This window comes from Methylovirgula sp. (assembly GCF_037200945.1).
Classification (GTDB): domain Bacteria; phylum Pseudomonadota; class Alphaproteobacteria; order Rhizobiales; family Beijerinckiaceae; genus Methylovirgula.
This window is the reverse complement of the sequence record NZ_JBBCGP010000001.1, coordinates 1,443,032-1,500,702: the sequence shown is the minus strand read 5'-3', so window position 1 is coordinate 1,500,702 and position 57,671 is coordinate 1,443,032. Positions and strand designations below refer to the sequence as shown.

Sequence of the window (57,671 nt, the reverse complement as noted above, 5' to 3'; positions counted from 1 at the left end):
AGACGAGCATGATTTTCATTCTATACAGAATGATTTGAGCTTATGGACGGCCTCTACTTCGGTCAATCGGCTGACCCCACCCAATTTTGAGCACGCGTGCGAAATCGATAATCAATGCGATTAAATACTGATCATAAAGGGGTTTTGTCGATAATGTAATGCCTACCAGAAGACGCCGACGCACGCTCGTCGGTACTTGACAGCCGCCATGAGCAACCCTTACGCCTATTATCATTCGATAGCGAATGAATGACATTGGGAAACTTCCGCCATGGATAAATCGGCGAGAATTGCCGTCGTGGGCGCCGGTCTGGCAGGCCTGACAGTCGCAGGGCTTTTGCAGCGGCGAGGCTACCAGGTCTTAGTCTTCGAACAGGCAGAGAGCTTTTGGCGCATCGGCTCCGGCATCACACTCGGGCCGAACACAGCCAAAGTTATGCGCTGCCTCGGCGCTGAAGAGGCGATGGTGCGCGCCGGCATCAAGCCCGATGCATATGTCAGTCGTGATGCTCAAACCGGCGAGACGCTTAACGAGCTTTTGTTCGACCGGGAAGCCGAAGAGCGTTTCGGCGGCCCCTTCGTGAACATCCATCGCGCCGATCTCCATCAGATCCTCGTGTCGAAACTGAAGCCCGGCACGATCCGCTTCGATCACCAGCTCGCCGACCTCGCCCATTCGCCAAGCGCAGTGACGTTGAAATTCGTGAACGGAAGCCACGCGGAAGCCGACATCGTCATCGGTGCCGATGGCATTCGGTCAATCATCCGCGAGGTGATCCAAGGCAAACAGGCGCCGCGCTATATCGGTAAAGTCGCGGTTCGTGCTGTTTTTCCGGCCGAGAAACTCGCCGGAATGCCGATGCGCGACTGCACCAAATGGTGGGCCGATGATCGGCACCTGATCGCCTATTACATGAGCGATCGCCGCGACGAGTGCTACGTCATGGGCGCTATTCCGAGCAACGAATGGCAGGAAGATACGCCGCCGCGTGAGGGCACCCATAACGACTTTCTGGAGAGCTTTCCGACGGCTCACCCGGATCTGAAAGGACTCATGCTGGCAGCCGAGGCGGTGCAACTGCTTCCCATTTGCGATCGCGCTCGCAATGACACCTGGAGTGATGGACCAATTGTGCTGGCCGGCGACGCCTGCCACGCCGTTCCCCCCTTCATGGCGGCCGGCGGCTCGATGGCGATCGAAGATGCGGCCATTCTCGCCCGCGCGATCGAGACTGGCGCGACACCGCAACAGGCGTTCCAGTTTTATCATGCGCTGCGTATCCCGCGGGTAGCTGAGGTCCAGCGCATCTCTGCCGAGAACTCCTGGTTGAAGCTGCCGGGCGATACGCGATGGTTCTATGGCTATGACCCTTATGGCGACGAACTCAGCAAGGCCGCCTGAAGCGGTACCGAAAGGAGACATGACGTGCCCGCCTACGGCCCCGATGCGATGATTGTCCGTGATCTCATCGGATACGGCGAGCGTCTACCCGATCCGCAATGGCCGGGCCAAGCCGTGATCGCCGTCAACTTCAACCTCAATGTCGAAGGCGGCGGCGAAGCAACTCTTGCGAACGGGGATCTCGTCTCGGAAGGCATGTTGAATGATATCGGATTCGGCGCAAAGACCGGACGCCGAGTGCCGCTGGTGGAATCGGTTTTCGAGTATGGAAGCCGCCGGGGCGCATGGCGCGTCCTCGACGTGTTTGCCAAGTTTGACGTGAAAATCAGTGTTCTGGCGGTCGCCCGCGCGCTTGAGCAGAATCCGGTCCTGGCACGCGCCTTCATCGATCGCGGACACGAAATCGTCAGCCACGGTTATCGATGGATCGATTACGGCGATGTCGAAGAAGCCGTCGAACGCGAACACGTCAAAACTGCCGTACGGCTGCTCCGCGACCTTACGGGTGCGCGTCCACTCGGCTGGATGACAGGTCGCCCGGGTCCGAACACCCGAAAACTCGTCATGGAAGAAGGCGGATTTCATTACGACCGTGATTCGCTTTCGGACGAATTGCCTTATTGGCTCGAGGGCCCGCATGGCCCGTACCTTGTCATTCCTTATTCCTACGAGACGAACGACAATCGCTTCAACGAAAACAGCGGTTTCGCCACGGCCGACGACTTCTTCCACTACATGCGCGATGCCTTCGACACGCTTTATCAAGAAGGCAAGGATGGTTCGCCCAAGCTTTTGTCAATTGGCTTGCATGATCGCTTGATTGGCCGCCCTGGCCGCGTTCAGGGCCTCGTCCGCCTACTTGAGTACATGAAGAAAAACAATCGCGTATGGTTCTGCCGCGGCATCGATATCGCTAATCACTGGCACGAACATTTCAAACCGGCCTGACTTCAGGCCGAACGCGTTACACGGCACAATCGGAGCCCATCATGCTGTTGCTCGACGAAATCGGCCGGGATCACCAATATCTATCCGCCCTGCGGCGCGAATTCCATGCCTATCCCGAACTCGGTTTCGAGGAACGTCGTACATCGGCGCGCTTGACGGAAGAACTTGAGAAAATAGGTATTTCAGTCACGCGTGGCGTTGGTGGTACCGGTGTGGTCGGCATCATCGAGGGACGCAAGGGGCCAGGACGATCGATCGGCCTTCGCGCCGATATGGATGCGTTGCCGATCGAGGAGGAAAGCAATCTGCCGTGGCGCTCGACCATCGACGGCTGCTTCCACGGCTGCGGCCATGATGGGCATATGACAATGCTGCTCGCCGCCGCGCGCTGCCTCCAGGCGCATCGCGATGAATTTGCGGGCCGGGCTGTACTGATCTTCCAGCCCGCTGAAGAGGGACGCGGCGGCGCTCGCGCCATGATCGCCGATGGTCTTTTCGAGAGATTCTTCTGTGACGAGATCTATGCTCTTCACAATGCGCCTGATCGGAAATTCGGAACCATTGCTGTAGGACCGGGACCGGTTTCCGCCAGCGCCGATTTCTTCGATATCGATATTGCGGGCGATGGCGCGCACGCGGCGTTTCCTCATCGCGCGATTGATGCGGGCCTCGCTGCGCTCGCCGTAGCACAGGGGTTGCATACAATCGTAGCCCGCAATGTCGATCCGCTCGAATCCGCGGTGCTTTCCGTCACCGCCTTTTCGGCAGGCTCAACCTATAATGTCATTCCTGACAGAGCACGCCTTTCCGGGACGATCCGCACGTTGAAACCAGACGTCCGCTCGCAGATTGAGCGGCGCGTAAAGGTTCTGGCCGAGAGCATCGCATCCGGATATGGGGCAAAAGCATCCGTTAGTATTCGCGATGTTTTCAGCCCGCTGGTCAATCACGAGGAACCGGCGATGGCTGTTACTCGGGCTGCAGTTTCAATCGTTGGTGACCACAACGTCGAACGTCGTCCGGCGATCGTGATGACAAGTGAGGACTTCGCCGACATGCTCATGCACGTGAGCGGCGCCTACTTTTTCCTGGGCCAAGGTGAGGGACCAGATCTGCACAATCCGCGCTACGCCTTCAACGATGACGTTATACCGCTCGGCGCCGCAATGTTCGTCAGCCTCATCCTCAATCGTACTCGACAAGCGTGAATCGCTTCAGTTGGATATATCAATGGATCGCGTAAAAATCGCCGTGCCTGACCTCGTATCAAATTCATATTTTCCCGCAATCGCGGCAATAGAGCTTGGATTTTTCAAGCAAGAAGGCCTCACAGCGACGCACGAGCTCCTCTTCCCAAATTTTCGGACATATGAAGCCTTGAGAGATGGAATCGTAGATTTCGTTGCTGCCCCTGCACATGTCGCGCTTTCGATCTTTCCTCGCTGGCGAGGTGTCAAACTTCTTTGCGCTCTTTCGCAAGGCTTGTTTTGGGTTCTTGTTATGCGGGCAGATCTTGGCGCGATGCCAGGAGATCTTAACGCCGTAAAAGGCAGGCGGATTGGCGCCGCGCCGATGGTGGACTTGGCACTGAAGCAAATGCTTGCTGAATCCGGCGTCGATCTGGTGCGAGATGGCATCATGATCGATCGCGTGCCTGGAACGATGGAGCCGGGCGTTTCGTTCGGAGTCACCGCGGCAAAGGCTCTTGAAGATGGCAAGATTGATGGCTTTTGGGCAAACGCCATGGGCGCAGAAAACGCCGTGCAATCTGGTGTAGGGAAAATCTTTATAGACGTTCGGCACGGCCTCGGACCAGCTTCCGCTCGGAACTACACGATCTCCGCATTTTCGACGACCGATGAGTTTATCCACTCTCACCCGGATATTACCGCAGCCGCGGTTCGCGCCATCGTTAAAGCGCAACGCGCACTGAAAGAAGATCCCCATCTCGCGGCTGAAGTCGGTAGACGCGTCTTCCCCACAGCCGAAGCCGCACTTATCGAAAATATCGTGACTCGCGACCTGCCATATTATGACGCGGGAATTTCAGCAGACGCCGTGAAGGACATGAACAAGTTCTGCAGCGACGTTGGGCTGCTCGATGGCCCCGTCGATTACGAGAACGTCGTCGCAAAAGACTATGCGCGATTTTGGAAGATGTAGTTCGAAATCCGCTTGAAAGACGATTTCCTCCTTCATGTCAGCGGATTCCGCAGCCATGCGCTATCCAACGGTTACAGATCCTCCGTCGTCTACCCGCGCTGCGCCGTCGAGCCTCTCGCGCTCAAGTCTCCAATTGCTGCCCCTTTGTCTCAGGTAACAACAGAAGCACGAGAAAAAGCAAAACGTAGGAGATGGTGGCAAATATACAAATTGCCGTGCCCAGAGGCATTTTCGCGGACGCGTAGCCGATCATCATCGGAAAGACGGAGCCGAGAGCCCGGCCTACATTGAAGGCGAAACCTTGGGCGTTTGCACGGATAGATGTCGGGAATAGCTCGGCCAGAAACGAACCGATGCTCGCGTAAATACCGGAAGTAAAGACACCAAGTGGGAACCCGATCCAAATCAGGATGCCGTGCGCGAAATTCGTCTGTGTATAGACGTAGATCGTCGCCAAAGCGCCGAGCGAAAAAAGCGCTAGTGTTTTTTTTCGGCCGAGGCTGTCAGTCGTGAACGATCCGAAGACATAGCCGGAAAATGAGCCAAGGATCACAAAGGCGAGGTAGGCGCCCGTATTCACCACCGATAGATTTTTGACGAGCTTGAGATAGGTCGGCAGCCAGACCATCACGGCAAAAAAACCTCCCATGATGCCTGCGCACATGAAGGTCGCGAGAATTGTCCGCCAGACGCGCCCGGCGGCAAAGATGCTCAGCGCCATGGTCAACGCGGAGGGGCGTGTTGCACCTTCCTCGCGTATAAACATAGGCGGCTCGGGCACATATCGCCGGAGCACGAAGATCAGCGCGGCCGGCGCGGCACCCACCAGGAACATAACCCGCCATGCCAAATGCGGATCGAGATAGAGTTGGCATAGCGTCGATAATAACGCAGCAATGCCCCATCCAATAGCCCAACCACCTTGGACGAGGCCGACCATGCGCCCGCGCGCGATTGTGGGCATGATCTCCGCAACGAGTACGGCCGAAATCGCCGTCTCACCGCCGAACCCAAGGCCAAGCAAAGCGCGTGCTGTTAGCAATTGGCCGTAATTTTGGGCGAGCCCGCTCGCCACGCTACAAAGCGAAAACAGGACGATCGTCCATTGCAAAATCTTCACGCGCCCGAACCGATCAGCGAGCACGCCGGCTCCCCAGCCGCCCACCGCCGACATAATGAGAGAAATCGAGGCGATTTGCCCGGCCTCTCCCTTCGTCAAACTCCAGAGCGACAACAGAGCCGGAATCGCAAAGCTGAACATTTGCGTGTCCATCGCATCCGCCGCGTGGCCCGCGAAGGACGACCAGAATGCCGCGCGCTGCGCGGCACTCAGTGAGCGATACCAGGACCCGGCTACAGCCTGCCCAGATTCATCGGACGCGGCTTTGATGCTATGGAAAGCCATATTCCCGCTCCTAGCCGCCAAGCCGCGGTAGACCAAAAGTCTCGGGCCAGAAGGCCGAGAGCGCCAGGCCGATAAACATCGCATGATGAAGATTATCGACCGGGTGCGCGACGCCGAGCTGGTCAGGGTTGAAGATGTAATCGAACGAAGGCTTCAGGACGACGCCTGGCGCCAGCGCAACGCCGTAGTTCAGCTCGACATATGCCTCTGAACTATTAAGTGATCCCAGGATTCCATTCTTGCGAAGCGTGGCATCGACGTTGTCGACGAAGGAATCGCTCAGCCCGATATACATGCCCATGAAGTTCAAAGTGTCGTTCGGGCGATTCGGCAGCAAACCTGTGTAGCTCATACCCGCGTAAGCCGTACGCTGAATGGCGGCAACACCGCTGGTCGTGAAGTTAAGACCGCCAAACGCCATCAGATTGCGTTGGCTTTCGCCACCTTCAGGGCGAAATAGCACCTTCTGGCCCTGCAGCCACATGCCACTCTTTCCGTGATCGAGTTGCTGCGCGCCGCCAGACAGCGCATGAATCTGCCCCGCCGAGTTCAAAAGCAGATCGGTATAATCACCTGTGTCATAGAAGCCACCGATATCGACCGCGAAGGGATACATCGTCTGCTTCATACTCTCCCGGTAGCCAATCTGGACAGGAAGTGTGACGCCACGGAATTTGTCGGGAGCCCAATCTTCGCCGGGCATGTTCAGGTGACCCGACAAATTCAACAACGGCTCATCTTCATAAGCGCCGGCATTGACATAGAAATTGCGCGTAAAGCGATATTGCGCAACGGCAGCCCACGATGCAGTCGCATAGGTCGGCGCGCCACGTACGTTGCCGTATCCCACCGGCAGCGCGCACATTGCATAGATGAATTGGCAGTTCGCTTCTGAATAATCAAACTCCGGGCCGATCGGTACACGACCGACGCGGACGTCCAGCTTACCGAAGTTTTGTTCGTAGGAGAATTCGTTAAGCCGAAAGGCCGGTTTCATGCCGAGCACGCGATTGTAGACCAGCGTGCTCCCCGAATAAGTTTGAAACTGCGCGCCGCTCAGATCGTCGAAAAGGATATGGACCGAGCCGCCCTGAATGCCGGCGATCCGGCCCATGTCAAGGTCGGTGCCCAGTGATGTATAACCCTCGTAGAACGTGCCCCGATGGAAACCGCCGGACGCCGCGCCGATTCCTTCCTCCAACGTTCGTCCGGTAATGTAGATTCCCCTATCCGCAAGGTCCTGGCCGATTTGCGCCCCATACGGCGTCAAGTTGAAGAAGTAACCTTGCTCCTGATCAGTTAGTGTCGACGGCGGCGGAGGATGCCCGGGAATTGTGAGCGGGGACGCCGTCGTACCCTGGTCCTGATGCTGCGCCAACGCCCCGAAGGCGGAGAAGCATCCCATTCCGGCCGCCAATGCGACCGTACCCATCTTCCGAATCAACATCCTCGTCCCCCAAAATTCATCGGACTGTGCAGCCCGACCCCATTCCCTCAGCTTCTAAATTTCATTTGTCCAAATAATCGGACAGATCATCAGTATGCTGATTGATTAAAAGCTGCGGTAGCTCTCGCGACGAGTCAATAGGGTTTTTTGTGTAGGGTTTTGCCGTTGATTACCCACGCGGCAATAAACAATACGTCCGCGTATTCGGAAGGCAAAAAACAAATGCGCTGCACAAAATTCCCGCAGCACCATGCATGTAAAAACACGCGCAAAAGCGCCAGCGACTACAACAGCGACGGCTTGTCGGCATCCGATTCGGGTCGAGACAGACTCAGACTCGCGGCGGTCGCGGCATTTCGAATAGCGTGCTTGCCACGACGTAGTCCATGTAACCGCAACGGGCGAGAGGCAGCATCGCCGCGGCGTCAATGCGTCCATCGCGCACGAAAGCGTCGCCAATATAAACGCCAACGACCTGGCCAAAGACGAGGTAATCCTCCGTCGGCGCCCCCTCGATATCCAGAATCTGCTGAATGTCGGTGACTTTGCATTCGAGGGCAGCGGGGCTAGCTGCCACGCGCGGCGGCGCAACGAAGTGCGACTTGGCCATTTCCAATCCGGCACAGGTGAACTCGTTTTCGCCGCGCGGCAGCACCGCCGCCGTCCGGTTCATCGCTTCGCGCAAGTCGTATGTCGCCATGTTCCAGACGAATTCACGTGTCTCTTCAGCAAAGGTCAGTGAATCCTTACGGCCATGCGAGGAAAACATGATCATCGGAGGGCTTTCGCAGATCGCGTTGAAGAATGAATAAGGCGCGAGATTAACCGCGCCGCTACGCCCTTTGGTTGAAACCCAGCCGATCGGCCTCGGGGCTATCAGCGCTTTAAACGGATCATGCGGCAGCAACGTTTTGTCACGGGATTCGGGTGTATAAAACACAGTTGAGACCTCGGTCAGTTATCATACGTTTTGGGTTGTCTGACATGCTCGCCCGGGCGCTTCGAGATAGGAACGACTTCTATGCTCCCTTTAGATGCAGACGAGCTTTGGACTTTTTCTCTACGCTTCTACGGTAACGATGCTGTCTGCGCGTCTTGCCTCGCGTTGCAAGACGATTGCGGTGCCGACGTTAATGTCCTCATGCTTGCTTTCTTTGCGGCGACCCGCGGCGCGCAGTTCGCAAGCCCATTTTCCGCCGATCCGAGCGAACCGTCGAACGCGTGGCGCGAAAGCCTCGTCGTCCCGATACGCCGTGTCAGGCGCAGCCTCAAAAACACATCTTTCACCGCGAACGTCGCCAACGTCGGCCAATTCAAGAAATCGCTGCAGGCCGTCGAATTGGAAGCGGAGCGCATTCAGCAAAGATTGCTCATTGAAACCGGACGTTTCACGGCCGCCGATCTTCCGCCATCCGAGCTCGCGCGGCTGAATATCGAGGTTTACGCGCGCGGGCTAGATCAGGGCCTGGACGAAACACACGTCGCGCGTCTGCATCAGATCTTTACGAACGACTACTCTCATCGCCCTCCGCCAGCGATGGGCGCGCCTGATTAGCCGCGAAGCTCGCGGTCGCGACTACTTGCCCTTGAGATCCTCCGGCAGGTAACTTTTGTCGATGAGCGCATTCCAATCAACATCGCCTTCGACGGCGCCGACAAGCCGCAATCCTTCAAGCGTTCGATCGAGTTCCGCCTGATTAAATGCGCCTTCGCTCAGCGTTCGGCCTGCAATCATATGTTGAAGCGTCTGGGCTGCGATCGCCGGCGGAATTTTATAAGCAGGCGAGCCGGCGAGACTTGCAAGCGCCGCCTTTGGGTCGGCATACACCGCCTTCACCGCGGCCTCGCGCGCCGCGATAATCGCGCGGATGACTTGTGGATTGGCTTTGGCAAAGGAGCGTGTTGTGATTCCGACTGTGATGACCATAGGCGGAAGCGTGTTCATGAGGCTTGTAACCTCCCTATATTTGCCTTGCTGATACAAGGAGAGGGGTTCGATGAGGGACGCGGCGTCCACCGCGCCATGATCCAGCATCGTCAGGCCCTGCGCATAGCCGCCCGCTGAAACCCGCGTCACATCGCCGATCGTCACACCCGCCTGTTTCAATCCGAGGACAAAGGCCATTTCGGACACGGACCTCGGAGTCGTGATTGCGGCCTTCTTGCCGGCCAGATCCTTCAGGCTCCTGATCGCCGGCTCCAAAGTGACAACCGACGAGCCCGGCAGTCGCCGTGTGCCGATATTCACAATGATGATATCGAGACCGTGCTGCTTTGCAGACACCGCCGCGTCGAGCGATACTTCGCCATAAGGAAGTGGACTGGCGAGGATATTCCGCACCGTCGATCCACCGCCCCCTGAGCCTATGACCCCGGTGACGTTCGCGCCGCCTTTCTGGAAAAGCCCCTTTTCCAACGCGACGATATAGGGCAGCCCCGTGAGACTCGCGCCCCATTGCGTCACCGAGATATCGTCGGCCATCACGGCGGTGGAGGCCAAGGTGCAGAGCGCGACGAAGCCTGCCGCAAATCGTGTCATTGAATTCTTGATCATGAATACCCTCTAGATGACGTTTGATTGTTTTTGCGGCGGCGCGACCATCCAGCCGAATCTTTCCTGCGCTTCTTCACGAACGTTTCGGGGCGGAAGATTGACCTTGGGAAATTGATCGCGCCAAGCGTACGGCCGGCAGGCGTCGATAATCGCACGACTGTTGGTGAAATCGCCGCGTGCACGCTGGTCGGGCGGTATGCGCGGATCGAGCGGGGTGGACCAAGCGCCGGTGATAACGTCAATCGAACTTGCGGGATCAGACCGAGTCAGCATCGCCCACAGAAGTTCGTCGAGATTCGACACGTCAATGTCATCGTCAACCACAACGACATATTTGCCGGCATAGGCGCCCGCTTGACATTGCGAGGCGACATGGCCGGCTTGCTTCGAATGACCGCCATAGCGCTGCTTGATCGCCACACCTAGAAGCATGCGGGCGCCCCCGACCTCATGCGCCCAGACCGCCGAAACGTCTGGAATGCCCGCCGCCTTCAGCGCCTCCTTTAGAAGCGCCGATCGGGTGACCGCTCGAAATCGCGAATATTCTGTGGGTCCGACTTCGTGGACACAACCGAGAATGATCGGATCATTGCGATGATAGACAGCCTCAACGCGCATGACGGGTTCTGCACGAGAGCCCGACGCGTAATATCCCGTCCATTCGCCGAGCGGACCCTCTTCCCGTACGTCGCCGGGTTCGATCCAGCCCTCCAGGACAATCTCCGCGCTTTTCGGAAATGGCAGCCCTGTGATCCGGCCTTTCACGCATTCGACGGGACGTCCGTAGAGGCCACCCAAGACGTCGTATTCCGAGACGCCAAATGGAACCTCGTTTCCTGTCAGCAGGAATTGCATGGGGTTGCCGCCAAGCACGACGGCGATCGGCATTTTCTCGCCGCGCTCCATATATTTATCGAGATGCATGCGGCCATGTTTGCCGGGTGATATGTAGATGCCGACACTATTTTTGCCGTGTAGCATCACGCGGTAGGTGCCCTGGTTCAGCCAGCCGCTTTCGGGATCGCGCGTGACGCAATAGCAACCCGTGCCGATGTAGCGGCCGCCATCTTCTTCGTGCCATTGCGGCGCGGGAAAAATGTTCAGATCGACGTCTACGCCGAAATAGGTGTTCTCAAAAATCGGCCCCGACTCGACGATGACATGCGGCACGGGCTTGTTGTTCGGATTCTTGTAGACACTGAGAAACGCATCACTGAGCTGAAAACGGGTCAGCCCAGCGGAAAAGCCGAGAGTCACACTGGCCCGGCGGCCGCCAAAGAGATTCGTCAGGACGCGAAAGCCCTTCTCCACTCCGGGAATGTCGTCGAACAAGCCGCACGGCGCCGCCCCGTCGCGCTGCAGAATCGCGCTCGCCATTCCGATTTCCCGCTCCCACGACAGGCCGGAGATATTACGAACTTCGCCGAGCTCATCCGCCGCAGCGAGCCATCCGCGCAGGTCGTCGTAACAATATGCATGTGTCTTGGTTTTCTCGGCCATCATGCCTTTCCTATCCATTCGCCGCGTCGCCCAGCCGACGGACGATTATGCGGTTGATCATAAATCCCAACGCCCAGTTCACGAAGATCGCGAAGGCAAAGAGCAAAAATGTCAGTGCGAGAAGCGTTGCCATGTCGTTCATGGCAATGGCATTCATGATCAGAAATCCGAGGCCCGCCTTTGCAGCGAACATTTCGCCGATCAGCACCCCAAGCAGGCTCAAGGAAAACCCTAGCCTTACTGACGAGAGGATCGTCGGTAACACGGCGGGCATGACGATATGCAGCGTCGTTTGCATCGGAGTCAGTTGCAGCACACGCGCGCTGCGTAAATAAGCGCGCGGCATCTGGCGCACGCCATTCATCGTCATCAGGCAAACCGGAATCAACCCGTGCAAGACTCCAAACGCGACCTTCGCCGACAGCCCCAATCCGAACGTGAGGAGAATAAGCGGATAGAGCGTCACTTTCGGCAGTGCATAGAAACTCACAAGAATGGGCTCGAACACCGCTCCTGCGGTCAACGCGATCCCCAGCAGGACGCCGAGCAAAATGCCCCCGAGCAGCGACAAAACCGAGGCCGCCGCAAGCGCTCTGAGAGTCGCACTTGCGTGCTCCCAGAATCCGGCGTGCGTGAGCGTCTCAGCCAGAGCGGCGCACACGTTCTTAGGAGATGCGAGGACGCCCGCGCCCAGCGCCCAATGAAGGCCCTGCCAGATGACGAGCCCGACGAGTCCGACAGCGAAGATATCGCCAGCGTAAGTCAAGCGCGAAGTCATCTGGTTCTCCTCGCGTGTAACCGGACGTCAAACCATTGCATCAATCCGTTGACGACACAGACTACAATGATGACCAGCAGCATCAGGCCGTACATCGTTTGATTGTCGAATGTGTTGTAAGCATTGGATATTTCATATCCGATGCCATTGCCTGACATGATGAATTCCGATGCGATGACGCCAATAAACGCATAAGCAATTGTGAGCTTGATGCCGGTGAAGAGGTAGGGCATTGCCGACGGAAGCGTGACGTGGAATGCGGTCTGGACCTCATTGAGCCGCAAAATTCGCGCCGTTCGCTTCTGCACGCGGGGGACGGCGTCCAGACCATTGAGCGTTGCGATAATCATGGATGCAACGGCCATGATGACGGCAATCCCGACGATGGCCGCGCGGCCAACGCCCAGAAACAGAATAAGGATCGGATAGAAGAGAAACGTCGGGACCGCGTAATAGCTGTCGAGGATTGGCGCGACAATTGCGCGCAAACGTTGTTGCCGATGAACCGACACCCCGATTAAGATGCCCGCGGCAATCGAAATGAGCGCCGCAATTGCGACGCTGGCGAATGTCGAAACGATGGCTTGCGTAAACGTTCCTGCCTGAAGCAGCGCATAAAGCGATGCTGCGATTTGCGATGGGGCCGGTAGGACCATCGCCGGGATTATGCCCGACCGACAAAGGCCTTCGACGATTGCGATTCCCAGCACGATAAAAAGCATACGCAGAAAGGCTACTCTCGTCATGCAGCTTAAACCCTATTCTCGCCGATGAGCTTGATCGCCTCTTCGCGTAAGGAGCGCCAGAGCTGCGCATTGATCTTGGCAAAGGTTGGATCGCTTAGGATTTCACTTGTCCGGTCGCGCGGCCAACCTGTCTCGACGCATTCGATGACGCGGCCTGGCCGTGCCGACATGACGCCGACACGGTCCGACAACATGGCAGCTTCGTCGAGCGCATGAGTGATCAGCAGAACCGTGGCGCGTGTTTCGCGCCAAAGCTTCAGCAGTTCATCGCCCATGATGAGGCGCGTCTGCTGATCCAGAGCCCCGAATGGCTCGTCGAGCAAAATGAAACGCGGCTGCATGACAAGCGTTCGCGCGATGCAGACGCGCTGGCGCATCCCGCCAGAGAGATGCGTCGGATAGGCGCGCGCGAATTCACGAAGGCCCATTAAGCCGAGCGCATGATCGACCCGGCGTTTCGTCTCCGCTGGATCCGTTCCGTTGCGGCGCAAACCAAAGGCGACGTTGTCGGCGACGGTCAACCACGGAAATGACGCGTCTTCCTGAAATATAACGCCGATGCCTTCCGGCACCCCTTTGTGCGGCCGCCCCTCGAAAATCACCTCTCCAGATGTCGGCAGCGCAAGTCCGGCGATGATTTCCAGCAAAGAAGACTTGCCGCAGCCAGACGGCCCGACAACGGTGAAGAATTCGCCGCGCACAAAGTCGATCGTCACCGGACCCATGGCATGCAACGGCGCCTGACGAGGCCGCTCGAAGACGCGAGAGACGTCCCTTAACTGGGCATGATAATCCGGTGCCACGGTCGTCGTGCGCCGCTCAGTTAGCTGAAGCACCGCCCCTACCCCATCGCTCTAGTTATGAGTCGACGCGCTTGCCGATGGCGGCATGGTAGCTCGCGTGGCATCCTACCGGCATCGTCAGGCCAATTGCATTTCGTCAGTACACTGACAAACAATGTACATGCGGGCAACGTCATGTCGAGATACCTTTCGAAGGCAGGAAGCCAGAAAATGCAGCAACGCGCGCTTTTGCTTTGGGCAGAGGCCACGAAGTCTCCGCCCACTTCGAAAAGAGGCAAATTGCGTGCCTACCTAACCGAGACGAAGACGCAGGCATTGTCAGCTCGTCTGACAAGCCCATGGCGGTCAGCGTCCAGAGACATCACAGATCGCTAGCTCGCCCGAGTTATGCGCCAATTTCCTTAGTGAGGCGCTGATCACATTGGAAGATGATGTGATATGGCTTGTGTTGTGCCGGATGCCCACATATAGCCGTTGCCTTACTTTCGAAATTCGTTGTAAATACGCAACATTGCCTGGGCAGTTCTCCGTGCCAACCCCCCGCTCCAAAACCCGTCCCCGATCTTCCCATGAGCCTCGCATCAATGCGAAGGATCGTGCCCAAGTCGTGCCCGATATCGGCGAAATTGAACTGCCGACCGGACATTTATGGCAGCGACCCGGTTATCTGATCCGGCGGCTGAACCAGATTCACCACGCCCTATTCTTCGAGTGCTGCCAGGAGTTCATCGTCACGCCCGTTCAATATGGGCTGCTTACCACATTGTCCGAACGTCCGGGCCTCGACCAGACGTCCTTATGTCTGGAGCTCGGCGTCGATCGGACGACGATGGCGGATGTCCTGAGGCGGCTCGAACAGCGTGGGATGGTGAAGCGCGAGGCAAGCGAGGCCGACGGCCGCCATAAGCTGACTTACATCACGCCCAAGGGCAGCCGGCTGATGAAAAAGATGTATGGTAAGATGCGCGAGGCACAGACGAGGCTCCTCGAGCCGTTACCTGTGGCCGCCCGCATCAAGTTCGTCGAGCTAATGACGATACTTGTCGAGGCCAATAATCAATACGGTCGGACGTCCGTCAAAGCCTTCGAGTAGAGGCGGGCGTATATCGGTTTATATCCATGCGCAATGTCTCTGGCATCGCCAGCGCGCCGATAATGAAGGAGACCGCGCTGACGCCGACTGGATACCAAAGGCCGAAATAGATATCGCCGCTCGCGGCGCCGAGAGCTGCAACGACCAAAGGCAGCATGCCGCCGAACCATCCGGCGCCCACATGAAAGGGCAGCGATAGCGACGTGTAGCGAACGTCGGCCGGGAATAGCTCGACCATGAAAGCCGCCGCGGGCCCATAGATCATCGTCAGGAAAAGAACGAGAATCCACATGAGAACGACGACGCCGGCGGCGTTGATCCGCGCGGGATCGGCGTGATTGCTCCACCCCGCTTGCTGCAGCCCTCTCGTAATGGCCGGAATATCGTGCCCCGGAAGGCTAACCGAGCCCACCGTGACCGAGACTACCGCTGAGCTGGGCGGCTCGACGCGATAAACAACCCCGGTCGTGGTGAGAAAAGAGCGGACGCGATCGCATTCGCTCTGCGCCCCCAGATTTATCCAGCCGTGGCACTGACTGGCATGGACGACGACAGGCGTCGTCCGTCGGAAGTGCTCAAGCGCCGGATTACCAAAATGAGTAAGACCGCCAAAAATCGGCAGCACGCTTGCGCTGAATAGCAGACAGCCGATCATCATAATCCACTTCCGGCCGATACGATCCGAGAGGCCACCGAAAATGAAGTAGAATGGGACTGCGCAAACGAGCGCGATCGCAAAATACAGGCTGACGAGATTGGGCGGAAGCTTGAGCGTATATTGTAGGAAGAACATCGAGAAGAAATGCCCCGTTCCGAATATCACGCCGATCCCCGAGGCACTGCTGAAGAGCATGATGAGAATAAGCTTCACGTTTTCCCAGCGTCCCAGGCTGCGGGCGATCGGCGCCGCCGACAGATGGCCCTCGCTTTCAAGCTTCTGGAAAGTTGGCGATTCGGCCAGCTTGAGACGTAATCGCAGAGAAACAATGAGCAAGAAGCCAGAGATTAGGAATGGCACACGCCATCCCCATTGCTGGAATGCCTCTGGGCTGAGCGACATGCGGATCACGGCAACGACAGCAATCGCGAGCAAAAGACCGAGCGTAGCCGTTGTCTGCAGCGAACTCGTATAAAGGCCACGCCGTTTCGGTGGCGCATGCTCGGCGAGATAGGTCGCCGCGCCGCCAACCTCGCCGCCGAGGGCGAAACCCTGCAAAAGCCGCAACAGCACGAGCAATATCGGAGCCGCGACGCCTATCTGAGCGTAGGATGGCAAGACCCCGACGCCGATTGTTGCAGCCCCCATCAGAACGATCGTCATCAGGAAAGTATATTTGCGTCCGATCGTATCGCCCAGTCTGCCGAAAAAGAGCGCACCAATCGGCCTAACTAGAAAGCCCACGCCGAAAGTCGCAAGACTCGAGAGGAACGCGATCGTCGAGTTCCCCTGTGCGAAAAACAGAACGCTCAAATTGCCGGCCAGCGCGGCATAAATATAGAAATCATACCATTCGAGCAGTGCACCGAAGGCTGACGCGAAAACCAACCGCAGCCGAGACGTCAGAACGGTCCCAGCATGATCAATCATCTGATCCGACGAAGCTAATTCCATGACGGCCTCAACGCCTGTTCATCACGTGGAGAAGGGGAAGAAACTCGTCGCGCGGCATGACCAAGGCGTATTTCTGCGCCATATCGAATAAGCTCGACGCGTGCGGGCCCTCCGCTCGGTCTCCGACGCAGTCCGAAATGACCACGGGCCGAAAACCGAACGACATCGCGTCCACCACGCTGGCGCGTACACATCCACTGGTCACGCATCCCGCGACAGCCAGAGTCCGCACGCCGCGCTGCGTGAGCCACGAGGCCAGCGAAGTTCCGAAGAATGCCGACGGCACATTTTTTCGGACAACAAGTTCGCCACGCTGAGGTGCTAGCACCGGCACAATCTGACTGGCGAGTTCATCCTCTTTAAGTGAAAGGAGACCGGGTACTTTTAGCGAAAAAATATTCTCGTCGGCGTCGTCATCAGAAAACACGATGCGCGAGTACGCAATCGCCAGGCCGCACTCGCGCGCGACACTAAGAAGCCTTCCGCTGCGCGCGATGGCCGGCGCGATATTGCCTCCGCCGAAAATGTCTGGGTCGGCGAAGCCGTTGACGAAATCAACGATGAGCAGCCCATAGGGAGGCAAAGACGCAAACGAGGCGCCGAAGCCCTGGCGTGAAAAGATATCAGCCGTGTCACGCATGGGCGACGCGGTCGAGAACCTTGCCGTCGCGGACAACCGCCTCGCCGTCGAGTTCGACCGTACAACCACGCAGGGGAATGTCGATGTGGCAGGTCGTCGACCGGTTTCCCCCGCCCTCGTTGTTTGGCCCAAGCGAAAACAGGAAATTGCCTTCGAAGGCGCGCGCATCCATGCCAATCGTCGCTTCACGGTTGAAAAGGCCGAGCGTCGACCAGCGCGCACGGGGTTGCAGTCCCCAGCCAATGTGGGAGATTGCAAATGCCTCGGGGTCGTTGAACGCCGCCATATAATCGCGCAGAAGCTCGGCATCGACACCGCCCTCGATGCGCCGGGCATACCCGCCCTCGATCGTCATTTCGATCGGTTCGCGAACGTAGTCCTTTTGCGGCAGTAGGATATCGCCGCGATCGAGCACGATGCGCCCATAGGCTTGACCGTCGTTCGGGAATGTCAGCGTGAAGCCGCTTGGCCAGTGATCCCAGCGTCCCGGCTCATCGGCGAATCCGTATTCGCTGATCGGGCCGAATTCGCCCAATGGGCAGTAGAAATCCGTGCCAGCGGCTGAGGTTATATGCATGAGTTTGGCGCGCCCAAGCTTTTCGCTCGCCGCCAGAACGCGCTTGCGATCGTCAGCGGTCGGAACCAGACGCGCCAGAACTTCCGGGGGTTCGACCGCCAGAAGAATCTTTACGCCGGCTTTGAGGATTTCATGCTGCTCGGCGGAGAACAGCAGTGTCATCAGATCGAGAACGAGATCGCTCGCCTTCAACGCCGCGATCGCGGCTCGGTTTCCCGTAAGCGGTGTCGTGCCGAGGTAGGAGAGTGCGTCACGGCTATGCGCCTTTTCGCCGTTGATCGGCTGGAGATCGAGCCGATTAACGATCGCGCCGAAGCTTTGCACGGCGATGAGCGCGGCAGCTAACGTTTGGGGATGTGTGTCCGCGCCCGAAAGAATTGTCACAACCTGTCCCGAACGCAGTTTCGACAAGGTGAGCACCTGCTTCCAGGCTTCGATCATCTGAAAATCGCTTACCGCCACGTCTGCCCCCTACGCTTCTCAAGCCGGATGCGCCGGCCGCGAACGACGATTCCAAAGACGGCGCTCAAGGCCGCGTAAAAAAACCCGAGATGACTTCGTGAAAGCCTGCTTCGTTATCCCAAGGGATCATGTGTCCGGCGCCCGTTATCCGGCACGTTTCGAATTGCGGAATAAGCGCGCCGATCTCAGCGACGTCCTCATCCTTCACGACATCGCCGCGCTCGGCTGTCATGAGCAGAACGGGCGCCTTCAGGAAAGGCATGTCGGCGTGGATGTCGTCGACGTGGAAGCCGTCAAAACTAATATGTACCGCGCGTTCATTACAGGTTGGAAGCCATTCGGCTCTGAGCGCGAGTTCATCGTCGCGCCAACTTGGAAGGAATGGTCGCATCGCATTCGCGTCGGCGCCTGCACACGCCAGCCGTATCGAATCAGCATACCAATCATAAGCGGCTGGATAAGGTCTACGCCCGGGCCCGGACACCGGCGGGTCGACCAATGCGAGGCGCTTCTTGCCTTCCGGTGCCATCCTCGCAGCGCGCACGGCGATGCGCGCTCCCATCGAATGGCCGAGGATATTGTAGGATTTGAAGCCCAATGCCTCGGCGAAGGCATTCAAATCGGCGGCTTGCGCATCAAGGCTGTAATCCAGGTCATCATCGGATTGCGACAGGCCGCGACCCCTTACATCTACGATGTATGTATCGAACGATTGACCAAGCCGTTCGCCGACAAAAGCCCAGGTTATCGCCGGACTCGTAATGCCCGGAATGAGAATGACCGGATCGAACGCGGCTCTCCCAGCGCCGAAGCGCAGATAATGTTGGCGAATGCCGTTGGCATGAATCTGCGCGCCATAATTAAACGTGCTCATTCTCGCCCCCCGATAACCTCCAGCAAACTTGCGTCTATACCGTTGCTGTCGACCGCCTTGAGCCTGTTGCACTCTTGCTGCCTCCTGGGGGCAGCCTGAAGACCCGTTCAGCGTTACCGTGACAAATCGCGGCGCGGGCGGTTTCCGAAATGGGTGCAGCGTCAATCCAATCGGCCGCAACGGGTATCGACTCATACGGATAATCGACGGAGAACATCACGGCATCGATACCGACTTCACCGATCGCGCCCATGAGCGCCGCATCAGAGCAGACACCTGACGTCGTGATGAGGATGTTCGATCCAATGTATTCCGAAGGCTTGCGCGCGAGTTTCACGCCGTGCGTGTAAACTGAAAAGCGGCTGTCGAAACGCCAGCGCAAATACGGCAACGTCTCGCCCATATGCCCGAGAATTACTTTGAGCTTTGGGAAACGGTCAAAGACACCGCCGAAAAGAAGCCGCAGCGCGTGCGTCGCTGTTTCGACGCCCCAGCCCCAAACCGCGCCTTCGATTACTGGATAGTCGCGATACATCGCGGGCACAGAAAACAGATTCGCGGGATGGAGATAAAGCGGGACATCAAGAGATTGCATCGTTTCCCAAAAGACATCGAACGCGGGATCGTCGTAATAGACGCCGCCCGTCTGGCCATTCACCAGCGCGCCGAGAAGGCCGAATTCGCATGCGCACCGCTCCATTTCGCACGCGGCCGCCTTCGGATCCTGCATCGGCAGCGTAGCAAAGCCACCGAAGCGATCCGCTCGTGTTGCGATCTTCTCCGCAAGGAAATCGTTGGCACGCTTAGCTTTGGCGAGCGCTATTGACGCGTCGCTCTCGGCCTGAACGCTCGGCGCGGCTTGTGAAAGGATCGCGAAATCTATCCCCGCTGCATCCATCTCATCGAGACGCACGCCCGCGAAGTCGGATAGCTGGGCAGCGAGATGCGCGGCCGCAGCGGCGTCGATATGCTTGCTGAAGCTTCGTGTATATTCATCGAATCCCGGAGCCATAATATGCTCCTCGATAGCGATTTTCCTGATCCGGCCCATGCAAACCCTCTCAACTTCTAGATCGGATAGACAAGATCGTTGGCAATGATTGCAGTGTCGTAGACGGCTTGCCTTTCTTTGATCAGCAAGCGCCCTTCCGACCGGATGAATTTGTCGTATATGCGCCCCGCCTGATGAATGGTCGTCGGACCTTCGATAAGGGTTTGAAGGAGAAGGTAGTTGGCGACCGACGTTATCGACCCCCCGCCAACGGCGAGAATCCGAATATTGGAGATAAAGTGCAGAAGATTTCGCGGCGCAAACATCTGCGTGCGACCGATTGCGACGGCGCGATCCTGCAGCATCGCGCGGCCTTCCGCATAGACGAGGCCCACCGGCAGATTAAGATCAGCATTCTCGCGCTCGGTGACGCGATAGAAGCAATCTTCGGTGAAGAACTCCGGCCATTGCTCGATATTGTTCTCATCAAGTACGGCGCAATAGTCCGCGTGGAACGCATCGACTTCGTAGCGCGCCTGCAGTCCATCCTCCGCAGAAAAACTTTCCTTCTCGAACCCTTTCAACATCTCACAAACCCATAACTTCACGGTAATGTTTATACATCGAGCGAATTGCCGCCTCGGAAATTAGGCTGTCGGCAGTTCCGAGTTTGTCGCCATCGAGTTTGAGGATGTTGCGTTCGCTGACGGACCGCCGCATCCCCTCCTGCACGAATTTCATCGCTTCATTATCCTCAAGACCGAGGAAACCGGCGGGCCCCATTAGATTTCCCTGGCGAAGGCGATGGCGCACCATCTCGTCGTCGTCACCCTCGTATCCAAACATCGTCCACAGCATGATCATGCTATTAGGACCGTTCGGGACGATGTGGCGCACCCCGAGCGTATTCATCTCGCGCTGGACGATTAGATTAGGCCAGATGGTCTGCATGGTGACGGACCATTCGGACTCGAACTCCTTCACGAAATCGAGGAGTCTCTCGTCGCGAAGCTGCATGCCCTCATGGAATGAGCGCATCTCCTTCTTGTTTTCATCGGTCACCTTTGCATAGAGCGTGTCGCTCTTCGCCGACGCCATGGTGCCGTGCCGTCCAACGCCGCTATCGACAATCATCGCCGATTTATTGCCGGCGACAAGGAGACCAAAAACGACGAGGAATGAATGAAGAAGCGTCGCGTGATAAGGATCCTTGAGATTTTCGTGATACATTTTCCAGTTGCACGGGATCTCATTCTTGTAGAACCCTAGAATGCGTAACTTTTTCCCGCCAAAGACCGCGTCGAAATCCTTGATTATTTCCGGCGTCAGATAGGTTTCGAGATCCTCCGTTTCGGGATCGAACGAAGCGAACACGACCCCGTTCCGGCAGGCGATCGTGAGCTTTAACAGGCCGTGCTGTTTGTTATCGAAATCGCGGGGCATCCCACCTTGCTTATTCACACCCCGCTTGAAGGGAACACCTTGGAGGTTTCCCTTCAGGTCATATGACCATTGATGATACGGGCAGACAAACTCCTTCACCGAGCCGCGGCTCTCGCGGCATAGTTCGGCCCCCCGATGAGCGCAGCGGTTTTCGAAGACACTGACGCTTCCGTCCTCGCCGCGACTGACGATGACTGGAATCGGGCCCACGTAGGAGCGCTTAAAATCGCCCGGCGATGGAATTTCGGCCTCAAGCGCCACGAAATTCCATGTTTTACCCCGAAAGATTCGCTCCACCTCACGCGCGTAGATTTCTTCGCTCGTGTAGATCCAGTCAGGAATTGTCTGAAGCCCTTCCGCAGGCCATTCCAGATCTGCAATCGAGCGGTTTTTTTGCGGCAGCGTTTGGGCGCCAAACAAAACTTCGGAGGAGTACATTTTCGATCTCTCTTGCGACGTTGGAGGCGCGGATTCTGCGGCTAGACGTCGACCAGAATGTCGTCGTCTTCGATTCGCACGGGGTAGATTTTTAGGGATGTTTCGGCCGACCCGGACACGACCGCGCCTGTTCGGACGTCGAAACATGCCTGATGAAGCGGACATTCAATGCAATCGCCATCGAGATATCCTTCCGAAAGGAGCGCATATTGATGCGTGCAGATGTTGTGTGTCGCGAACACCTCGCCACTGATGCGATAAAGGGCGATGGGTTCGCCGTTTATCTCGATGCCGAACGGCTCATCATCTCGCAGATCATCGACATGCGCCGCAAATTTGAACGCCAAGGTCGCCCCTCCCCGTCAACGCGCCGGCTAGATTTTCGACAGATCAAGCGCTGAGGGAGAAAACAGCTCAACGGGATCCACCTTGCGCTTGGAAAGCCCCTGGTCGAAGTGATATCTCGCGAACGTCTCGATGACATGCTTGTTGGCATCAAGCCCGTAAGGCCAATAATCAGCGCCCATGATCGAGCGGGCTTCGTTGAAACTGTGGACCATCCAGGGCAGGGTTACAGCCAGATGACAAATTTCATTGAGCTCTTTCACCGCAATGTCCTTGGCGCAGATGAAGGCTTTCATGACGGAGACCGGAAGCCACGGGTTACGCTCAACGAGGCTTTGTCGAATGCCAACCATGTGCATGATCGGGAAAATGCGCGTACGCTTGAAATATTCTTCCTCGACCATACGGTAATCGCCAAATAGCCGCCCGACATTTGGGGTACCGCGCAGAAAGCAAGACGGCGCGCGTGCTCCGATATAGCCGTCGATCTCGCCCGCTTCGAGCATCTCCGACAACGTTTTGTCATCCGGAATCTGTTGCAGATCTATATCTTCGCCCAGAGCGATTGGCGCTCTTTCACCGCGCCCCGGCTCTTCAACCCCGCCACGCAGCCACGTAATTTCGCTGGGTTTCACCCCATAATCGTCCTGCAGAATACCGCGGATCCAGACATTTGCAGTGATCTGATATTCCGGGACACCAATCCGGCGACCGCGCAGATTCTCCGGTTTGACGATGCCGCGATCAGTCCGGATATAAATTCCAGATTGCCTGAACACGCGTGAGATGAAGGCCGGAATACCGATATAGGCGTTGTCTCCTCGCGCGACAGTCATCATATGACTGCTCATGGAAATTTCGGTGACGTCAAATTCTTCGTACCGGAACGCGCGATGAAATGCTTCTTCCGGCTCCAGCGGCACCAAGGTGACGTCGCAACCCTCGATCGGAACGCGCCCGCTGAGAATGGCTTGGGTTCTATCGTAATTCCCGCAAGCGAGGCTAATTTTCAGCTTACTCATCTATGCCCTTTGAATTTGTCCAACACCGAAACACCGTAAATTGTAACGCCGCCGCTTCGCAGGTTCCATGCCGTTATTCAGGACGCGCATTTTCAAATTGCAATTTCGTCAGTATGCTGATGAATATGTTCGATGAAAAAAAATGCGAAGTCAACAGCGCGGCCCCGGCGGTTCGCGCCCCTACAGATCCAGGTATTCGGCGATCACGGGTTTGCCCGATATTTATTAAGCAAGGCGCTTATCGAATGAGCGAAACGCTTATCATCGCATCACGAAATTCCGGCGCAGCGGGCACGATATGGTTAGGCCAGACGCGGGGCTCTCGGGAACGTGAATAATTTCGCCATCCTGGCCGTGAGCCGGTCGCCGGAGCTCGCGCTTGATCCACTGCGACTCGACTGCTGGTTCGGCATTCCTCAATACAGCGCGTATGCACGCAGGCGCGACGGGCACGGATCGTCAAGGCCCGAAACGACAATCGTATTTCAATATTGCCCGTCGAAGGCGGAATAATGGACCTTAAGGTTTCGACCCAAAGCATTCAGACTCAGACCGTCCGAAACCTCCGTGAGGCGATCATTTCCGGGATGTTTCAGCCAGGTGATCGTCTCGTCGAAGCGGATATGTGCGCGCGTCTCGGCGTAAGCCGCCCATCCCTGCGCGAAGCATTGCGGAGCCTCGAGGCTGAAAGGCTGCTCATCATCGTTCCCAAAAAGGGATCGTATATTCCGAGCCTGACTTTGGAGGAGGCCAGGGAAATCTACGAAACGCGCGCCTTGCTCGAGGGTGAGGCTGTCGCCTTGTTTGTCTCGCGCGCGACGGAGGACGCAATTGCGGCGATGACGCGGGCGTTGGCGGATTTTGATTTGGCGGCCGAACAAGAACTTCTTGGCGAGCAAATTCGCGCGACGCGCGAGTTCTACGAACATATTTTATCCGGTTGCGGGCATCGCACCATTCAGGAAATGCTGAACATGCTGACCGCACGGATTACGTTCCTGAGGTCAAAGTCTATGTCGCAGCCTGGGCGCGCCGAAAATAGCAGTCGGGAAATGAAAGCCATCCTGCAAGCGATCGTTGGGCGTGACCCGGAGTCTGCGCGCGCGGCAGCAATCGAACACGTCAAGCTTGCATGTGAGGCCGTGACAGAGGCCTTGCTTGCCGAAACCGCGCGCCAGAAGGATCGCCGCTCCACCCGCGGATGAATGCATTAGATTGGGCGTAAGGAGTCACGCTGCCGCGATTGCTCCGTCTCCACCGCGTCGGTCAGTGTCCCCTCTCTACCAGGTGCAGATCTGCACGCCCAATCGCGCCTGATAGCGTCTAGGCCGATGGAAAAACGCCCGCCGACTTGTGCATAACCGGAATAAAGCGCGGAACGGCCGCGTCCCGGGTTGCTTTGCCTTAGTTGAAGCGCGAATCGTCAGAGCAGGTCGTCTTTGAACGACGAATCGAACCGATGAGTATTCCGCTATGCATGAGTCACACGCGTCGATCGAATAGGTCCCTGTTCGAGACCTCCGCCCCTATCCGAGAAACGCCCGGCGACTTTCCTGAAAGATAAGCGTTTTCTGCTGGCCTCACCAAATACGTACAACAGCCTCGGCGTGGGGACGACCTAGCTTTATGACAAGACCGTCGTTTATAATCATAAGCGTCACGGTCAATTCTCGCTGGGCGGTCGCAACTTCGATTTTCGTGTCAAGCCGAGCTTTCCGAAAAGCGCGAACAAGGAATTTTTGCTTGTCGATCTTGTCAACAACCTCGACCGGCTGGCTGAGAGCAAAGGCGAAGTGCTTGCTCGCGTTAAGGCGCGTGCGGCGGAATTCGATGCGCCGCGCCTGAAACGCGCCGCGCGCGCGTATGGCAATGTGCAAACCCAGAAGTTTTTTGCCGAAGCCTTGACGGCCGGCATGGCGCCGCATGCCGGCTGATTTTCTTCATAACCATCCGCAATTTGCCGACCTCATCGCGATCGTTGCTGCGGAGCGCGGCATCGATCCCGCGCTGGTAGAAAAAGATTACTGGCTGATGCATTGCCTTTATGGGTTGCAGCAGCTTGGTCTGAAATTCGAATTGAAAGGTGGTACGTCGCTTTCGAAGGGGTTTCAGATCATCGACCGGTTCTCGGAAGATATCGATATTCGCGTCGAGCCACCCCAGGATCAGGATGTCAGAACAGGACGTAATCAGACCAAGACGGCTCACATAGACAGCCGTAGGAAATTCTACGACTGGCTGGCGGAAACGATCCTCATTGACGGCATAGAAAGCGTCCAACGCGACACGGCGTTCGATAACGCCACCCTGACGAGCGGCGGCATACGCCTTTATTACAAAGCGAGCGCCAGATCACTACAAGGTCTCAAACCGGGCATCCTGCTTGAACTCGGCTTCGACGATGTCACGCCGAACAGTAAAAAGGACATCAGTTCCTGGCTGTATGATTATGCCGCTGGCCGGACGCCGATCATCGACAACCGCGCGAAGGGGGTGGATTGCTACGATCCCGGATATACATTTGTCGAGAAATTGCAGACGGTCTCGACAAAATTTCGGCGACAGCAGGAAACCAAAGAGTTTCCTGTCAACTTCATGCGCCATTATTACGACATCTACAGGCTGCTTCAACGCCCGGAAGTACAAGCTTTCATTGGTAGCGATGCTTACAAAGCGCACAAAGAAAGACGTTTCCGCAGTGGCGACAATCCCGTCATCGCCGAAAATCTGGCCTTCAATCTGGCCGATCCTGCGACACGGCGACTTTATAACGAGGCCTACACCGCAAGTACCGTCCGTCGCGCTACATTCCTGAAGTATTGTCGTCGTTGCCAAGAGCGAAACTGGTCAGGCTTTTGAAGACGGCATCCGTCCAAACCATCGAAGACAGAGTCGTCCATATCGCGTGGTGCTCGTCATGACTGATCCACGCGAGCCATAAGCGTCTTTTGGCGCGATACGATTGCAACGTCGCATGTCGCTCCTGGGCACATCGCATTCGGTAATTTTGTAGGCGTAGCCGTCCGACATCCGCCCCCCAAATGCCCGCTGAGAACGGCGACTATTTTGCCTCAAATCGCGCCCAAACGTCGGGCTGTTTGGAGTCGTCCTATGTCGCGTGGAGAAAACCGGGAATTTTGAAAACCGATGGAAGCGATCGACAAAATGCGTTTTATATCAAAGCTTTAAGGTGGCTGGGGCGGGAGGATTCGAACCTCCGGATGGCGGAATCAAAATCCGCTGCCTTACCACTTGGCGACGCCCCAAAACGTGGAGATCGGCCCCTCGAAGTGCCGCGGGGCCAAAGATCGAATAAATGGAGCGAGATTTATGCGAAAAACCGGTACCGGCTTTTTCACATCCCGCTCCGCGGCGGCGCGACCATAGAGGCAGCCAAGCCCCCTCGCAACCTCTTCCTCCAGCCCCGCGAACTGCTAAATAGCGCAGATGTCCCACCCCGCTCTTGCCAAATCACCGACCGACGCTTTCCGCCCTGTCGATCTCGGTCCGCTCGACGTCGCAATCGAGCCCGGACGCAACGGCATTTTTTACGCACGTTCGCCGTTCGGTCTCGAAAATTATGAGGCGAAGGCGACCCTCTGGCTCGATCGCTGGGCAGCGCTGCGGCCGGATCATATTTTCCTCGCCGAACGGCGGCACGGCGCCTGGGAAACGATCACCTATTCCGAAGCGCGCCACAAAGCCCGAGTACTTGCGCAGGCATTGCTGGGACGCGACCTGAGCGCCGAGCGGCCGCTCGTGATCCTCTCCGGCAATAGCATCGCGCATGCACTTCTCGGCCTCGCGGCGCTTTATGCGGGCATTCCCTATGCGCCGCTCTCGCCAGCCTATTCTCTCGCCTCGCGGGATTTTGCGCGGCTGCGCGGCATTATCGATCTGCTCACACCCGGCCTTGTCTTCGTGGACGATGGTGCGCTTTATGCCCGGGCGCTCGCATCGCTGGCGGCGGAGATGCCACGCCTCGTTTGCACATCGCCCGCGCCCGGCGCGAACACTTTCGACGCTCTCCTGACGACTAAAGAAACCTCAGCGCTGGATCGCGCCCATGCGGATATCAGTCCTGAGACGATCGCGAAATTCATGTTCACGTCGGGGTCGACCGCCGCGCCAAAGGCCGTCGTCACGACGCATAAAATGCTTTGCGCCAATCAGGCGATGATCGCGCACGTGCTGCGCTTTCTCGCGAGCGAGCCGCCCGTGCTCGTCGATTGGCTGCCCTGGAGCCATAGTTTCGGCGGCAACCAGAATTTCAATCTCGTGCTCGCGCACGGCGGCACGCTTTATATCGACGGCGGGCGGCCGACGGCGGAAGGCATCGCAACGACGCTCGCCAATCTGCGCGATGTCTCGCCGACATTGCATTTCAACGTTCCCGCCGGTCTTGAAGCGCTTCTGCCGCATCTCGCCCACGACCGAACGCTTGCAGCAAATTTCTTTCGCAATTTGCGGCTGACGTTTTTCGCGGGCGCGCCGCTTGCGCGTGCGACCTATGACGCTTGGAACGACATAGCGCTGGCCGCCTGCGGCGAAAAGATCGTGACGATGAGCGGCTATGGCGCAACCGAGTCGGGCCCAGCGACAACATTCTGGACGCCATTCATTCGTGGGGACGGGGGTGTCGGCCTGCCGCTGCCGGATTGCGACCTAAAGCTGGTACCGCATGGCGAAAAACTGGAAGTCCGGGTCAAGGGCCCGAATGTAACACCCGGATATTGGCGCGACGCGCAAGCCACATCGCAGGCTTTCGACGACCAAGGGTTCTTTCGCCTTGGCGATGCCCTGCGCCTCGCCGAACCACAGAGACCCAAATTGGGCTTTGCTTTCGACGGACGGATCAATGAGGACTTCAAGCTCGCGACAGGCACCTGGGTCAGCGCCGGACCTCTGCGCGAGGCCTTTCTCGCCGCTTTCGCGCCCTATGCCAAAGATGTGGTGATCGCCGGCGAGGGTGCTGCCTTCGCCGGGGCGCTGGTGTTCCCGGATTTCGAAGCATGTAGGCGTCTCAGCCCTGACGCAGGGGCGACACCGGCTGAGATCATCACGCATCCCGCCATTCGGGCCAGATTTCAAGCGCTGCTGGACGATTTCGCTGAGGCCGCTGGCGGCTCGTCTCGACGGGTCGCGCGGCTTCTGCTCCTCGCGACGCCGCCCCTGGCGGAAACCGGAGAATTGACCGAGAAGGGCGGGATCAACCAAAAAGCCGTGCTCGCCAACCGGGCAGCGGCCACGGCCCTCCTCGTCTCCACCGGGTCGCCGGCAGAGGTCATTGCGGCGGCAGGCTCCGGCGTTTTCACAGCAAAGACATGAAATTGCTGAATAAACCGCTGTTTTCTAGCCATTCACCTTGCAGATCGAAAGGCATCGCGCCCGCGGCGCGCACTTGCTAAAGAGAAGCACAAATTCGAGACATGTCCGTGAGCGCCGAACCCACATCAGCCGCCGCCAGCCGTGCCGCTTCCGCGGCGCTTGTCGCGCACCTCGAAGCCTCCGGCTATCCGCCCTACGAGCCGCCCGTGTTGCAGCGAGCGGAACTCTTCTTCAATTCGGGCGAAGAGATCCGCAGCCGGCTCTACCTGACGAATGATCTTTCGGGCGCCGAATATTGCCTGCGGCCCGAATATACGATCCCCGTCTGCGCGCATTATCTCGCCTCCGATGCCGTGGGGCACGCGACAACCTACAGCTATTGTGGCCCCGTATTCCGCTATCGGCCGGATGGCCCGAACGAGTTTTTGCAGGCGGGGCTTGAGAATTTCGGCCACCCCGACCGCGAGGCCGCCGACGCCGAGATTCTGGGCGTGACGCTCGATGCCGTCGCCGCGCTCGGCCAAGGCGATCTCAATGTACGTTTCGGTGACAACGGGCTTGTCCGCGATCTCGTCGCCGCGCTCGACCTCTCGCCGCAATGGCAGCGCCGCATTCTGCGCGGGCACGCGCAGGACAAATCGCTCGAAACGATTCTCGCCCGGCCTGCCAGCGGGAACGGTGCCGACCACACTGGCGTGCTCGCGGCGCTCGAAGGCGTCGACCGGCATGGTGCGCGTGCGCTGGTCGAAGATCTGCTCTCGATCGCCGGCATTTCGAGCGTCGGCGGCCGCAGCGTGACGGAGATCGCCGACCGCTTCCTCGAACAGGCTGCGCTCAAAACCGGCGACGAGTTTCCCGTCGAACGTCGCGCGATCCTGAAAGAATTTCTCGCCATCGAAACCGATCCCGACCAGGCGGCCGCCAGGCTGCGCCAGTTGGCTTCGACGACCGGCCTCAATCTCAACGCGGCGTTGGACCGTTTCGACGCGCGCCTCGGCTTCATGGCCGCGCGTGGGCTCGATGTCGCCGACTTCACCTTCGCGACGCGTTTCGCCCGCGACCTCGAATATTACACCGGCTTCGTCTTCGAGGCCTTCGACCGCAGCCGCCCGCATGAAAAGCCGATCGTCGGCGGCGGGCGCTATGACGGCCTTTTGAAATCGCTTGGCTGTCAGGGTGATGTCGGCGCTGTCGGCGCGGCGATCTGGATCGAACGTTTGCAATTGCCGCAGCGCGGCCAGACGGATTGGTGGCGATGAGCGACGTGACGAAACCTCAGCTCGTTCTCGCCGTCCCCTCCAAGGGCCGCTTGCAGGAGAATGCCGCCGCCTTCTTTGCGCGCGCCGGATTGCAATTCGTGCAAAGCCGCGGCGCCCGCGACTACCGGGCCAAGATCGCCGGTCTCGACAATGTCGAGGTTGCCTTTGTCTCGACGTCCGAAATCGTCACGCATCTTGCTGCTGGCACCGCGCATTTGGGTGTCACGGGCGAAGATCTGGTGCGTGAAAGCATTCCCGACGCCGATTCGAAATGCGAACTTCTCGCGCCGCTCGGCTTCGGCCACGCCAATGTCATCGTCGCCGTGCCGCAAGCGTGGATCGACGTGCGCACGATGGCCGATCTCGAGGACGTTGCGGTGGCCTTTCGCGCCCGGCGCGGCGAGCGGATGCGGGTCGCGACGAAATACGTCAATCTCACCCGGCATTTCTTCGCCGAGCGCCATGTCACGGATTATCGCATCGTCGAAAGCCTTGGCGCGACCGAAGGCGCGCCCGCAGCCGGCACGGCGGAGCTCATCGTCGACATCACCACGACCGGCGGCACGCTTGCGGCGAATGCGCTCAAGATTCTCGACGATGGCGTGATCTTGCGGTCCGAGGCGAATTTCGTCGCGTCGCTGACAGCGCCGTGGACGGACGAGACACGCGAAGCCGCGCGGATCATTCTCTCGCGCATCGCGGCGGAAGAAGTCGCGCGCACGACACGCGAGGTCTCGGCACGGGTCGCGCAGGCCGATGTCGAACTCTTCGCCCACGCCGAGGTGATGTTCGCGGCGCGGCCGCGGCGACACCTTTCCGACGGTTGGCTGACGCTCACCTGCCCGAAAGACAAAGTGGCCGCGCTCGCCGATTGGCTGCTGATGCAAGGCGCGGCCGAAGTCACGGTCGCGCAGCTCGATTACGTCTTCGCCGAAAAGAACAAACTCTACGAGAAGCTCGCGGCGCGGCTGCCTTAAAACCGAAAACCTTTTATTCCGCTGCGGTCTTCACGCCTTCTTTAGGCGTGAACATACCTGCGCCGGCCGGCTGCATTTCGAGCCGGCGCGTATGGTATTTCTCCATCGTAGCGCGATGGCCAATGGAGACGATCGTCGTCTTTGGCAATTTTTCGCGCAGCGTCTGATAGATCGCCGCTTCCATCGGCTCGTCCATCGCCGTCGTCGCCTCGTCCAGGAAGAGCCAATCCGGCTTCTCAAGCAGAGCGCGCGCGATCGACAATCTCTGCTGTTCGCCGCCCGAAAGCTGCTGCTGCCACATGCCCTCGACATCGAGCTTGTTCAACAAATGGCTGAGTTGCGCCGCCTCGACAGCCGCACGCAGCGTGGCGTCGTCATATCGCTCGGGCGCTGCGGGATAGACGAGCGCCTCACGCAATGTGCCGAGCGGCAGATATGGCCGCTGGGGTAAGAGCATCACCTTCGCCGATGGCGGCAGGTCGATCTTGCCCTCACCGTAAGGCCAGATGCCGGCGATGGCGCGGAACAAAGTCGACTTGCCGGAGCCGGACGGCCCCATGAACAGGGCGGGAATTTCCGATACGAGATCGAGATTGGCGGATTCGACGATTGTGCGGCCATCGGGCAAGCGCAACGTCACTTCGGCAAGACTGACATTGCCGGGAGTAGCTGCGCCAACGGTCGGTTGCGCGCGAAACTGATAGTCCGCGGCTTTTTCAATTGAAGCATCGAACGACGTCAGACGATCGAGAACGGATTTGTAATCCGCGAGGTTCACATAATAGCTGACGACGAAGGTCAGCGCACTATTGACGTTGCTGAAGGCATTCGCGGTCTGGGTCATGATACCCAGGGTAATTTTCCCGGCGAAATAGAACGGCGCCGAGACGATGTAAGGAATGAATGGACTGATCTGCGAATAAGACGCCGTGAACGCAGTAAGCCGCTTACGGCAGGCGATGATCTCGAAATAGTTCGACATGATTGACGCAAAACGCGTCTTGAGAGAGCGCTTCTCCGCATCTTCGCCTGAGAGCAAGGCGATCTGCTCCGTATATTCGCGCAGGCGCGCAAGCGAAAAACGGAAATCGGCTTCGTAACGCTGACGCCGGAATGACAAAGGTACGAGCGGATGGCCGATCAAATGCGTCAGCCAGGTGCCAATCGCTGCGTAGATGAGCGCAACCCAGAAGAGGAAGCCCGGCACGGCGATATGCGTTCCCGGCAAGGTGAAATTGGCCGAAAGCACCCAGAGCAGAATGGCGAAAGAAACGAGCGAACTGAGGTTCGAGATCAGCAGGATAGAAAAGGAATAAATCCCATAGCCGACATCGCCGCCGTCGATGAAACGGCTGATGTCTTCCGAAATTCGCTGATCCGGGTTGTCTGCCCCAGACCCCGCGAGCGACATGCGGTAATGGCGATGATTGTCGAGCCAATGGTCGAGATAGAAGCTGGTGAGCCAGCGCCGCCAGCGGATGACCAATGTCGAGGTGACGACATATTCGACAACAGCCGCAAAGATGTAGAGGAAGGCCCAGACCAGAAAGACGGTGAAGAGCTGATACCAGAACGCCTTCGCGTCGCGCGTCTGGATCGCGTTGAACCAATCGCGCGAGAAGAACGAGAGGCGGATGTTGATGCCGACCTCCGCCTGATTGATCAGGACGAGAAAAACCACCATCGCCGCTGCGACCTTGCGCTCCAGACCATGGAAAGCCGGAAACGGCCAGATCCGCGCTGTGGTTGTATCGCGCGAATCAAAATATCGGTCAGCGATCCGCATCATTGCGCGGACAAGCGGGATGAAAGAAATCAGGTAAACCGCGATCGCGAAAAGCGCGACCGTCAGCGGCAGGCTTTCCGGAATTTCGTAATCTGCCCAACTCGCTGGCCAAAGATGCAGGGCTTCGATGAGGCAGAACACGCCGAAGGCAATGACTTCAACCGCGAAAATCGCGACGAAAATTTTCAGATAACTCGAAATATGTTGCGACTTGTACGTCGTATACGCGCAGATCAGTGTCGTGGCGGCGAGGAGAGCCGTCGTCATATCGCCAGTCTTGGCCGCGACCAGAGCAGCGGCCGCACCGAAAATCGCGACAGAAATTGCGAGAATTTTCATATCAGCGTCGATATCCAGGGAATTTAGCGGGATCAAACCACGCTTTTGCGCACAGGCGCAAATCGCTGCCTAGTTACAGGTTTGTAACATTTAAGGCATCTCGCGCCCGCATCTCGGCGGCGAGCCGCTAATCCTGCAATTCTTCGGCAGAATCCGCGCTTTCGCCGTTGATGAGCGCGACCAAAACCGGTGACGGACGAAACGTCAGCACACGTCGCGGCTTAATCGGCACCTCGATCCCGGTGCGGGGATTGCGGCCGATGCGCTCACGCTTGGCACGGACGGAAAAAAGTCCAAACGAACGAAGCTTGACCGTCTCACCACGTACCAGCGCAGTGGAAATTTCCTCAAGCGTCATTTCAAAAATGTCGCGCGCCTGGGCACGAGAGAGGCCTTTGCAGGATTCATACACAGCATTCAAAAGATCAGCCCGCGTGGCTGTTTTTTTTTCGGACTCATTCAGCGGCAACTGACCCACTTTACCCCCTCCTACTCAGGCTAACCGAGCGCAACTCGCGTGTAATGCATACGCTTTGCGAGGCGGTTTTAGCCAGTGATTGCAACGCGAAAAAATATAATTTCTCTCGCCGCGACCCAAAGTGCGTAGGCGCAGTAAACAAAAAGCCCCGGATTACCGGGGCTTTTAAGTGTCGTTTCGCACAAATGCGCGATTTTAGAAGTCCATACCGCCCATGCCACCCATGCCGCCGCCGCCGACAGGAGCCGATTCTTTCTTCGGCTGTTCGGTGATGATCGCTTCGGTGGTAATCAGGAGGCCGGCAACGGACGCCGCATCCTGCAACGCAGTGCGCACGACCTTGGTCGGATCGATGATGCCGAGCTTGACGAGATCGCCATATTCGCCCGTCTGCGCATTATAGCCGTGGCCATAATCGGTGGCTTCGAGCAGCTTGCCGACGATCACGGCGCCGTCAGCGCCGGAATTGTCGACGATCTGGCGAGCCGGAGTCTGGATCGCCTTGCGGACGATATCGACACCGGCCTTCTGATCGGCGTTGACCGTCTTGATGCCGTCGAGCACCTTGATGGCGCGCAGCAGCGGCACGCCACCACCCGGAAGAACGCCTTCTTCGACGGCCGCGCGGGTCGCGTTGAGCGCGTCGTCGACGCGATCCTTCTTCTCCTTCACCTCGACTTCGCTCGAACCGCCAACGCGGATGACCGCGACGCCGCCCGCGAGCTTGGCAAGACGCTCCTGCAGCTTCTCACGATCGTAATCAGACGTCGTGTCGGCAATCTGCGCCTTGATCTGAGCAATGCGCGCTTCGATGTCGGCCTTGGAACCGGCGCCGTCGATGATCGTCGTCGTTTCCTTCTCGATGCGGATGCGCTTGGCACGGCCGAGCATCTGCAGCGTTACGTTTTCGAGCTTGATGCCGAGGTCTTCGGAGATGAGCTGACCGCCGGTAAGGATGGCGATGTCTTCGAGCATCGCCTTGCGGCGATCACCAAAGCCCGGCGCCTTGACGGCCGCGACCTTGAGGCCACCGCGCAGCTTGTTGACGACGAGGGTCGCGAGCGCTTCGCCTTCGACGTCTTCCGCAACGATCAGGAGCGGCTTGCCAGTCTGCACGACCGCTTCGAGAACCGGCAGCATCGCCTGGAGCGACGAAAGCTTCTTCTCGTTGATCAGGATGTAGGGATCTTCGAGTTCGGCGACCATCTTCTCGGCATTGGTGATGAAATAGGGCGAGAGATAACCGCGATCGAACTGCATGCCTTCGACGACATCGAGTTCGGTCTCGAGGCTCTTGGCCTCTTCGACGGTGATGACGCCTTCGTTGCCGACCTTCTGCATCGCCGTGGCGATGATCTGGCCGATTGACGCGTCGCCATTGGCCGAGTTGGTGCCGACCTGGGCGATCTCGTCGTTGGAGGTGACCTTCTTCGACTTCGCCTTGAGATCGGCCACGACAGCTTCGACCGCGAGGTCGATGCCGCGCTTCAAATCCATCGGGTTGAGGCCGGCGGCGACCGCCTTGGTGCCTTCGCGGACGATCGAAGCGGCGAGGAGGGTCGCTGTCGTCGTTCCGTCACCAGCAATGTCGTTCTGCTTGGAAGCGACTTCGCGGACGAGCTGGGCGCCGAGGTTCTCGAACTTGTCGGAAAGCTCGATCTCCTTGGCGACGGACACGCCGTCCTTGGTGATGCGGGGAGCGCCGAAGCTCTTTTCGATGACGACGTTGCGGCCCTTGGGACCGAGCGTCACTTTAACGGCGTTGTTGAGAATTTCGACGCCGCGCAACATCCGGTCGCGGGCATCAGAGGAAAAACGTACGTCTTTGGCTGCCATTTGGAAAAACTCCTGAATTGGGGCTCGCTAAGGGTCCTGAGATCAGCCAACGACGCCGAGGACGTCGCTCTCCTTCATGATGAGGAGATCCTGGCCGTCGATCTTGACTTCGGTGCCAGACCATTTGCCGAACAGGATGCGATCACCGGCTTTGACATCGAGGGGAACGAGCTTGCCGGTCTCGTCGCGGGCGCCGGGGCCGACGGCCACGATCTCACCCTCTTGCGGCTTCTCTTTCGCCGAATCGGGAATAATGATGCCGCCCTTCGTCTTCTCTTCGCCTTCGAGGCGCTTGACGACGACGCGGTCATGCAGAGGTCGGAAAGTCATGCGATGTTTCCTTGAACGTTCGCGAGTAGCGCCGGAATTCGGGGACGCAGACGCCGCTCGATGGGGAAATGATGGCTGTTAGCACTCAAACCGATAGAGTGCTAACGGCAGCCTCGACATAGGCGGCGGCTCTCGGACTGTCAAGGACAGCGACGGGTAACTAGACGATCCGCGTCTCGGAAACTTGATCCGGCTGGCTCTCTGGTTAACGGATCGCGCTTCTAGAGATCGAGCGCGACGAACCGCACCTCGCCTTGGGGCGTCGAGACGAGCAACAGAGCCAATTTCTTCCCGGCCGCCTTCAGGATTCGCATCTCTTTGGCGACATCCGACGGCGCCCGGACCGCCTCCTGATTGATCTCCAGAATCACTTCGCCGGGCAGAATGTTCTTACGGGCCGCCGGCGAATTTGACTCAACCTCCGTGACGACCACACCCGCTGTCAGACTGTCCTTGATCGCATATTTCAGCCGCGACGTTTCATCGAGCTTCGAAAGCGCCATGCCGAGCGCCTTTTCGACTAGCGTTGGCGGCAGCTTCTTGCCCTGATCATCCCCGAGAGTCAGCGAGGCTTTCTGCGCACCGTCTTCAAGCCTGCCGAGTTTGACGGTTTTGGTCATCTCGTGGCCGCGCCGGACAATGACGATCGCAACGTCCTTACCAACGGGCGTCAGTGCGACGAGCTTGGGCAGATCACGGGATTCGGCCACGTCGACGCCGTCGAATTTCACAATAACATCGCCAGTCGTAATCCCGGCTTCAGCTGCCGGGCCACCGGAATCTGTCCCTGCGACGAGCGCGCCGCGCACTTTGCCGAGATCCAGGCTTTCGGCGAGTGAATCATCGATCGACTGGATACGCACGCCGAGCCAGCCGCGCCGTGTTTCGCCGTATTTGCGCAATTGATCGATGACCGGCGCCACCGTGTTCGCCGGCGTGGCAAAGCCGATGCCAATCGAACCGCCGCTCGGCGAAAGGATCGCGGTGTTAATGCCGATCACCTGCCCGTCCATATTGAACAGCGGTCCGCCGGAATTGCCTTTGTTGATGGCCGCGTCGGTCTGGAGATAATTGTCGTAAGGTCCGGAATCGATGTCGCGGTGACGGGCCGAAACAATGCCGGCCGTGACGCTGCCACCCAAGCCGAACGGATTGCCGACCGCAATCACCCAATCGCCGACGCGCATCTGGTCGCTGTCGCCGAATTTCACCGCTTTCAACGGATGATCGGCTTCCACTTTGAGCACCGCCACGTCGACCTTGCTGTCCTTGCCGATGACCCGAGCCCGCAGTTTCGTGCCATCGGTGAAGATCACCGTCACTTCGTTGGAATCGGCGATGACGTGATTGTTGGTGATGATGATGCCCGACGGGTCGATCACGAAGCCCGAACCAAGCGAATTGGAACTGCGCTCATGCGGTTCAGAATCGCCGTCGCTGTCGCCGTGAGGCGTGTGATGGAGAAATTTGTCGAAGAGATCGTCAAACGGCGTGCCCGAATCGGTGTCGGGTCCGTTGCTCGCGTCTTTCTCTTCGTAGGTCTGCGTCGCCGAAATGTTGACGACCGCATTGCTGACCGCCGCAGCAAGATCGGCGAACGAATCCGGCGTATGGCCGGCATAGGCTGCCGATGAATAGCCGATTCCGACTGTTGCAACGCCCAAGGACAAAGCCATCAAAACCTTGTGCGCGCCGAATAAAGCAGACGCGAATTGCCGGCATGAAGCCATTCATCTCTCCTCAAGCGCGCAAAATTAGCGGATCAGCTAAACGAATTCACGCCGATTTTGCGCACGATCGCGTTAATGCGCGGGCGGCAACGTATTGGCTCCGGCTGGCGGCAGAAAATATTGGAAGAAGGCCGATTTCGGGCTGAGCACCAGACGGGTGTTCGACGCTTTCAAGCCCGTCGTATAGGCCTGCATCGAACGGTAGAAGGCGAAAAAGTCTGGGTCCTTGCCGAAAGCCGTTGCAAAAATGCGCGCGCGTTGGGCATCGCCGGCGCCGCGCGTCTGGTCAGCATCGCGTTGCGCGTCGGCACGCAAAACAACGGCATCGCGGTCCGCCTTGGCGCGGATCTCCTGCGATTCCTCCGCCCCTTGGGCGCGGAAGAGCGCTGCCTCGCGCGCCCATTCGCTCTGCATCCGGCTGAAGACCTTTTCCGATATCTGCTGTGGCAGATCGGTGCGCCGAATACGGACATCGACAGCGCTGACGCCGAGTTTATCTGCCTGCTGATTCACCTGTTGGCGGATGTTTGCCATCAAGGCTTCGCGATCGGCGCTGACGATCTGTCTAAGGTCGGCATCGCCAAGAACGCGGCGCACGGCGGAATTGAGAATATAGCCAAGCTGGTCGTTGGCGCGGTCGATGTCGCCCACCGTTTGATAGAATTTGAGCGGATCGACGATCCTGTATTTCAGGAAGGAATCGACCTCGACCCGCGTATTGTCGGAGGCGAGCACTTCCTGCGTCGGCGTCTCGACATCGAGGATGCGCTTGTCGAGCAGAACGACATTCTCGATGAACGGAATTTTGAAGTGCAGGCCCGGTTCGGTGACGAGGCCGCGCCCCGCGACCGGATCGCCGAAACGCAGCACAAGCGCCTGTTCGGTCTGACCGACGGTGAAGATCGACGCCACAATGACGATGATGGCGGCAATCGCCAGAAGCGTCACGAAAATACCGGTCGCGCCCTTCATTTCGGCGCTCCATCGGCGGATGCGTTCGGCGTCAAAAGTGGCAATGGCAAATAGGGCAGGACGCTCTGTCCATTCCCCGAATCAACAATGACCTTGTCGCTGCCGCCGAGAACCTGTTCCATCGTCTCGAGATAGATGCGCTCGCGCGTCAACGCCGGCGCGATTTTGTATTGTGCCTCAACTTGCGAGAAGCGCGACGCCTGGCCGGTCGCCTCGTCGATCGTCTGCAAGCGATAGCCCTCGGCCTGCTGGCGAATGGCCGCTGCCTGACCCTGTGCCGCTGGCACCACATTGTTGGCGTAGGTCTGGGCCTCGTTGCGCATCCGGTCGCGGTCCTGCTGGGCGGCAGTGACATCGCGGAAGGCTGTGATCACTTCCTGCGGCGGATCGACCGACTGCAATTGCACCTGAAGGATGAGGACGCCGGCTTTGTATTTGTCGAGAATCTTCTGCGCCAAATCCTGAACCGCCGGTTCGATCACTTTGCGATCGGCGGTCAGGATATTCTGGATCAGGCTGCGGCCGATCACCGCGCGCATCGCGCTCTCTGCCACCGCCTTCACCGTGTCGTCGGGATCGTCGATGTTGAAGGCGTAATCTTCCGGATGCGATGGATCGATCTGCCAGATCACGACAAATTTCACGTCCGCGATGTTCTGATCGTCGGTCAGCATCAGGCTCTCTTCAGGCAAATCGAAGGTCGCCTGCTCGCCGGTGCGATCGTCCATCCGCGAAATGAAGCCGATATCGGTTGTGTTGCGATCCGTCACCGCGAGCTTTTGGACGGAGCCAATCGGATACGGCAGGTTGTAATTTAGGCCCGAGGTCGTCTTGCCGGTATAGCGGCCGAAGATCATGTTGAGGCCGACCTCATTCGGGCCGATTGTATAGCACCCTGTCAGCAGCCACAGGAGAACGCCGAGAAGGCCAAGCACCGCAAGCGCGCGGCCGCCGAGGCCGCCGCCGGGCAGCCAGCCCTGCAGCCGCGCCTGTGCCAGGCGCACCCATCCCTCGAAATTGACGGGATTCGGCGCCTGCGGTTGGCCCCACGGGCCGGGATTTTCCGGCTTCCAAGAGCCGCCGTCCTTACCGTCATTACTCCAGGGCATGAAATCCTTCCTCGGTGGCGCTTGTCTTAGAGGGCTTTCGGCGCCAGCGAAAGAGAGCCGGTACGGATATAGTCGGCCCACGTATATCCTGCATCACCACCGGTTTCGGATAAGTGGTCTTCGCGAAAGACTTCACGCCAGTGTGACCACTCAATGGGCGGAAAGAAGGCGTCCCCCTCGGGCGTGCAATGAACGTAAGTCATGTGCAAAAGGTCTATCCGGTCGAGCAACGCCGCGTAAATTTCGCCGCCGCCAGCAACAATAATCTCCGACGCACCCAAAACATCGGCACGTGTCGTCGCCAGCTGCAAGGCGGCATCGATTGTGGTCGCCGTGAACACGCCGGCTGGCGGCGCAAATTTCGCGTCGCGCGTCACGACAATCGTTTCGCGGCCGGGCAGCGCACGGCCAATTGCCGCGAACGTCTTGCGGCCCATGATCAAAGGTTTGCCAAGCGTCAGCGTGCGAAAGCGCTTGAGGTCGGCAGAAATGTGCCATGGCAGCGCATTGCTTTGACCGATGACTCCATTATCGGCGACGGCGACGACGCCAACGAGAAGCAGATTCATGCGCGGCTATCTCTCATTTGAGACCTGCCGCGAAATCTGCAAGCGCTTCACCTTCCATGCGGCAGATCGTCCATTCGGACTTCAATTGCGCGCCTGCGCCGCGATAGAAGCGGATCGCGTTTTCGTTCCAATTCAAGACCGACCATTCGAGCCGGCCAAGCTTTTCCTCGACGCAGCGGTGCGCAATGGCGTGAAGCATGACCACACCCAAACCTTTGCCGCGAAAAGTCTCGCGCACGTAAAGATCTTCGATCCAGATGCCGTGGCGCCCGGCGAAACTCGAAAACGTATAAAACCAGAGAATGAACCCGGCTGGCGCCGTGTCGTATTCGACAATCTCAGCGAAGACGCGCGGGTTCGGGCCGAACAAAGCCGCCCTCAGGCCCGCTTCGTCGGCCTGGACTTCATGCGACAAATGCTCGAACGCCGCGAGCTCGCCGACAAGAGCAAAGATAAGCCCCGCGTCGGCAGGCGTCGCGGGGCGTAGCTTGATTTTCGGGTCCGGCGCCATGACGGCGCCGTTTTGCGCCAGAAGCGCGTTTCACGCAACCTACTGGCTGCGCCGCCCGAACGAGACCGCATAGGCGCCGTCGCGTGCATCGATGAGCGGATCGTCTGATTCCTCAATTCCGGGGATCAGCGCGCCAGGCAGAAATATGAGCTTCTTCTGCTCTGCAAGACTGTCGGAGTCGATCTTGTCGATCGTCAGGACGCCGAGATCGACCACTTTGTTGGTCGCTGCCCAAGGGATCGTCGGATCCTTGGTGACATCGCCCGGCGCCGCGAGTTGGGCTTGTAGGTGGAACTTCACGGGTGCTTTCGCAACGCGCGTGGCGATCTCGTCGAAGAGATAATTCGGCGACTTCTTCGCCGCTTCCTCATCGCTGATGTGGACGAGTTTTTCCGGTGCAGCGATGTAACGGAACGCCTGTTTCTTGCCGTTCTTGTCGACGAAGACGAACGCATCGACGCCGTTATATTGCTCATCTGCGAGACTGTCCGGCTGATGCACACTCGCCGACGCCAAGGGTACACGCGGATGGGTCTTGACGAAGAGCGCGAGCTTCGTCGGCTGTGGCGCGTTCGGCGGGCTGGCCGCAATGGCAAGCAGAAGATCGCGAAAATCCTCCCCGGTCCCGACCGGGAAAAATTTCAGCGAATTAATGACCATATCGGTCTCGCTGCCGTCCTTCAGACGGAATTTGATCGCAAGACCGTGCGGTACGGCCAATTTCGAGCCATCAGGAACATTCGGCAGGCCGCCACTATCCGAAAAGCGGATCGTCACCGGAATCGTATCACCTGAAAAGATCGCAGCTTTGCTTAGGCTTGCGGCATCCGCCGACGCCTTGAACGTGCCCTGCCCGACGATGCCCTTGGCATGATTGGCGCGGAAGCCAGGATGCACGCCCCAGACTTTATTGAGGGCATCGACAATCTGTGTGGGGACGGACCCAGATTGCGCTTCCGCGAGGCTGACGCCGCCGCCGAACAGCATACCGAAACCGATGGAGAGGAGAAGGCTTTTTCGCAACATGACTCGTCTCTTTGCGCGTGGGACACCAGCCGCACGGCAAGCGCGCGGTCGCAGCAAAGCTAATCGACGAATGTGAAATCTGCTAGAATGATTATTTTTCTAAAATGCCGCGGGCGAGTGGACGATGAATCGCAATCGCTCGGACCGGATGAGCCGCCTGCGCGATGTCGATGCATTCACACATGCGAATTGGCGGCTGGCTAGGCCAACCGCCAGAATGATGGCCTAGCCCGTGTGGGCGTGGACGGAATGGACCAGATGGCTCTGGTCTTGATAGGCGATCAGGATCGGCGAGGGCTGACCGCTGACCGCGGTGGGATGCGTCGCCGGCGTCTGGCTATTGGGAACATTCGTGTCGATTGTCGCGACCGTCAGGACAGTGCCGGTATGGTTCGTACCAAATCCACCGCCGTTCTCATTGATCAACAATTCACCTGCTTGAGTTCCAGTGCCCGAACTCGACGACAGGTACTCGACATAATTCGAAATATTGAAACCTTGCGCACTCGTGTTCACATTGCTCAGAAGCTGCGTCAGATCGATCACGTCGTTGGTCGAATTGAAGTTCGTGATCAGTTCGCTTGGATTGCTGATATTCGCGATTTCGAAAATGTTATTGCCGCTTGTGGCCGAATGCGCCTGCATCGTGTCGCCGGCGAAGTTGGCGATGAAGATGTCGTTGCTTGAATCGCCAATCAGCATGTGGGACGACGCGCTATCGCTGATCGCCGTATAAGCGCCGTTGAATGCACCCAGCGACAAATCGTTGCCGGTTATGTCGACATTAATCGTGCCGGTCCCTTGGCTGCCGTCGGCATCCGTGGTCGTTAAATTGAAGCTCAAATCGCCGGTCAGAGTCTCTGTGGGTACCCCCGTCGTGCCAAGCACCGAGATCGTATCGGTATCTTTGCTACTATTGCTCTCTGTAAAGGTGATCGATTCGATACCTGCGCCTGAGGACGACAGCGGACTTGTCCAGTTTGTCGCAGCGCTACTGCTTACCGAAATCGACGAACTCTGGGAAGTGCCATCCAGATAGTCCACGGTATAGCTAACCGAGTGGCTATCACCAGTACCAGCCTTCGCGAAGTTGAAGGTCGCGCTCAACTCCTCCGCCACCGGACTGAAATTCGTGTCTGAATCAGCCCCCGGGGTGAAGGAAAAGGTCATCGAGTGATTGCTACTAAGGCTCCAGTTGTCTTGGGGGGCGTGGAAGGTGCCGCCCGACGCGATGGCCAGCTGACCCGCGGAGGCGGACACGATCTCATCGCTTGAAAACGCAGCGTAGCTGCTGGGCGTAAAACTTTGAACCGCGGGCTGCAGCAGATCGAATGTATACGTGCCGTTGGGTACGCCGCTGGTCTCGTTAAGCGTGAGCGTGAAGACTTGTTCGTTCGTAGCCGGCGCATTATTGCCCGTCGGCGCATTGCCGACATAGGCGATAAGCTCGTTGGGTGACGTCGAGTTTACCCAATAATGCAAGGTCTGGCCATTGACGGTGATACCCGGATCAGGGTTCCCGGCCAGGCTCGCCGGCGCGTTGCCATTGCCGAAGCCGTCGGCGCCGGACGTGAAGGTGATATTCCCCGACACAGAATGCGCAAAGTCTTGCAGGGCCACCGCTTGGACGTTGCTGATTTGCGGCGCATCGTCGGCGGCGCCAAGCGTGATGGTTTGAGTAGAAACCTGCTGGTTATTATGATCGATGTCGACCTGAATAGAACCAAGATTGTACTGGCTGGTGCCGGTCGAGCTGATGATCGGCGCCAGCAGAGTTTCGGTCAACACCCCGCCTGAGAGCGAGAGCGTGAGAACAGGGGAACCCGGCAAGCCAAAAGAAAGAGGAGCCAATACCCAACTGCCTGTATTGTTAAAAAAGCTGCCAGGCTTTAGCCATTCATAGCCATTCGGCGCGAGCAAGCCAGACTGACTACTATCAAATTTAGCGCTGTCGCCATTGGGGATTGTCAACGGTTGGTTCGCCATCGTCGGCTCATTGCCCGCGTCGGAGCCGGTGAAGCCGTTATTTAGCCCCGATTCAAAGACCAGCAGATCCGGCCCCGCCGGCGCCGCGATCGTCACCGTCAGCGTGTTCGTCGATGGCGATCCATCGGCATCGGTGATCGTGTAAGTGAAAGTATCCGTCGAGCCCGGCGTCGCGTTGGCCTTGGCGACATAGCTGTACGAGCCATCCCCGTTCAACGTCAAAGTGCCTTCGGCACCCGTGACCGTATACGGGATTCCGTCGGCCCCAGCCGTGCCTGCAGTACCGGCGGCATTGCTGTTGCTCGTGGCAACGACCCCCGTGACGCTCGCCGGCGAATCCGCGCCGGAAATATCACCCGCACCGCCGTTGGCGACCGTCCCAAACAGGCCATGCGCTACATCCGCAGTCACGGTCTGCCCGACCGTCGCGTTCGCCGCATCAGCATCCGCCACAGGCTTGTCATCGACAATGCTGAATGTCAGCGTGCTGGTGTTGGTATTATGCTGGGCGTCCGTCACCACATAGGTGAAGGTGTCCGGCGCTTCGACGCCATTGCTCCCGGTCTCCGGTCCGGTCAGCGTGTAGGTGTAGGCACCATGTTCGTTGATCACGAGCGTGCTATGAGCCGTCGCGATCGTGATGCTGGTTCCGTCCTGCGGCACGTTATAGGTCGTGCCGCCGATCGTGACGCTCGTCACGGTCGATTCTGAGAATGACAACGTGCCGGTTTGTACCGTCGTCGTCGTTCCGACCTGCGATCCGTTCGACAACCCGGCTTCATAAACGGTGCCGGTCGCCGCCGCGACGGTCGGCTGCACTTCGTTGGTGTTGAGCGTCAGCGTCGTCGTTGACGTGGAACCGTCAGCATCCTTGATCGTGTACGTAAAGGTGTCGGCATGAATGCCGGTGAGCCCCGTCGTATCCGGCTTGGCCACGTAGCTGTAGGATCCATCCGCTGCCAACGTCAGGGTACCGTAGGTGCCGGCAATCGCCGTGCCGATACCTGTCGTCACAGTTGCGGAGGTGTTGCTGCCCGTTTCAACGCCGAGAACGGTCAGTCCGCCGTCTGCACCCGCCGTATCCTTGCCGGACGTCTCCCCGACGCCAGTGATGACATTGGCAGACAGGGTCTGGCCCGATGCATCGACTGCAACGTCGGCGACAGCCACCGGCTTGTCGTCGACGATGGCGAATGTCAACGTATTGGTGTTTGTATTGCCGTGCGAATCCGTCGCCGTGTAGGTGAACGTATCCGGCGCCTCGACGCCGTTGCTTCCCGTCTCAGCCGAAGTCAGCGTGTAGGTGTAACTGCCGTTCTCGTTGATCAACAACGCGCCGTGCGCGCCGAAGATCGTGGTGTTGTTGCTGCTCTGACCCACGCTTTGGCCGTTGACGCTCGTCAGGGTCACCGTGTCGCCGCCGGACTCGGAGAAAGACAACGTACCAGTTTGTACCGTCGTCGTCGTTCCGACATGCGACCCGTTTGACAATCCGGCTTCATAGACCGTACCGGTCGCTACCGACGCTGTCGGATGCACTTCGTTGACGTTGACCGCCAGCGTCGTCGTCGAAGGCGAGCCGTCGGCATCCTTGACCGTATAGGTGAAGGTATCAACCTTGTTGTCGGTGAGACCTGTCGTGTCCGGATTGGCCGTATAAGTGTAGGAGCCGTCTGCCGCCAGCGTCAGCGTGCCATAGGTTCCCACAATGCCCGCGCCGACGCCGCTCGTCACCGTGGCGTTGGTATTATTGCCCGCTTCGACACCGACAACCGTGAGTCCGCCGTCCGCACCGGGCGTGTCCTTGCCGGACGTTTCACCGGCGCCGGTGATGACATTGGCGGATAGCGCTTGACCCGACGTGTCGGCCGCAACGTCGGCAACAGCAATCGGCTTGTCGTCGAGGACGCCCACCGTGACCTGATCCGTAGCATTGATCGACGGATTATTGACGTCGGACGCGACGACATTCAGCGTGCCGAGATCGCCTGCCGTGCCGCCATTGTCGCCGTCGATCGGCGCCAGCAAGGTCTCCGTCATGGTCACCGTGCCGGTTTGTCCCGCCTGGATCGTCGCGCCCGAGGTGATTGCGAAAGAAACGACTTCCGTCGATCCCTGAAAGCCTTCGACGACGCCGTTGACGACTTGCCAGGTCAGGCCCTGGAAGCCGGCGAGCGACGTTGTCAGCGCGCTTGGATCGAGAGTGACATGAGCGTTGTCGGTGCCCGCGGTGAACGACACCTGCACCGTATCGACAATTACGCCGCCATTCGGGCTCGAGCCCGTCGGCAGGCCGCTTTCGGAAACAGATTCCGCGTAAGAGCCCGCGACCGCTGCCGGCGGCGTGACAAGATTGACGGCGAGATTGGCGGTCGTGCCATCGCCATCGCCATCCGTCGCGCCAACATCGAAATCGAGCGTCGTCGTCGGAACGGACGCCGATTGCGTGCCGGAGCTCACGGAGGTCAACGAGACCTGATTGTCCTCCGGACTTCTCGTCGCAATGTTTATAACATCAACTTCGCTGATCCCGCCCGCGAACCAGGTATTTGATCCATCCCCCTGCCAATTCGCCTGATCGACGACGATCGCCGTGCCATCGGTTTGAGTAAGGGTCTCCGTGTGCGAAGCGGTATGCGCCGCGTTCCAGATCGTGACTTCGAACTGCTCAATTGGGACCTGTTCGCCCGCGGCGACGCCGATCGTCACCTGGGTCTGCGTGGCGCCGAAAGCGAAGTCCAGCTCTTCGCCAAAATTCAATTGGTTTCCGTCGACGCCCATTTTTCCGTTGGAAATACCGACGTCGTTAAAGGCGCCCCCAGCCGTGATCAGCACGCCGTAATTGCCCGGCACCCCGAAATTAGGCGGGATGAGGTTATAGTCGCCCGCCGTCAGGGAGGCGCTACCGTTGGCGCTATAGAAGAAGTCATGCTCGCCGCCGGATGCGAACGTGATCGTCTTTCCGCCGCCCGGGAGATTTGTCGCCTCCAGATCGAACGAATATGTGCCGTTGGCTAGGACATCCAAAATGAAGAACGGGTTTTGGCCGGCCTGATCCGTGAAGGCGAACATCTCCGTGCCCGTCGCAGCCGCCGACGTATATTCGAAAAATGTGTAGGAAGCCGTGCCGGTTACCTGCACCTCGAAGACTTCGTGGCCGTTGATCTGGTGGACGGTATCCGTGACATTGTAGGTGAGGCCCGCAGGCGCCGAACCCATCGCGAGGCTGACGGGCACCGTCAGACTCGGCCCGTCAGCGCCGAAGGTCGGCTGCCACGTCCCGTTGAAGGACGAATTGGCGACATCTCCGACATAGGCGGTCTGAACCGCGGCGATGCTCGGCCCGTCGTCATAGAACTGGACGTGCGTGCTGACATCAGATGATGTGGACGATTGCGTGCCGTCGCCATCGGTCAGCGTCACAGTCACGCCGACACTATTCGCCGCGAGCGTCACAACGTCGTTGGGGTTCGATGCGGTCGGCTGATGCAGCGCCAGATATTGCGCCACATAGACTTCGCCGCTCGCCGAATCGATCGCAATGGCAAAGGCGATTTTGCCGCTAAGGGCGCTGTTGAATGAATCCGTACCGGCCGTGCCGATGATCATGCCGTTGCTGATGGACAAGGTGATCGCGGTTCCGTCCGTCAGCGTCAGCCCGGAGGCCGTGCCCTCGAGCTTCAACGCGTAGGTCTCGCTATTGGATGTCGCAGCGCCGTCTGCACCGAAAACAGGTGTTCCGACACTGACGAGGGACGCCCCGCTCGCCGCGAAGCTCAGCGCCCCCTGATCGAGCGAACCGGCCGGAACATTCGTGTCCGTTCCAGTATTCGTCAGACCAGCGAACAAAGCGGCGATCGCCGTCGGCAGGCTGCTGTAGAGCACATCTGTTGCGCCCCCGGTCGTTTGCGCTCCGGGCGTTTCATCCACCCCGACCGTGTTGTTGACGGTGAGGACGGGCGCTTTCGGGCCATCATCGGTGATGGAGAGTTGCGAACCGATATTGGCACTGGCGGAGGTTTGGGTGCCGTCGCCATCCGTAATCGTCTGCGTCAGCACGACGGCGCTGGATGTGAGCGACGCACCGGCCGAACCTGTATTGTTATTCTCGACCGTACGGTCCTCCGTGAAGGTCACGTGGCCATTTCCGTCGACCGTGACGGTGAAGACCGTGGTCTGCACGTCGTTGATGGTGACGACGCCATCGACCTCGCCCGAGTTCTTTTGAACCAGGGTTACCTCTTGGCCGCTCAACGTATCCTTCAGACCCGAATCGCCACCGTTGCCGATCGACAATGCGTAGCTGACAGCTCCGCTGTGAGCCTGACCATCAGCACCGAAATTGTCCGAGAAAACGGGGGTGAAGTCCTTCGTCACGGACGTATCGGACGGATTGTGGGCCGTGCCGTTCGGGAGAAACGTCTCGCTCAGCGTCAGCGAAGGCTCATTGCCCGTGACGACCGCGATCGTCGGCGTATCATCGGTGATCGAGAATTGCTTGCTGATGTCGACCCCGGCCGAGGTGGTCGTGCTCCCATCGCCATCGGTGAGGGTCTGCGTCAACGTCACAGAATTCGTCGGCAGGCTTACCGAGGTGCCGTTGTTCTCGACCGAGCGCTCGAGCGTGAAGGTCACCTGGCCCGAGGAATCGACGACATACGTGAACACCGTGTAGGTTTGGCCACTGACGGTCACGATCCCGTCGATTTCCGTCGTGTTGACCTGCTTCAGCGTCACGGCATCGCCGCTTAATGTATCGATCAAGCCCGTGCTGGTGCCCTGGCTGCCAACCGTCAGCGCATAGGACGTGCCGGCTGCCTTCGAGCCGCTCTCGGGACCGTCAGCGCCGAACTTATCGGAGAAAGCGCCACTGAAGTTCTCAGTGGCCGAAGGGTTGGACGTGGCGGGCAACGTACCGGGCGTATAATTGTCATCGGTGGTCGATGGCAGATGGGATTCACTCACCAACTGGGTCGCGACGCTCGCTCCCGTGAGGCTGATCGTGGGCTTGTCGTCGGTGATCGAGAGCTGCGACCCGATATTAACGTTCGCGGAGGTTTGGGTTCCGTCGCCATCCGTGATCGTCTGCGTCAGCACGACAGAACTCGCCGGCAGGCTCACAGGGCCGCTATTGTCCCCCACCGCACGGTCAAGCGTGAAGGAGACTTCGCCCGAAGCATCGACCTTCAGCGTGAAAACCAAATCGCCGTTGGCGTCCCTGCCGTCGATCTCCGCCGTGCCGACCTGGTGCAGCGTCACCGCCGTCCCGCTTAACGTATCGACTAGGCTCGTCGCGCCGTTATTGCCAATCGACAGCGCATAACTGACCGATCCGGTCTTCGCTGCGCCATCGGCACCAAAATTGTCGCTAAAAGCGCCCGCAAAACCGGTCGGCCCCGAGGTGGTCTTCCCGTCAGCGATCGTGCCGTTAACGCCGTCATTGGTAGAGGCTTGCAAATCCGCCTCATGCACCGTCAACACCGGCTCCGTCGCATGCGTCAGCGTGATCTGCGGCGTGTCGTCCGTGATCGAGAATTGCGAACCTATATTGACGCTCGCCGAGGTGGAGGTGCCATCACCATCCGTGATCGTCTGCTGCAGCGTCACCAAGCCGGACGACAAAGTCGTCGAGCCACCATTGTTCTCGACCGAACGATCCTCGGTGAAGGTGATATTACCCGATGATGGATCAAGCGTGATCGTGAAGGCGATGGAACCGTGGGTGCTATCGCCGACGTAGGCCGTGATCGTGTTGCCGTTCTGAAACAGGTAATCGTGCTGGCCCGTCAAGGTATCGACAAGACCGGAATCCACACCGTGGCCGCTGCGGCTGTTAAAGCCCGCCAGCGACAACGCATAGCTCGCCGAGCCGACCTTCGCCGCCCCGTCGGCGCCGAACGTATCGGCGAAAACGCCGCTGAAGCTCTGCATCGTCGCCGTCGACGTCAGATTCGGACTCGTGCCTGGCGTATGGCTGTCATCGGACGTCGAGGTGAGATTGCTTTCGCTCAGCGTCAGCGTCGGCTCATTCTTCGCGACCGTCACGATCGACGGCCCATCGTCCTTGATTTGCAATTGCTGGCTGATGTCGAGGCTTGCGGACGTGGTCGTGCCGTCGCCATCGGTGATCGCCTGGGTCAGAACCACAGCGCCGTTCGTTAGGCTCGCGACGTCGCCCGAAGGATCCTGCCCGTTCTGCTGCTGAACGACGGCCCGGTCCTCGGTGAAAGTCACGACGCCGGTCATGGCATCGACGGAAATCGTGAAAGCCAGTGCCCCATTCGCGCTACCGACATGGCCTTCGATCGTCGTCGCGTTCACCTGAATCAGAACATCATTCTGGTGAGTCTGCGAATCGACTAGCCCGGACAGAACAACATTCGAGTGCGGAGCGGGATTGCCGATCGACAGCGCATAGCCCACCGGTCCTTTGGCGGCCGCGCCATCGGCACCAAACGTATCGTTAAAATTGCCCGAGAAATTCCCCGTCGCGATGATCGCCCCGTTATGCACAGTGCCGTCGACGCCATTGGTCGACGCCTGCAAATTGACTTCGCTTACCGTTAGCGCGGGTTCGTTGTGCTGGCTGACGCTGATGCTCGGACCGTCATCGGCGATGGCGAATTGCTTGCCGATATCGAGGCTCGCGGACGTCGTTGTCCCGTCATTGTCGACAAGCGTCTGCGTCAGCGTTATGGCGCCCGACGCAAAACTCGCCAGATCCTGCGACGGATCATGGCCGTTCTGCGCCTGGACGACAGCGCGATCCTCGGTGAAAGCCACGATGCCCGTGTGCGGATCAACCGAAATCGTGAAGGCGACAATGCCGCTCGCCTGGCTGCCGACATAACCGGTGATCGTCGTCGCGCTGGTCTGAACCAGAACGTCATTTTGGTGCGTCTGCGAATCGACTAGCCCCGAAACGCCACCGTTACCGAGCGTTAGCGTATAGCCGATCGATTTCAGTCCGTCAGCGCCGGGCGTATCGACGAAGGAGAAGGAGAAATTTCCCGACGCGTGAGTCAGAACCGAACTTGGATCGCTGCCTGAAGCGCCGTTGGTGCCTGCTGTCAGATGCGACTCGCTCACGACGAGACCAGGCTCCAGGAATGGAGCTGTGCTGATCTTCGGTCCATCATCGGTGATGGAGAGATTCGATCCAACATCAACGCTCGCGGACGCGGTCGTCCCATCGTTGTCGGTGATCGTTTGCGTCAGCGTGACAACACCACTCGCCAGTGTCGCGGCGTTCCCCGAGGGGTCGCTGCCGTCCTGCGTTTGCACCACCGCGCGGTCTTCGGTGAAAGTCAGTTCGCCCGTCTTCGGATCGATCGTGATCGTGAAAGCGACAATGCCGCTATGGCCGACGAAGCCGGTGATCGTGTTGCCGTTCTGGAACAGGATATCGGCCTGCCCCGTCTGCGAATCCGTTAAGCCGGATGCCACGCCCTGATGGGAAATCGAAAGTGCGTAAGCAGCGGACTTCAGCCCGTCGGCTCCGGACGTGTCGTTGAAGGCTTTCGAAAAATCAGCGCTCGTGTGCGTAAGCTTGAGGTCCGGGTCCGTACCGTTGATCCCGTTGGTGAAGAAGGTCAGGTTGCTTTCGTTCAGCGTCAGTGTCGGCGCGGCATTGGTCGTGATGCTCGGACCGTCATCCGTGATCGAGAGTTTGGGGCCGAGATCGACATTGGCGGACGCTACTGTCCCATCGTTGTCGGTGATCGTCTGCGTCAGCGTCACGACGCCCGCCGAAAGCGAGACGCCGGTCGAACCCGTATTGTTATTCTCGACGGCGCGATCTTCGGTGAAGGTGATATCGCCCGTTGCCGGATCAACCGCGATGGTGAACGCCAACGCTCCATTGGCGCTGCCGACATGGCCTTCGATCGTGTTGCCGTTCAGGACGAGTACGTCCTTCGATCCCGTCTGCGAATCGATGAGCCCGGAAGCCGTGCCGTCGCCACCGACAATCGACAAAGCATAGGTCGTGGACTTGAGTCCGTCCGCGCCCGACACGTCGGTGAAATCGCCAGCGAAATGGCCGACGGCCACCGTCTGCGTCGCGTCGGGCGATGAGCCATTGACGTTGTTGTTGGTTTGCGCGGTGAGATGGGTTTCGCTGAGGGTCAGCCCCGGGACCGTCGTGGCGTTTGCCGTGACACTCGGGCCATCGTCGGTGATCGACAGCTTCCCGCCGAGGTCGATGCTCGCCGAAGCGGTCGTGCCATCGTTATCGGTAAGGGTCTGCGTCAGTGTCACGACACCGGCGGTGAACGTGGCCGCCACGCCCGAAGGATTGCTGCTATCCTGTGCCTGCACGACCGCGCGATCTTCGGTGAAAGTGATGTCGCCCGTTGCCGGATCAACCGTGATCATAAACGCCAACGGGCCGCCCGCGTTGCCGACATGGCCCTCGATTGTATTGCCGTTCTGAACAAGCACATCGGCTTGTCCGGTCTGCGAATCGACTAGGCCCGAGGCCGTGCCAGAGCCGCCTGCGATGGACAAGGCATAGGTCGTTGATTTGAGGCCGTCAGCGCCGGACGTGTCGGTGAAATCCTGCGCGTAATTACCAACGACAGTTGTCGCGCCATCGTGCTTGCTGCCGTCGACACCATTGGTGGCCGCCGTCAGATCGGCCTCGCTCAACGTCAGCGCCGGCGCGGTCGCCGCGTTGGCCACGATGCTCGGCCCGTCATCGGTGATCGCGAGTTTGGCACCAAGATCGATGCTCGCCAAAGCGGGCGTGCCGTCGTTATCGATAAGGGTCTGCGTCAGCGTGACCACCCCGGCAGCAAGAGAGAGACCCGTCGATCCCGTGTTGTTGTTCTCGATCGCGCGGCTTTCAGTGAAAGTGATATCGCCAGTCGCGGGATCGAGCGTGATCGTGAAGGCCAGTGCGCCATTGGCGCTGCCGACATGGCCCTCGATCGTATTGCCGTTCTGGACCAAGACATCGGCTTGTCCGGTCTGCGAATCAACAAGCCCCGAGGCGGTGCCGGTGCCGCCTGCAATCGACAGAGCATAAGTCGTGCTCTTCAATCCATCAGCGCCGGAGGTGTCGGTGAAATCGCCGGCGAAATGGCCGGTGACACTGGTCAGCGCTGTATTGGGCGACGAGCCGTTGACGCCATTGTTGGTCGCCGCCGTGAGATCGGCTTCGCTCAACGTCAGCTCCGGCACCGTGGCGGCATCAGCGACAATGCCTGGGCCATCGTCGGTCAACGATATCTGTTTGCCAAGATCGAGACCGGCAGAAGCCTGATGACCGAGACCATCCGTGATCGTCGCAGTCAACGTCACGACATTCGAGGACATCGTCGCGATGTTTGCGGACGGATTCGTGCCGGTCTGCGCTTCGGAGACGGCGCGATCTTCAGTGAAGGTGACAACACCGGTGTTCGGGTTGACGCTGATCGTGAAAGCCAGCGCGCCATTGGCGCCGCCGACGTGACCTTCAATCGTGTTGCCGTTCTTGACGAGAACGTCGGCCAAGCCAGTCTGAGAATCGATGAAGCCCGATGCTGTGCCGTTGCCGCCCTGGATCGACAGCGCGTATGTCACCACGCCGCCGTTGACGTCCGGCGTCGGTGTGAAGTCGACGCTGAAATCACCTGTGATTGTGGTCAGCGCCGCATCCGGATCGCTGCCGTCGACGCCATTGGTCGCCCCCGTCAAATGAGCTTCGCTCAGCCTGAGCGTCGGCTCCGCATTCGCGTTGAGCGCAATTTGCGGCAGAGGCGGCGGCGGATAGTGAACCGACGTCCCGGTGAAGTTGAAGCCTTCCGCCCCGAGAAAGCCTGTCAGGCCGCGAGCATTGCCAAGAGTTGACGCTCGAGCGTCTTCGAAATCGCCGCCCGACGAAGGTGACGGATTCCCCGACGGACCTTCCGCGGCCTGGATACCATTCGCGGTGAACGCCGCTTCGAGCGCGACTTTAGGGACGTCAACGTCGCCGATCTCGATATTGGGAATTTTGTCGCCGGCATCTTCGAGAACGATCGCGGTGCCGTCTTTCTGAACCAGAACCAGATCGTGGCCGACGATGCGAATCGTATCGAAGGTCGTATTGGCTGGCACATGGAAGGTGGTCTCGCCCGCCGAGAGCTTGACGTGAATAATCTTGTCCGCCGGCGGAAGATGATAATCGGACGACGAAGCCTGCGGCGCCTGATGCGAGAAGCCCGCTGGCGCCTGATTTGGCTGGCCAGCGTTCTTGTCCTGCAATTGCGCAACGAGGTACTGTTTGAGATGTTGGCTCAAATCGGAATTGTGGTGGATGACCGCCCGCTCTGAACGAGCCCCGGTGCTCCCGGCCGCGTCGGAATCTTGTGTCGGCAAAGATTCGGTTTTCATTGTCCACCCATAAAAATTGATTATAAGTGGACTATCTACGTGAGCTTGACCGCGTCAAGACTCTGGCAATACCTTAGATATATCCGGATATAACTTGTCTTAAAATAAAGCTAATGTGGTTACTTTGTTTCTATAGACGATCAGCTGGTGACCGGCTGGTCTTGGATGTTTTTATGCGTGCCGCGGCGCTTTTTTTCCTTATTGGCGTTGCTGTAGCCCTCCTGGGTTGGGCGCCTGCCCACGCGGCAGAAATCCAGCCGACCCCTCACAACCAGAAGTCGAAAATTGGCCGGGCAACATCTGCCGACAAATTGCACAAAAATCGACGAATTGCGCAGACAGATAAGACCAGACGGGCCGCGTCGGCCGGAGCGTTGCAGAAGCGATTTGCGGCCGCCCGATCAGCACCCAAACGGCCTCGGTCACCGCATCCTTCGATGCCCAACAAGACGAAACTTGTCCAGGTGGAAGCCGTCGACGTGCGATCCGGGGGCTGGATGGGACGTCTCGAAATTATCGGCATGGCGGACCGCGCTGATACGCCGGAGCCATCGCTTCACTGGGATATCGCCGGGCAAACAATTGCCGCCGGGAGATTTCCGGGCTTTCTCCGGATTTCGCCATCGCGATCGCTGATCGTCTGGCCGATCAATCCCGCCTATGACATTTCCGCCCTCACAACGGCGGAAGGCAAGCTCGCCGACCCGGACATTGAATGGGACGATGTCGAGGGCGATGCGGTGATCAATCCACCGTCTGCCGACGACCAAGCCGACAACACACAGCCGGCCTTATCGCCCAATCAATATTACGCCGGTCTGATCGAGGATCGGGTGGACGCGCCGCTGCCAAAGATCGACGTCGGCACGGTCACTTGGAACAGTGCTGCGCAGATATCGACGCAGAAGACGCACGGCCCCGTGGAAGTGGCGAAGATCGACAGCGCGCCGGCCGACATTTCGGCACGGATATTTGTCTGCTGCCGCGCCGCCGCCGGGGCGGCGCCCTCGCAACTCGTCCTGGATGTCGTTTTCGCGTCTCAGCCTAAAACCGACAAGATCGATGCGCTCGAAAACCCGGAAGCGCGCCAGACCGGCGACATTCACGGCGAACTCTTGCACGCGGAAATCCAGACGCAAGGCGCAAACTGGTTCCGTTTTCTATTGTCGATGACGCCTGGCGACTTTGACGAAAATTTCAAACTGCTGATCTCACGACCATGGATCGATGTCCCGGTACGATTTGAATCCGGACGGCGGGCGATATTGACTTTCGCGACAGGCAAGATCGGCGCGGATGCGATCTACGCAGCTGTTCACTCTACAGATTGATTGTCATCGTGCGCGTGTGCGCGCGCTATATCTAATTTCCCTTGGAGGGGACGCCGTGTTTTTGCTCCCGAATAAAGCGCTTGATACGAATCTCTATCAGGTTGGAGATGGAAGCCGGCTCGCGCGGCTTTCGAACTTCACGATTTTCAGCATCGGCGCTCTATTCCTGTTTCTGCTCATTTGGTCCGCCTTTGCCGAAATTGACGAAGTGACTCGCGGCGACGGCAAAGTCATCCCCTCGCAGAAGATTCAATCAATCCAGAGCGCGGAGCCTGGTGTTGTTGAGCAAATCCTCGTCCGGCTCGGTCAGCACGTGGCGAAAGGCGATTTGCTGATCCGCCTCGACAACACGATGACCGAGTCCAACCTCGGCGAAGACGAGGCCAAGGCACGCAGCCTCGAAGCCCAAATCGCCCGGCTCAACATCGAACGCACGGGCAACCAGACGGCGCCTTATGTCTGCCCCGAAGATCTTAAAAACGTCGCCGCCGATGTCTGCGCAACGGAAGCTCTCCTTCTCCAGACCCGGCGCGCGGAACAAAGCCAAAAGCTCGACTCCCTTCGCGAAAAGATCGAGGAGCGCCAACGCGAATTCAATGAGGCAAAGTCCGAGGCCCAACGGATCGCCCAGGGCCTGAGTCTGGCGCAGCAGGAATTCGATCTGATCAGCCCGATGGTGCAAAAGCGGATCGCGCCGAAAACCGACCTCTTGAAAGTCGAACGCGATCTCGTCGACCTGAAGGGGCAGCAAGCCGCAAACCAGCAGGTTATCGCGCGCACCGATGCGGCGCTTCGTGAGGCGAACAATAATCTCGCCGATGCCGCGTTGCAGATTCAATCCGATGCGTTGGCTGATCTCAGCAAGGCGAGCGCCGAGTTCTCCGTCATTGGAGAGACCATCAAAGGCGCCAAAGAGCATAACCGGCGAACCGACATCCGCTCCCCTGTCGATGGAATCATCAATACACTCGACACCAATACGATTGGCGCCTTCGTCAACGCGGGCAGCCATGTGATGGACATCGTTCCCCTTGAGGACAAGCTTCTCATCGAGACGAAGGTGAAGCCGCGCGATATCGCCTTTGTACGGCCAGGGCAGAAAGCTCTCGTAAAGCTCACCGCGTATGATTTCTCGATCTATGGCGGCCTTAAAGGGGTCGTCCAGCAGGTTTCGGCCGATAGCGTTTATGACGACAAGGCACGCGAGACCTTCTACATCATCCTTGTCGCGACCGACGAAAGCACGTTGCGGCACAATGGCGCCACGTATCCGATCATGCCAGGGATGATCTCGCAGGTGGATATCGTGACGGGCCGGAAGACAATCCTGCAATATTTGCTGAAACCCATTTTCAAGGCGCGCGATGAATCGCTGACCGAGCGCTGATCTTACTCGTCCCCAGGCGGTCACTTTCAAGATGGAATCAAAAGCCGAGATAATTCCCGCCAACGAACCTGCCTCAGCTTCGTCCTTGAAGTTTCGCATCCTCAAGCGTCAAGGCTGGAAGGCCAGTTTCCGGCTTGAGGAAATTTTCTGGCAGGTCCTGGGTGATGCGGCGCGGTCGAAGAACATCAAAATCGCGGATTACATCAAGGAAGCGATCGATCGTGCAGGGAGCGATTCGCGCAACCAAAGCTCGGCCTTGCGCGTGCATGCCGCGGAGTTTCTCGTCGCGCGTTGCCGTGCACTGCAAGAACATGGCGAGGCAGGAAGTTCGATCAACGCCGCGCTTGCCGCACCTTCCCCTTGCTTTGTACTCAGCTCTGGCCGCAAGCTCATCAATCATAATCGCGAATTCTATGACTTCGTCTCGGCTGCAGGCGCGCTCGTTTCGCCTGGGGGCGTTTCGTCGGCTCTGCTGACGCTCGATGCAGAGGTCCCGAAGCTGATCGACCTATTGGCCAGCAAGCCGGGGAACGCACTGACCTGCGGCTACACGCTGCGGATCGATGCGCGTCTTCTCAGAGGCAAAGCGCGGGTCGCGCTCATTGCGCAAAACGACGCCAAGCTTCTTGTCGGCTATATTTTGGATTCGGCGGCCAGCGTCAGACCGCCGCCGCCGGCCGCTTGAGCGCGTTGAGGACATTCGCCTTGCTTCCATCCGCGACGACGCGCCCGTTATCGAGAATGATAATCCGATCGACGAGTTCAAGCATACTGTGGCGATGGGTCGTTATGAGCAACGTCTGATCGGGCCGCATCATCTGCTTGAGACGCATCAGAAAGTTTTGTTCCGTCGCAAGGTCCATCGCACTCGACGGTTCATCGAGAAACAAAATCATCGGATTCATCAGCAAGACCCGGGCGAGCGCAACGGCCTGCTTTTGTCCCGTCGAAAGATTGCGGCCGCGCTCGCCGACCGGCAAATCATAACCGAGCGGATGGAGCGAGACAAAATCGTCGACGCCGGCGAGCTTGCAAGCCTTGATGAGGTCGGCATCCGAGGCGCTTGGATTGGCGAGCAGCAAATTGGCTTTAATCGACCCGATGAAAAGATCGGTATC

Annotated in this window: 44 protein-coding genes and 1 tRNA gene (1 of these 45 cut by a window edge); 15 read left to right on the top strand and 30 right to left on the bottom strand. The window is 58.6% G+C overall.

Features of this window, described 5'->3' with window-relative positions; all coding sequences use genetic code 11:
- Positions 1-271: 271 nt before the first annotated feature.
- Genes WDN02_RS07335 through WDN02_RS07320 form a run of 4 tightly spaced genes read left to right on the top strand, consistent with a single transcriptional unit; the run spans position 272 to position 4,513 of the window.
- Positions 272-1,402: an FAD-dependent monooxygenase gene (locus WDN02_RS07335; RefSeq protein ID WP_337292864.1), complete on the top strand. Its 1,131-nt coding sequence runs from the start codon at positions 272-274 to the stop codon at positions 1,400-1,402.
- Positions 1,403-1,426: 24 nt separating this feature from the next.
- Entirely contained in the window at positions 1,427-2,350 is a 924-nt protein-coding gene (locus WDN02_RS07330) for a polysaccharide deacetylase family protein (RefSeq protein ID WP_337292863.1), read from the top strand.
- Between the two features lie 41 nt (positions 2,351-2,391).
- Positions 2,392-3,558 (top strand): amidohydrolase, encoded by a 1,167-nt coding sequence (locus tag WDN02_RS07325; RefSeq protein ID WP_337292862.1) that lies wholly within the window; start codon positions 2,392-2,394, stop codon positions 3,556-3,558.
- Positions 3,449-4,513 (top strand): ABC transporter substrate-binding protein, encoded by a 1,065-nt coding sequence (locus WDN02_RS07320; protein ID WP_337292861.1) that lies wholly within the window; start codon positions 3,449-3,451, stop codon positions 4,511-4,513. Before WDN02_RS07325 ends, WDN02_RS07320 begins: the two co-directional genes overlap by 110 nt.
- A 121-nt stretch (positions 4,514-4,634) precedes the next feature.
- Here the strand turns inward: WDN02_RS07320 and WDN02_RS07315 are convergent, their stop codons facing one another.
- The 3 genes from WDN02_RS07315 to WDN02_RS07305 form a co-directional block, all read right to left on the bottom strand.
- The gene (locus WDN02_RS07315; RefSeq protein WP_337292860.1) at positions 4,635-5,918 is read right to left on the bottom strand and encodes an MFS transporter; all 1,284 of its coding nucleotides are present in this window, start codon (positions 5,916-5,918) and stop codon (positions 4,635-4,637) included.
- A 10-nt stretch (positions 5,919-5,928) separates the two neighbouring features.
- Positions 5,929-7,365, bottom strand: a complete 1,437-nt coding sequence (locus WDN02_RS07310; protein WP_337292859.1) for a carbohydrate porin — start codon at positions 7,363-7,365, stop codon at positions 5,929-5,931.
- 331 nt (positions 7,366-7,696) lie between these two features.
- The gene (locus tag WDN02_RS07305; RefSeq protein WP_337292858.1) at positions 7,697-8,305 is read right to left on the bottom strand and encodes a flavin reductase family protein; all 609 of its coding nucleotides are present in this window, start codon (positions 8,303-8,305) and stop codon (positions 7,697-7,699) included.
- Between the two features lie 81 nt (positions 8,306-8,386).
- Here WDN02_RS07305 and WDN02_RS07300 point away from each other — a divergent pair, with 81 nt between their 5' ends.
- Complete coding sequence (locus WDN02_RS07300; protein ID WP_337292857.1) at positions 8,387-8,920, top strand: TIGR02444 family protein; 534 nt, start codon at positions 8,387-8,389, stop codon at positions 8,918-8,920.
- A gap of 21 nt (positions 8,921-8,941) precedes the next feature.
- On the opposite strand, the gene WDN02_RS07295 is transcribed toward WDN02_RS07300, so the two are convergent.
- From WDN02_RS07295 to WDN02_RS07275, 5 genes are read right to left on the bottom strand one after another with little or no spacing between them, the layout of a single operon-like run.
- Entirely contained in the window at positions 8,942-9,919 is a 978-nt protein-coding gene (locus WDN02_RS07295; RefSeq protein ID WP_337292856.1) for an ABC transporter substrate-binding protein, read from the bottom strand.
- 9 nt (positions 9,920-9,928) lie between these two features.
- On the bottom strand, positions 9,929-11,422 hold the full coding sequence (locus WDN02_RS07290) for a UbiD family decarboxylase (RefSeq protein ID WP_337292855.1): 1,494 nt from the start codon (positions 11,420-11,422) through the stop codon (positions 9,929-9,931).
- Between the two features lie 7 nt (positions 11,423-11,429).
- Positions 11,430-12,197: an ABC transporter permease subunit gene (locus WDN02_RS07285; RefSeq protein ID WP_337292854.1), complete on the bottom strand. Its 768-nt coding sequence runs from the start codon at positions 12,195-12,197 to the stop codon at positions 11,430-11,432.
- Positions 12,194-12,943 carry an ABC transporter permease subunit gene (locus WDN02_RS07280; protein WP_337292853.1) on the bottom strand — a complete coding sequence of 250 codons (750 nt, stop codon included), beginning with the start codon at positions 12,941-12,943 and terminating at the stop codon, positions 12,194-12,196. The genes WDN02_RS07285 and WDN02_RS07280 overlap by 4 nt, the downstream gene beginning before the upstream one ends.
- A gap of 5 nt (positions 12,944-12,948) precedes the next feature.
- Positions 12,949-13,779 carry an ABC transporter ATP-binding protein gene (locus WDN02_RS07275; RefSeq protein WP_337292852.1) on the bottom strand — a complete coding sequence of 277 codons (831 nt, stop codon included), beginning with the start codon at positions 13,777-13,779 and terminating at the stop codon, positions 12,949-12,951.
- A 574-nt stretch (positions 13,780-14,353) separates the two neighbouring features.
- On the opposite strand from WDN02_RS07275, the gene WDN02_RS07270 reads away from it, so the two are divergent.
- Positions 14,354-14,839, top strand: a complete 486-nt coding sequence (locus WDN02_RS07270; protein ID WP_337292851.1) for a MarR family winged helix-turn-helix transcriptional regulator — start codon at positions 14,354-14,356, stop codon at positions 14,837-14,839.
- On the opposite strand, the gene WDN02_RS07265 is transcribed toward WDN02_RS07270, so the two are convergent.
- The 9 genes from WDN02_RS07265 to WDN02_RS07225 form a co-directional block, all read right to left on the bottom strand.
- The gene (locus tag WDN02_RS07265; protein ID WP_337292850.1) at positions 14,823-16,451 is read right to left on the bottom strand and encodes an MFS transporter; all 1,629 of its coding nucleotides are present in this window, start codon (positions 16,449-16,451) and stop codon (positions 14,823-14,825) included. The genes WDN02_RS07270 and WDN02_RS07265 overlap by 17 nt on opposite strands.
- A 7-nt stretch (positions 16,452-16,458) precedes the next feature.
- Positions 16,459-17,091, bottom strand: a complete 633-nt coding sequence (locus WDN02_RS07260) for an isochorismatase family protein (RefSeq protein WP_337292849.1) — start codon at positions 17,089-17,091, stop codon at positions 16,459-16,461.
- Positions 17,084-18,109, bottom strand: coding sequence for a 2,5-dihydroxypyridine 5,6-dioxygenase (locus WDN02_RS07255; protein WP_337292848.1), 1,026 nt, complete (start codon positions 18,107-18,109; stop codon positions 17,084-17,086). The genes WDN02_RS07260 and WDN02_RS07255 overlap by 8 nt, the downstream gene beginning before the upstream one ends.
- 85 nt (positions 18,110-18,194) lie before the next feature.
- Complete coding sequence (locus tag WDN02_RS07250) at positions 18,195-19,004, bottom strand: alpha/beta hydrolase (RefSeq protein ID WP_337292847.1); 810 nt, start codon at positions 19,002-19,004, stop codon at positions 18,195-18,197.
- Positions 19,005-19,038: 34 nt separating this feature from the next.
- Positions 19,039-20,016 (bottom strand): amidohydrolase family protein, encoded by a 978-nt coding sequence (locus WDN02_RS07245; RefSeq protein WP_337292846.1) that lies wholly within the window; start codon positions 20,014-20,016, stop codon positions 19,039-19,041.
- Positions 20,017-20,072: 56 nt separating this feature from the next.
- Positions 20,073-20,582, bottom strand: a complete 510-nt coding sequence (locus WDN02_RS07240) for an aromatic-ring-hydroxylating dioxygenase subunit beta (protein WP_337292845.1) — start codon at positions 20,580-20,582, stop codon at positions 20,073-20,075.
- Between the two features lies 1 nt (position 20,583).
- Positions 20,584-21,876, bottom strand: coding sequence for an aromatic ring-hydroxylating dioxygenase subunit alpha (locus WDN02_RS07235; protein ID WP_337292844.1), 1,293 nt, complete (start codon positions 21,874-21,876; stop codon positions 20,584-20,586).
- A 41-nt stretch (positions 21,877-21,917) separates the two neighbouring features.
- On the bottom strand, positions 21,918-22,223 hold the full coding sequence (locus tag WDN02_RS07230; protein WP_337292843.1) for a non-heme iron oxygenase ferredoxin subunit: 306 nt from the start codon (positions 22,221-22,223) through the stop codon (positions 21,918-21,920).
- A gap of 27 nt (positions 22,224-22,250) precedes the next feature.
- Positions 22,251-23,144, bottom strand: coding sequence for an ABC transporter substrate-binding protein (locus tag WDN02_RS07225; RefSeq protein WP_337294886.1), 894 nt, complete (start codon positions 23,142-23,144; stop codon positions 22,251-22,253).
- 611 nt (positions 23,145-23,755) lie between these two features.
- Here WDN02_RS07225 and WDN02_RS07220 point away from each other — a divergent pair.
- The 3 genes from WDN02_RS07220 (at position 23,756) to WDN02_RS07210 (ending at position 26,102) form a co-directional block, all read left to right on the top strand.
- Positions 23,756-24,448, top strand: coding sequence for a GntR family transcriptional regulator (locus WDN02_RS07220; protein WP_337292842.1), 693 nt, complete (start codon positions 23,756-23,758; stop codon positions 24,446-24,448).
- A 534-nt stretch (positions 24,449-24,982) separates the two neighbouring features.
- Entirely contained in the window at positions 24,983-25,177 is a 195-nt protein-coding gene (locus tag WDN02_RS07215; RefSeq protein ID WP_337292841.1) for a hypothetical protein, read from the top strand.
- Positions 25,167-26,102, top strand: coding sequence for a nucleotidyl transferase AbiEii/AbiGii toxin family protein (locus WDN02_RS07210; protein ID WP_337292840.1), 936 nt, complete (start codon positions 25,167-25,169; stop codon positions 26,100-26,102). Before WDN02_RS07215 ends, WDN02_RS07210 begins: the two co-directional genes overlap by 11 nt.
- 332 nt (positions 26,103-26,434) lie before the next feature.
- On the opposite strand, the gene WDN02_RS07205 is transcribed toward WDN02_RS07210, so the two are convergent.
- Positions 26,435-26,509: transfer RNA gene (locus WDN02_RS07205), tRNA-Gln, on the bottom strand.
- A 181-nt stretch (positions 26,510-26,690) separates the two neighbouring features.
- Here WDN02_RS07205 and WDN02_RS07200 point away from each other — a divergent pair.
- The 3 genes from WDN02_RS07200 (at position 26,691) to hisG (ending at position 30,807) form a co-directional block, all read left to right on the top strand.
- A complete protein-coding gene (locus WDN02_RS07200) occupies positions 26,691-28,571 on the top strand; it encodes a feruloyl-CoA synthase (protein WP_337292839.1) in 1,881 nt (626 codons plus the stop codon).
- Positions 28,572-28,672: 101 nt separating this feature from the next.
- Positions 28,673-29,830 (top strand): ATP phosphoribosyltransferase regulatory subunit, encoded by a 1,158-nt coding sequence (locus WDN02_RS07195; protein ID WP_337292838.1) that lies wholly within the window; start codon positions 28,673-28,675, stop codon positions 29,828-29,830.
- Positions 29,827-30,807 (top strand): ATP phosphoribosyltransferase, encoded by a 981-nt coding sequence (gene hisG / locus WDN02_RS07190; RefSeq protein ID WP_337292837.1) that lies wholly within the window; start codon positions 29,827-29,829, stop codon positions 30,805-30,807. The genes WDN02_RS07195 and hisG overlap by 4 nt, the downstream gene beginning before the upstream one ends.
- 13 nt (positions 30,808-30,820) lie before the next feature.
- Here hisG and WDN02_RS07185 read toward each other — a convergent pair whose 3' ends face one another.
- The 11 genes from WDN02_RS07185 to WDN02_RS07135 form a co-directional block, all read right to left on the bottom strand.
- Positions 30,821-32,932 (bottom strand): ABC transporter ATP-binding protein/permease, encoded by a 2,112-nt coding sequence (locus WDN02_RS07185; RefSeq protein ID WP_337292836.1) that lies wholly within the window; start codon positions 32,930-32,932, stop codon positions 30,821-30,823.
- A gap of 127 nt (positions 32,933-33,059) precedes the next feature.
- Positions 33,060-33,410, bottom strand: a complete 351-nt coding sequence (locus tag WDN02_RS07180) for an integration host factor subunit alpha (protein WP_337292835.1) — start codon at positions 33,408-33,410, stop codon at positions 33,060-33,062.
- A 195-nt stretch (positions 33,411-33,605) separates the two neighbouring features.
- Positions 33,606-35,246: a chaperonin GroEL gene (groL, locus tag WDN02_RS07175; protein ID WP_337292834.1), complete on the bottom strand. Its 1,641-nt coding sequence runs from the start codon at positions 35,244-35,246 to the stop codon at positions 33,606-33,608.
- 42 nt (positions 35,247-35,288) lie between these two features.
- A complete protein-coding gene (groES, locus tag WDN02_RS07170) occupies positions 35,289-35,576 on the bottom strand; it encodes a co-chaperone GroES (protein ID WP_337292833.1) in 288 nt (95 codons plus the stop codon).
- Between the two features lie 221 nt (positions 35,577-35,797).
- Positions 35,798-37,252, bottom strand: coding sequence for a Do family serine endopeptidase (locus tag WDN02_RS07165; protein WP_337292832.1), 1,455 nt, complete (start codon positions 37,250-37,252; stop codon positions 35,798-35,800).
- A gap of 126 nt (positions 37,253-37,378) precedes the next feature.
- Positions 37,379-38,278: a protease modulator HflC gene (locus WDN02_RS07160; RefSeq protein ID WP_337292831.1), complete on the bottom strand. Its 900-nt coding sequence runs from the start codon at positions 38,276-38,278 to the stop codon at positions 37,379-37,381.
- Positions 38,275-39,387, bottom strand: a complete 1,113-nt coding sequence (hflK, locus tag WDN02_RS07155) for an FtsH protease activity modulator HflK (RefSeq protein WP_337292830.1) — start codon at positions 39,385-39,387, stop codon at positions 38,275-38,277. The genes WDN02_RS07160 and hflK overlap by 4 nt, the downstream gene beginning before the upstream one ends.
- 26 nt (positions 39,388-39,413) lie before the next feature.
- Positions 39,414-39,956: a dihydrofolate reductase gene (locus WDN02_RS07150; protein ID WP_337292829.1), complete on the bottom strand. Its 543-nt coding sequence runs from the start codon at positions 39,954-39,956 to the stop codon at positions 39,414-39,416.
- A 13-nt stretch (positions 39,957-39,969) separates the two neighbouring features.
- Positions 39,970-40,467, bottom strand: a complete 498-nt coding sequence (locus WDN02_RS07145; RefSeq protein ID WP_337292828.1) for a GNAT family N-acetyltransferase — start codon at positions 40,465-40,467, stop codon at positions 39,970-39,972.
- A 39-nt stretch (positions 40,468-40,506) separates the two neighbouring features.
- Positions 40,507-41,493 (bottom strand): catalase family peroxidase, encoded by a 987-nt coding sequence (locus tag WDN02_RS07140; RefSeq protein WP_337292827.1) that lies wholly within the window; start codon positions 41,491-41,493, stop codon positions 40,507-40,509.
- Positions 41,494-41,718: 225 nt separating this feature from the next.
- Complete coding sequence (locus WDN02_RS07135; RefSeq protein WP_337292826.1) at positions 41,719-53,835, bottom strand: DUF5801 repeats-in-toxin domain-containing protein; 12,117 nt, start codon at positions 53,833-53,835, stop codon at positions 41,719-41,721.
- A gap of 437 nt (positions 53,836-54,272) precedes the next feature.
- Here WDN02_RS07135 and WDN02_RS07130 point away from each other — a divergent pair, with 437 nt between their 5' ends.
- From WDN02_RS07130 to WDN02_RS07120, 3 genes are read left to right on the top strand one after another with little or no spacing between them, the layout of a single operon-like run.
- Positions 54,273-55,166, top strand: a complete 894-nt coding sequence (locus tag WDN02_RS07130; RefSeq protein ID WP_337292825.1) for a hypothetical protein — start codon at positions 54,273-54,275, stop codon at positions 55,164-55,166.
- 55 nt (positions 55,167-55,221) lie between these two features.
- A complete protein-coding gene (locus WDN02_RS07125) occupies positions 55,222-56,553 on the top strand; it encodes an HlyD family type I secretion periplasmic adaptor subunit (RefSeq protein WP_337292824.1) in 1,332 nt (443 codons plus the stop codon).
- Between the two features lie 31 nt (positions 56,554-56,584).
- Positions 56,585-57,238 carry a ribbon-helix-helix domain-containing protein gene (locus WDN02_RS07120; RefSeq protein WP_337292823.1) on the top strand — a complete coding sequence of 218 codons (654 nt, stop codon included), beginning with the start codon at positions 56,585-56,587 and terminating at the stop codon, positions 57,236-57,238.
- On the opposite strand, the gene WDN02_RS07115 is transcribed toward WDN02_RS07120, so the two are convergent.
- A protein-coding gene (locus WDN02_RS07115) for a type I secretion system permease/ATPase (protein WP_337292822.1) crosses the window boundary here: on the bottom strand, positions 57,213-57,671 show its 3' end. It continues 1,704 nt past the right edge of the window; 459 of the gene's 2,163 nt are visible here — the last part of the coding sequence; its start codon lies off the right edge, out of view; the stop codon is at positions 57,213-57,215. The two genes, WDN02_RS07120 and WDN02_RS07115, sit on opposite strands and share 26 nt — an antisense overlap.

Coding starts and splice junctions, on each gene's coding strand:
- WDN02_RS07325 (WP_337292862.1), top strand. CDS start 2,392: ATGCTGTTGCTCGACGAAATCGGCCGGGATCACCAATATCTATCCGCC.
- WDN02_RS07290 (WP_337292855.1), bottom strand. CDS start 11,422: ATGATGGCCGAGAAAACCAAGACACATGCATATTGTTACGACGACCTG.
- WDN02_RS07195 (WP_337292838.1), top strand. CDS start 28,673: ATGTCCGTGAGCGCCGAACCCACATCAGCCGCCGCCAGCCGTGCCGCT.
- WDN02_RS07335 (WP_337292864.1), top strand. CDS start 272: ATGGATAAATCGGCGAGAATTGCCGTCGTGGGCGCCGGTCTGGCAGGC.
- hisG (WP_337292837.1), top strand. CDS start 29,827: ATGAGCGACGTGACGAAACCTCAGCTCGTTCTCGCCGTCCCCTCCAAG.
- WDN02_RS07265 (WP_337292850.1), bottom strand. CDS start 16,451: ATGGAATTAGCTTCGTCGGATCAGATGATTGATCATGCTGGGACCGTT.
- WDN02_RS07280 (WP_337292853.1), bottom strand. CDS start 12,943: ATGACGAGAGTAGCCTTTCTGCGTATGCTTTTTATCGTGCTGGGAATC.
- groL (WP_337292834.1), bottom strand. CDS start 35,246: ATGGCAGCCAAAGACGTACGTTTTTCCTCTGATGCCCGCGACCGGATG.
- WDN02_RS07150 (WP_337292829.1), bottom strand. CDS start 39,956: ATGAATCTGCTTCTCGTTGGCGTCGTCGCCGTCGCCGATAATGGAGTC.
- WDN02_RS07185 (WP_337292836.1), bottom strand. CDS start 32,932: ATGAAAATTCTCGCAATTTCTGTCGCGATTTTCGGTGCGGCCGCTGCT.
- WDN02_RS07210 (WP_337292840.1), top strand. CDS start 25,167: ATGCCGGCTGATTTTCTTCATAACCATCCGCAATTTGCCGACCTCATC.
- WDN02_RS07260 (WP_337292849.1), bottom strand. CDS start 17,091: ATGCGTGACACGGCTGATATCTTTTCACGCCAGGGCTTCGGCGCCTCG.
- WDN02_RS07220 (WP_337292842.1), top strand. CDS start 23,756: ATGGACCTTAAGGTTTCGACCCAAAGCATTCAGACTCAGACCGTCCGA.
- WDN02_RS07120 (WP_337292823.1), top strand. CDS start 56,585: ATGGAATCAAAAGCCGAGATAATTCCCGCCAACGAACCTGCCTCAGCT.
- WDN02_RS07300 (WP_337292857.1), top strand. CDS start 8,387: ATGCTCCCTTTAGATGCAGACGAGCTTTGGACTTTTTCTCTACGCTTC.
- WDN02_RS07245 (WP_337292846.1), bottom strand. CDS start 20,016: ATGGCTCCGGGATTCGATGAATATACACGAAGCTTCAGCAAGCATATC.
- WDN02_RS07315 (WP_337292860.1), bottom strand. CDS start 5,918: ATGGCTTTCCATAGCATCAAAGCCGCGTCCGATGAATCTGGGCAGGCT.
- hflK (WP_337292830.1), bottom strand. CDS start 39,387: ATGCCCTGGAGTAATGACGGTAAGGACGGCGGCTCTTGGAAGCCGGAA.
- WDN02_RS07200 (WP_337292839.1), top strand. CDS start 26,691: ATGTCCCACCCCGCTCTTGCCAAATCACCGACCGACGCTTTCCGCCCT.
- WDN02_RS07255 (WP_337292848.1), bottom strand. CDS start 18,109: ATGATCGAAGCCTGGAAGCAGGTGCTCACCTTGTCGAAACTGCGTTCG.
- WDN02_RS07160 (WP_337292831.1), bottom strand. CDS start 38,278: ATGAAGGGCGCGACCGGTATTTTCGTGACGCTTCTGGCGATTGCCGCC.
- WDN02_RS07235 (WP_337292844.1), bottom strand. CDS start 21,876: ATGTACTCCTCCGAAGTTTTGTTTGGCGCCCAAACGCTGCCGCAAAAA.
- WDN02_RS07135 (WP_337292826.1), bottom strand. CDS start 53,835: ATGAAAACCGAATCTTTGCCGACACAAGATTCCGACGCGGCCGGGAGC.
- WDN02_RS07145 (WP_337292828.1), bottom strand. CDS start 40,467: ATGGCGCCGGACCCGAAAATCAAGCTACGCCCCGCGACGCCTGCCGAC.
- WDN02_RS07130 (WP_337292825.1), top strand. CDS start 54,273: ATGCCCAACAAGACGAAACTTGTCCAGGTGGAAGCCGTCGACGTGCGA.
- WDN02_RS07240 (WP_337292845.1), bottom strand. CDS start 20,582: ATGTTGAAAGGGTTCGAGAAGGAAAGTTTTTCTGCGGAGGATGGACTG.
- WDN02_RS07140 (WP_337292827.1), bottom strand. CDS start 41,493: ATGTTGCGAAAAAGCCTTCTCCTCTCCATCGGTTTCGGTATGCTGTTC.
- WDN02_RS07310 (WP_337292859.1), bottom strand. CDS start 7,365: ATGTTGATTCGGAAGATGGGTACGGTCGCATTGGCGGCCGGAATGGGA.
- WDN02_RS07295 (WP_337292856.1), bottom strand. CDS start 9,919: ATGATCAAGAATTCAATGACACGATTTGCGGCAGGCTTCGTCGCGCTC.
- WDN02_RS07165 (WP_337292832.1), bottom strand. CDS start 37,252: ATGGCTTTGTCCTTGGGCGTTGCAACAGTCGGAATCGGCTATTCATCG.
- WDN02_RS07250 (WP_337292847.1), bottom strand. CDS start 19,004: ATGAGCACGTTTAATTATGGCGCGCAGATTCATGCCAACGGCATTCGC.
- WDN02_RS07285 (WP_337292854.1), bottom strand. CDS start 12,197: ATGACTTCGCGCTTGACTTACGCTGGCGATATCTTCGCTGTCGGACTC.
- groES (WP_337292833.1), bottom strand. CDS start 35,576: ATGACTTTCCGACCTCTGCATGACCGCGTCGTCGTCAAGCGCCTCGAA.